Annotated in this window: 45 protein-coding genes; 35 read left to right on the top strand and 10 right to left on the bottom strand. The window is 61.1% G+C overall.

The window, feature by feature from the left end; all coding sequences use genetic code 11:
• The coding region (locus tag B3605_RS11975; protein WP_296434010.1) for an AAA family ATPase at positions 1–960 on the top strand (960 nt) is incomplete at its 5' end.
• Between the two features lie 75 nt (positions 961–1,035).
• Here B3605_RS11975 and B3605_RS11970 read toward each other — a convergent pair.
• The 5 genes from B3605_RS11970 to B3605_RS11950 form a co-directional block, all read right to left on the bottom strand.
• Positions 1,036–1,326: a Dabb family protein gene (locus B3605_RS11970; RefSeq protein WP_112945697.1), complete on the bottom strand. Its 291-nt coding sequence runs from the start codon at positions 1,324–1,326 to the stop codon at positions 1,036–1,038.
• A 64-nt stretch (positions 1,327–1,390) separates the two neighbouring features.
• Positions 1,391–1,819, bottom strand: a complete 429-nt coding sequence (locus B3605_RS11965) for an HIT family protein (RefSeq protein WP_112945696.1) — start codon at positions 1,817–1,819, stop codon at positions 1,391–1,393.
• Between the two features lie 52 nt (positions 1,820–1,871).
• Entirely contained in the window at positions 1,872–3,062 is a 1,191-nt protein-coding gene (locus B3605_RS11960; protein WP_112945695.1) for a GNAT family N-acetyltransferase, read from the bottom strand.
• 93 nt (positions 3,063–3,155) lie between these two features.
• On the bottom strand, positions 3,156–3,875 hold the full coding sequence (locus tag B3605_RS11955) for a glycerophosphodiester phosphodiesterase (protein ID WP_112945694.1): 720 nt from the start codon (positions 3,873–3,875) through the stop codon (positions 3,156–3,158).
• On the bottom strand, positions 3,875–4,342 hold the full coding sequence (locus B3605_RS11950) for a RidA family protein (protein WP_112945693.1): 468 nt from the start codon (positions 4,340–4,342) through the stop codon (positions 3,875–3,877). The genes B3605_RS11955 and B3605_RS11950 overlap by 1 nt, the downstream gene beginning before the upstream one ends.
• Before the next feature lie 136 nt (positions 4,343–4,478).
• Between B3605_RS11950 and B3605_RS11945 the strand changes: the two genes are divergently transcribed.
• The 15 genes from B3605_RS11945 (at position 4,479) to lpxB (ending at position 19,491) form a co-directional block, all read left to right on the top strand.
• On the top strand, positions 4,479–5,327 hold the full coding sequence (locus B3605_RS11945) for a cell envelope integrity EipB family protein (RefSeq protein WP_047510220.1): 849 nt from the start codon (positions 4,479–4,481) through the stop codon (positions 5,325–5,327).
• Positions 5,328–5,459: 132 nt separating this feature from the next.
• On the top strand, positions 5,460–6,134 hold the full coding sequence (locus B3605_RS11940; RefSeq protein ID WP_183794726.1) for a pentapeptide repeat-containing protein: 675 nt from the start codon (positions 5,460–5,462) through the stop codon (positions 6,132–6,134).
• 215 nt (positions 6,135–6,349) lie between these two features.
• Positions 6,350–7,117, top strand: a complete 768-nt coding sequence (rpsB, locus tag B3605_RS11935; RefSeq protein WP_112433827.1) for a 30S ribosomal protein S2 — start codon at positions 6,350–6,352, stop codon at positions 7,115–7,117.
• Positions 7,118–7,361: 244 nt separating this feature from the next.
• Positions 7,362–8,288: a translation elongation factor Ts gene (tsf, locus tag B3605_RS11930; protein WP_018900009.1), complete on the top strand. Its 927-nt coding sequence runs from the start codon at positions 7,362–7,364 to the stop codon at positions 8,286–8,288.
• 93 nt (positions 8,289–8,381) lie between these two features.
• Positions 8,382–9,104 (top strand): UMP kinase, encoded by a 723-nt coding sequence (pyrH, locus tag B3605_RS11925; RefSeq protein ID WP_018900008.1) that lies wholly within the window; start codon positions 8,382–8,384, stop codon positions 9,102–9,104.
• Positions 9,105–9,159: 55 nt separating this feature from the next.
• Complete coding sequence (frr, locus tag B3605_RS11920; protein WP_018900007.1) at positions 9,160–9,720, top strand: ribosome recycling factor; 561 nt, start codon at positions 9,160–9,162, stop codon at positions 9,718–9,720.
• A gap of 44 nt (positions 9,721–9,764) precedes the next feature.
• Complete coding sequence (locus tag B3605_RS11915) at positions 9,765–10,511, top strand: isoprenyl transferase (RefSeq protein ID WP_026283284.1); 747 nt, start codon at positions 9,765–9,767, stop codon at positions 10,509–10,511.
• Entirely contained in the window at positions 10,511–11,344 is an 834-nt protein-coding gene (locus tag B3605_RS11910; RefSeq protein ID WP_112945692.1) for a phosphatidate cytidylyltransferase, read from the top strand. The genes B3605_RS11915 and B3605_RS11910 overlap by 1 nt, the downstream gene beginning before the upstream one ends.
• A gap of 28 nt (positions 11,345–11,372) precedes the next feature.
• Positions 11,373–12,506, top strand: coding sequence for an RIP metalloprotease RseP (gene rseP, locus B3605_RS11905; protein WP_112945691.1), 1,134 nt, complete (start codon positions 11,373–11,375; stop codon positions 12,504–12,506).
• 195 nt (positions 12,507–12,701) lie between these two features.
• Entirely contained in the window at positions 12,702–15,041 is a 2,340-nt protein-coding gene (gene bamA, locus B3605_RS11900; protein WP_112945736.1) for an outer membrane protein assembly factor BamA, read from the top strand.
• 50 nt (positions 15,042–15,091) lie between these two features.
• Positions 15,092–16,153 carry a UDP-3-O-(3-hydroxymyristoyl)glucosamine N-acyltransferase gene (lpxD, locus tag B3605_RS11895; protein WP_112945690.1) on the top strand — a complete coding sequence of 354 codons (1,062 nt, stop codon included), beginning with the start codon at positions 15,092–15,094 and terminating at the stop codon, positions 16,151–16,153.
• The gene (gene fabZ, locus B3605_RS11890; protein ID WP_112945689.1) at positions 16,146–16,613 is read left to right on the top strand and encodes a 3-hydroxyacyl-ACP dehydratase FabZ; all 468 of its coding nucleotides are present in this window, start codon (positions 16,146–16,148) and stop codon (positions 16,611–16,613) included. Before lpxD ends, fabZ begins: the two co-directional genes overlap by 8 nt.
• Positions 16,610–17,428 (top strand): acyl-ACP--UDP-N-acetylglucosamine O-acyltransferase, encoded by an 819-nt coding sequence (gene lpxA, locus B3605_RS11885; RefSeq protein ID WP_018900000.1) that lies wholly within the window; start codon positions 16,610–16,612, stop codon positions 17,426–17,428. Before fabZ ends, lpxA begins: the two co-directional genes overlap by 4 nt.
• A 3-nt stretch (positions 17,429–17,431) precedes the next feature.
• Positions 17,432–18,313: an LpxI family protein gene (locus B3605_RS11880; RefSeq protein WP_112945688.1), complete on the top strand. Its 882-nt coding sequence runs from the start codon at positions 17,432–17,434 to the stop codon at positions 18,311–18,313.
• The gene (lpxB, locus tag B3605_RS11875) at positions 18,310–19,491 is read left to right on the top strand and encodes a lipid-A-disaccharide synthase (RefSeq protein WP_112945687.1); all 1,182 of its coding nucleotides are present in this window, start codon (positions 18,310–18,312) and stop codon (positions 19,489–19,491) included. The genes B3605_RS11880 and lpxB overlap by 4 nt, the downstream gene beginning before the upstream one ends.
• Positions 19,492–19,524: 33 nt before the next feature.
• On the opposite strand, the gene gltA is transcribed toward lpxB, so the two are convergent.
• A complete protein-coding gene (gene gltA, locus B3605_RS11870) occupies positions 19,525–20,814 on the bottom strand; it encodes a citrate synthase (RefSeq protein ID WP_112945686.1) in 1,290 nt (429 codons plus the stop codon).
• A gap of 327 nt (positions 20,815–21,141) precedes the next feature.
• Between gltA and B3605_RS11865 the strand changes: the two genes are divergently transcribed.
• Positions 21,142–23,553, top strand: coding sequence for a ComEC/Rec2 family competence protein (locus B3605_RS11865; RefSeq protein ID WP_409457175.1), 2,412 nt, complete (start codon positions 21,142–21,144; stop codon positions 23,551–23,553).
• On the opposite strand, the gene lexA is transcribed toward B3605_RS11865, so the two are convergent.
• On the bottom strand, positions 23,534–24,259 hold the full coding sequence (gene lexA / locus B3605_RS11860) for a transcriptional repressor LexA (RefSeq protein ID WP_112945684.1): 726 nt from the start codon (positions 24,257–24,259) through the stop codon (positions 23,534–23,536). The genes B3605_RS11865 and lexA overlap by 20 nt on opposite strands.
• A gap of 199 nt (positions 24,260–24,458) precedes the next feature.
• Between lexA and B3605_RS11855 the strand changes: the two genes are divergently transcribed.
• The 13 genes from B3605_RS11855 to lipA all read left to right on the top strand — a co-directional run bounded on the left by B3605_RS11855 (position 24,459) and on the right by lipA (position 36,381).
• Entirely contained in the window at positions 24,459–25,343 is an 885-nt protein-coding gene (locus B3605_RS11855) for a VOC family protein (RefSeq protein ID WP_112945683.1), read from the top strand.
• Positions 25,340–26,182 carry a 3-deoxy-8-phosphooctulonate synthase gene (gene kdsA, locus B3605_RS11850; protein WP_112945682.1) on the top strand — a complete coding sequence of 281 codons (843 nt, stop codon included), beginning with the start codon at positions 25,340–25,342 and terminating at the stop codon, positions 26,180–26,182. The genes B3605_RS11855 and kdsA overlap by 4 nt, the downstream gene beginning before the upstream one ends.
• Positions 26,183–26,336: 154 nt before the next feature.
• On the top strand, positions 26,337–27,611 hold the full coding sequence (eno, locus tag B3605_RS11845) for a phosphopyruvate hydratase (RefSeq protein WP_018899992.1): 1,275 nt from the start codon (positions 26,337–26,339) through the stop codon (positions 27,609–27,611).
• A 186-nt stretch (positions 27,612–27,797) separates the two neighbouring features.
• Positions 27,798–28,118, top strand: coding sequence for an FtsB family cell division protein (locus B3605_RS11840; RefSeq protein ID WP_018899991.1), 321 nt, complete (start codon positions 27,798–27,800; stop codon positions 28,116–28,118).
• A gap of 146 nt (positions 28,119–28,264) precedes the next feature.
• Positions 28,265–29,311 carry a pyruvate dehydrogenase (acetyl-transferring) E1 component subunit alpha gene (pdhA, locus tag B3605_RS11835; protein WP_018899990.1) on the top strand — a complete coding sequence of 349 codons (1,047 nt, stop codon included), beginning with the start codon at positions 28,265–28,267 and terminating at the stop codon, positions 29,309–29,311.
• Between the two features lie 17 nt (positions 29,312–29,328).
• The gene (locus B3605_RS11830) at positions 29,329–30,711 is read left to right on the top strand and encodes a pyruvate dehydrogenase complex E1 component subunit beta (protein WP_112945681.1); all 1,383 of its coding nucleotides are present in this window, start codon (positions 29,329–29,331) and stop codon (positions 30,709–30,711) included.
• 18 nt (positions 30,712–30,729) lie between these two features.
• Positions 30,730–32,067 (top strand): pyruvate dehydrogenase complex dihydrolipoamide acetyltransferase, encoded by a 1,338-nt coding sequence (locus B3605_RS11825; RefSeq protein WP_112945680.1) that lies wholly within the window; start codon positions 30,730–30,732, stop codon positions 32,065–32,067.
• Positions 32,068–32,086: 19 nt separating this feature from the next.
• A complete protein-coding gene (locus B3605_RS11820; RefSeq protein ID WP_296433987.1) occupies positions 32,087–32,728 on the top strand; it encodes an SGNH/GDSL hydrolase family protein in 642 nt (213 codons plus the stop codon).
• 2 nt (positions 32,729–32,730) lie between these two features.
• The gene (locus B3605_RS11815) at positions 32,731–33,312 is read left to right on the top strand and encodes a GNAT family N-acetyltransferase (protein WP_162725386.1); all 582 of its coding nucleotides are present in this window, start codon (positions 32,731–32,733) and stop codon (positions 33,310–33,312) included.
• A gap of 15 nt (positions 33,313–33,327) precedes the next feature.
• Positions 33,328–34,773, top strand: a complete 1,446-nt coding sequence (gene lpdA, locus B3605_RS11810) for a dihydrolipoyl dehydrogenase (RefSeq protein ID WP_112945677.1) — start codon at positions 33,328–33,330, stop codon at positions 34,771–34,773.
• Positions 34,774–34,849: 76 nt separating this feature from the next.
• Positions 34,850–35,104, top strand: a complete 255-nt coding sequence (locus B3605_RS11805; protein WP_018899984.1) for a GlsB/YeaQ/YmgE family stress response membrane protein — start codon at positions 34,850–34,852, stop codon at positions 35,102–35,104.
• Positions 35,105–35,118: 14 nt separating this feature from the next.
• The gene (locus B3605_RS11800; RefSeq protein ID WP_112945676.1) at positions 35,119–35,367 is read left to right on the top strand and encodes a GlsB/YeaQ/YmgE family stress response membrane protein; all 249 of its coding nucleotides are present in this window, start codon (positions 35,119–35,121) and stop codon (positions 35,365–35,367) included.
• A gap of 39 nt (positions 35,368–35,406) precedes the next feature.
• A complete protein-coding gene (gene lipA / locus B3605_RS11795; protein ID WP_037178038.1) occupies positions 35,407–36,381 on the top strand; it encodes a lipoyl synthase in 975 nt (324 codons plus the stop codon).
• On the opposite strand, the gene B3605_RS25875 is transcribed toward lipA, so the two are convergent.
• Positions 36,382–36,756 carry a hypothetical protein gene (locus tag B3605_RS25875; RefSeq protein WP_422662601.1) on the bottom strand — a complete coding sequence of 125 codons (375 nt, stop codon included), beginning with the start codon at positions 36,754–36,756 and terminating at the stop codon, positions 36,382–36,384.
• Here B3605_RS25875 and B3605_RS11785 point away from each other — a divergent pair.
• The 4 genes from B3605_RS11785 to B3605_RS11770 are packed head-to-tail and all read left to right on the top strand — an operon-like array spanning position 36,727 to position 38,707.
• Positions 36,727–37,023 carry a HigA family addiction module antitoxin gene (locus B3605_RS11785; protein WP_112945675.1) on the top strand — a complete coding sequence of 99 codons (297 nt, stop codon included), beginning with the start codon at positions 36,727–36,729 and terminating at the stop codon, positions 37,021–37,023. The two genes, B3605_RS25875 and B3605_RS11785, sit on opposite strands and share 30 nt — an antisense overlap.
• Positions 37,024–37,054: 31 nt before the next feature.
• Positions 37,055–37,642 (top strand): AAA family ATPase, encoded by a 588-nt coding sequence (locus B3605_RS11780; RefSeq protein WP_296434024.1) that lies wholly within the window; start codon positions 37,055–37,057, stop codon positions 37,640–37,642.
• Positions 37,643–37,684: 42 nt separating this feature from the next.
• Positions 37,685–38,254 carry an AAA family ATPase gene (locus tag B3605_RS11775; RefSeq protein ID WP_112945673.1) on the top strand — a complete coding sequence of 190 codons (570 nt, stop codon included), beginning with the start codon at positions 37,685–37,687 and terminating at the stop codon, positions 38,252–38,254.
• Between the two features lie 9 nt (positions 38,255–38,263).
• Positions 38,264–38,707 carry a type II toxin-antitoxin system RatA family toxin gene (locus tag B3605_RS11770; protein ID WP_112945672.1) on the top strand — a complete coding sequence of 148 codons (444 nt, stop codon included), beginning with the start codon at positions 38,264–38,266 and terminating at the stop codon, positions 38,705–38,707.
• A gap of 6 nt (positions 38,708–38,713) precedes the next feature.
• On the opposite strand, the gene B3605_RS11765 is transcribed toward B3605_RS11770, so the two are convergent.
• Both B3605_RS11765 and B3605_RS11760 read right to left on the bottom strand, forming a co-directional pair.
• Entirely contained in the window at positions 38,714–39,214 is a 501-nt protein-coding gene (locus tag B3605_RS11765) for a CinA family protein (protein WP_112945671.1), read from the bottom strand.
• On the bottom strand, positions 39,211–40,431 hold the full coding sequence (locus B3605_RS11760) for a bifunctional 2-C-methyl-D-erythritol 4-phosphate cytidylyltransferase/2-C-methyl-D-erythritol 2,4-cyclodiphosphate synthase (protein WP_112945670.1): 1,221 nt from the start codon (positions 40,429–40,431) through the stop codon (positions 39,211–39,213). Before B3605_RS11760 ends, B3605_RS11765 begins: the two co-directional genes overlap by 4 nt.
• Before the next feature lie 237 nt (positions 40,432–40,668).
• On the opposite strand from B3605_RS11760, the gene B3605_RS11755 reads away from it, so the two are divergent.
• On the top strand, positions 40,669–40,875 hold a 207-nt coding region (locus tag B3605_RS11755), incomplete at its 3' end, for a tRNA-dihydrouridine synthase (RefSeq protein WP_296434021.1).

Here is a 40,875-nt window from a genome sequence, read left to right as displayed (position 1 = left end):
ACCGGCGTCGGCAAGACGGAAGTGGCAAAGCAGCTGGCCTCGTCGCTCGGCGTCGAGCTTCTGCGCTTCGACATGTCCGAGTACATGGAGCGGCACACGGTCTCGCGTCTGCTCGGCGCACCTCCCGGCTATGTCGGCTTCGACCAGGGCGGTCTCTTGACCGATGGCGTCGACCAGCATCCGCATTGCGTGGTTCTGCTCGACGAAATCGAAAAGGCTCATCCCGACATCTACAACATCCTGTTGCAGGTGATGGACCATGGCACGCTGACCGACCACAACGGCAAGAAGATCGACTTCCGCAACGTCATCCTGATCATGACGACCAATGCGGGCGCGTCGGAAATGGCAAAGGCCGCCTTCGGCTTCGGTTCGTCCAAGCGGACGGGCGAGGACGAGGAAGCGCTGAACCGCATCTTCACGCCGGAATTCCGCAACCGTCTCGACGCGGTCATCCCGTTCGCGCCGCTGCCGACAGTGGTCATCCACAAGGTCGTGCAGAAGTTCATCATGCAGCTCGAAGCCCAGCTTTCCGAGCGGAACGTCACCTTCGACCTGCACGAGGATGCGATTTCGTGGCTGGCCGAGAAGGGCTACGACGAAAAGATGGGCGCCCGCCCGCTGGCGCGCGTCATCCAGGACGTCATCAAGAAGCCGCTGGCCAACGAGATCCTCTTCGGCAAGCTGAAGAAGGGCGGCGTCGTCAACGTCACCGTCGGACCGAAGGAAGACGGCAAGCCGGGCATCATCCTGGAAGCCGTATCGGACACCGCGCCGATCAAGCCGAAGCCGGAAGCCGAAGTCGTGCACCCCGAGGTGGACGACGAGGATGACGGCGAGCTGAAGACGAAGGCCAAGGCCAAGAAGGCCACGGTCAAGAAGTCGAAGGCAGCGGTTGCCGAGCCCGAGGTCAAGAGCGCGCCGAAGAAAGGCGCGGTGCCGAGGGTACCGAAGAAGTAAGGCAAATAAAAAAGGCGGCTCCCGGGCCGCCTTTTTCATGTCTCGGAGGCTGTGCCTTCGACACGCGAAGGCTGGTCAGAGCGGTGCGTAGTCGATCTCGAGAAACTCTTCGACTTCAGGCACCCAATGGTCGCGGACAAAGGCCGTGTGTACGGGATGCTCGTTGTAAGCGTCGTATCCGGCCTGATTCTCGAACTCCATCGAAAAGCCGAAAGCGAAGCTGTTCTTGCGGCTGGTCTGCCGTAACTGCTCGAAGTTTCTCACACTTGGGATCGTGGTGAGCACGAGTGCTGCGTCAAGAAACGCCTTTTCCTCGGCGGATCCTTCCGCGTGCTTCAGCCGAAATGCCACGGTATGACGTATCATCGGTGTCCTCCTGATGTAGGTTCGTTCAGCCCAGTCGGCCTCATCAATCAAAGCTCGGCGTTGTCTATCGAAGCTCCGCTTTGATCTTCTCCGCATTCGCAGCCAGCACGGCGCCATCTTCCATCTGGCCGGAATGCGGCTTCAGCGCGATGCCTTCGTGGCGTGGGATGACGTGGAAGTGCAGGTGGAAGACCGTCTGGCCGGCGGCCGGCTCGTTGAACTGGCAGACGAAGACGCCGTCGGCATCGAAGGCTTCCTTCACCGCGTTGGCGATCGTCTGGACGACGGGGATGGTCTTGGCGAGTGCGGCCGGATCGGCGTCGAGGAGGTTGCGCGAGGCGGCCTTCGGCACGACGAGCACGTGGCCCGGCGCCTGCGGCATCACATCCATGAAGGCCAGCGTATGTTCGTCTTCGTAGACCTTGACCGAGGGGATCTCGCCACGCAGGATCTTGGCGAAGATGTTGTTGGTGTCGTAAGCCGCGCTCGTCATCTTATCTCTCCTGATGGTGTCGTCTTCGCGTAGCGCGGCTGAGGCGAGGGCGTCAATCCTCCTGTAGCCGCTCGCCGCGACGGAACGGGCTGTGCTCGCTCAAAATCTCGTTCATGTGCTCGACGTCGTCGCGCTCGCGGGCGAGATAATCGCCGATCGCCTGGCGAAGGCCGGCATGGGCGACATAGTGAGCTGAATGCGTTGTCACCGGCAGGTAACCTCGGGCGAGCTTATGCTCTCCCTGCGCGCCTGCTTCCACCCGCTTCAGCCCCTTGGCGAGCGCGAAATCGATCGCCTGGTGATAGCAGACCTCGAAATGCAGGAAGGGATGATCCTCGATGCAGCCCCAGTGCCGGCCGTAAAGCGTTTCGGAGCCGATGAAATTGATGGCGCCGGCGACGTAGCGGCCATTGTGCCTGGCCATGACAAGCAGGATATCCTCGGGCATGCGCTCGCCGATCAGCGAATAGAACTCCCGCGTCAGATAGGGCCGTCCCCATTTGCGGCTGCCGGTATCCATATAGAAGGCGAAGAACTGGTCCCAGATATCCTCGGTGAGGTCGCTTCCAGTCAGCCAGTCGATGCTGATGCCATTTTCGAGCGCCGCCCGGCGTTCCTTGCGCAGCGCCTTGCGTTTGCGCGAGGCGAGCGTCTCCAGGAATTCATCGTGATTGGCATAGCCTTCATTGATGAAGTGGAATTGCTGGTCGGTGCGGTGCAGATACTCCTCGCTCTCCAGCACCGCCATCTCGTCGTCGGGCACGAAGGTGATGTGCGCGGAGGAGACGCCGAGGCGACGCACGACTTCCTTCAGGCTTTCCGCCATCGCGTCCTGTACGGCGAGACGCGGATAATCCTCGGCGACCAGAAGGCGCGGGCCGGTGGCGGGCGTAAAGGGGATGGAGCATTGCAGCTTCGGATAATAGCGTCCGCCGGCGCGCTCGAAGGCGTCGGCCCAGCCATGGTCGAAGACATATTCACCGCGGCTGTGGTTCTTCAGATAGCCGGGCAAGGCGCCGACAAGGCGTCCGTCTTCCGTCTCGAGCAGCATGTGGTGCCCGAGCCAACCCGTCTCCGCCGTTGCCGACCCCGATTCCTCGAGCGACGACAGGAAGGCATGTGAGACGAAGGGATTGTAGGCGATCGATGTGCTTGATCGGGAAGCCCCGGCGAGCTTGGACCAGCTCTCCGGGGAAATCGCGGTGAAAGACCGCTCTATGCGGATTGAAAGTTCATCAGTCATGGAGCGAATGCGAGACCGTTTCAATGATTTGGGGGCATTGCCAGTCTGCGCATATCCTGATGAAAAAGCGAGGGCTTGTTGAAAAAGCGAGCGTCAAACGGACGCGCGCGGGTCGAAGCCCTCGAAGGTCATCTGGTCGGCGTTTTCGAAGGTATGCTTACGCGCCTTCTCGTCACGAACCGTCCAGGTGATGACGACGATGCCCTTTTCGCGCTCTGCCGTGATGAAGGGGTTGGGCAGGTCGGCATAGAAATAGGAAATGAAGTCGAGACCGTGTTTCATAGCCTTTTCATGGGCTTGGAACTCTTCCGGCTTGTTTCCGCCGGCCGTGAGCCCGATCGGGTAGGGAGCGTTCAGCGCCTTCAGTTCCTTCAATAGCCAATGGTCGAAGCTCATCAGCGCCACTTGGCCTTCATAGCCCTCAAGCTCTTCCAGCACCGCTTCGACGAAGCCTTCATCGTCGGTTTCGCGGCCCTTGAGCTCGATCACGAGCGGCACTTTTCCCTTCACAAGTTCGAGAAGTTGGCGCAGCGTCGGGATCTTGTCGGCCGTTCCGCCGACCGAGAGCATGCCGAGTTCCTTCGAGGTGCGCTCGCGCACATCGCCCTTGAGGTTGCAGAGGCGCTCGAGATTCTCATCGTGAAAGACGACAGGAACGCCATCCGAGGCGTAGTGCAGGTCGCACTCGATCGCAAAGCCGGCCTCGACCGCGCGCGAGAAGGCGGAAAGCGTGTTCTCCCACACGACCTTGTTCTGGTCGTGATAGCCGCGGTGGGCGACGGGACGTTCCTTAAGCCATGCTGCAGAGGTCATTACGCGATTTCCATGATGGCATCGATTTCGACGGCGGCATTCATCGGCAGCGCTGCCATGCCGACGGCGGCACGGGCATGCTTGCCGGCATCGCCTAGCACATTGGCGATCAGGTTCGATGCGCCGTTGATGACGAGGTGCTGTTCGACGAATTCAGGCACGGAGGCCACGAAGCCGTTCAGCTTGATGACGCGCTTGATGCGGCCGAGATCGCCGCCGAGGGCAGCACTTGCCTGCGCCAGGATGTTGATGACGCACAGTTCAGCGGCGCGCTGGCCCGTGGCGACGTCGACATTGCGGCCGAGGTGGCCGGTAACCGCGATCTTGCCGTCTTCGATCGGCAACTGGCCGGAGATGTGAAGTACGTTGCCCGAGATGACATAGGAAACGTAGTTGGCGGCGGGCGCGGCAGCCTGGGGCAGGGATATCCCCATCTCTTTGAGCCGTGCTGCGATCTGATCGGACATTTTTCTCTCCGCTTTTGTTGTGAATAGTTCTAAAACTATGCATCTGGGCTTGAATCAATTTTGTGACACGATCGAGCCTCGATTTAGCCGGATGCGTTCTTATAACATCGTTGGTGAGTCCAACAGGAGATTATCAATGGTCCGATCGAGTCTTGCCGCGCTGTTGCTTGCAGGCGTTTCGGCAACCGCTCATGCGGCGACACCCGCAGCCGGCGCAGTGATGGCCACGGGCCTGATCGCGCATCGGGCGATCTACGATCTGGAACTGAAGGATGCGTCGGAGCGCTCCGGCATTTCGGGCATGTCCGGCCGCATGGTCTACGAGTTCGACGGCGATTATTGCACCGGCTACACCACGAAGTTCCGCTTCGTGACGCAGATCGATACCGGCGATGCCGTGCGCGTCAGCGATCAGCAGACCAATACGTTCGAGAACCTGAAGGACCGCAAGTTCACCTTCGACACCAAGTCGTTTACCGACGACCAGCTCGACAAGGAAGTGAACGGCGCGGCTCAGGATCAGGCCGACGGAACCAAGGTCGATCTGAAGCAGCCGTCAAGCAAGGAGCTGCAGCTGGCCGCCAGCCGCTTCCCCACCGAGCACATGATGGATGTCATCAAGAACGCCAAGGCCGGCACCCGCCTGTTCGAAGCCCGCGTCTTCGATGGCTCCGACGATGGCGACAAGGCGCTGGCCACGACAACGGTTGTCGGCAAGGCCGTGACACCTGTCAGCGTCGAGGCCGATGCCGGCAACGCAGGCGCCTTTTCCAAGACGAGCTTCTGGCCGGTCACCATCTCCTACTTCAACGAAAACACCAAGACCGACGCTCTTCCGGTCTATCGCATGTCGTTCAAGCTCTATGAGAATGGCATCACGCGCGATCTGACGATGGATTACGGTGACTTCGTGCTCACCGGCAAGCTGTCGAAACTCGAGCTTCTCGATGCGAAAACGTCGCCTGTAAGTAATTGCACGCGTTGAAAGATTTGGACGTATTAGCGTGACACGGTATGCAAAGCGACTCGCTCTGTGCTAGACATCGCTCGACAGTGAGCGTTGACGGCAAGCGGAGTGCGTATATTGCCAGGCTTTAGAGTATCGATCGTGGCCTTGATGGCCTTGGCTGCCGCCATTGGGGCGGCGGCGTTTTCCAGTTCGATCTCCGCGGCCGATTGCGGTTCGACCGCTTCGGCGGGCATCGATTGGGGTGGCTGCACCAAGAAGAACCTGATGCTGCAGGACGGCGATTTCCAGAAGGGAAACCTCGCCGATGCCGATTTCACGCTGACCAATCTCAGCCACAGCAATCTCGCCTCCGCCAACCTGGAGAAGGCGACCCTGGTGCGCACCTGGTTCACCGGCTCCGACCTGACCAAGGCCAACTTCTCCAAGGTCGAGGCCTATCGCTCCGGCTTCGAGGGCGTAAAGGCCGAGGGTGCCAATTTCTCGGGCGCGGAGTTGCAGCGAGCCAATTTCAGCGGCGCAACGCTGAAGGGCGTCAATTTCGAAAAGGCCGAACTCAGCCGCGTGAACTTCAAGGGCGCGGATGTAACGGGCGCGAATTTCTCGCTCACCAACCTGTCGCGCGCTGACCTCAGCGGCGCCACCTTTACCGGCCCGCTCTCTTTCGATCGCGCCTTCCTGTTCCTGACGAGAATAAGCGGACTGGATCTGTCCCAGGCAACCGGCCTCGACGAGGCGCAGGTGGCACTAGCCTGCGGCGATTCGAAGACCAAGCTGCCCCAGGGCATGGCGACGCCGACAAGCTGGCCCTGCGACGCCGACTGATCCAACCAGGCGTCGGGAATGTGCCTAAAGGCCGGGCATAGCGGTTATTTTACCGATAAGGCTTGATTTTCCGGGGCGGGGAGGGTATGGCCCCCGCATTCCACACGTAAGGCATGGGATTGTCCGGGAGAAATCCGGATCGTTCCGCCCGGTGGCATTCTCGAAGAGAGTGCTGTTCGCCTTGCGGAGGTTCAACCGGAAAAGGATAACAAGGCATGGCATTGCCCGATTTTTCTATGCGCCAGCTGCTTGAAGCAGGCGTCCACTTCGGCCACCAGACTCACCGCTGGAACCCGAAGATGAAGCCGTACATTTTCGGCGATCGTAACAACATCCACATCATCGACCTCGCACAGACGGTTCCGCTTCTGTCGCGCGCTCTGCAGGCTGTTTCCGACACCGTAGCCCGTGGCGGCCGCGTTCTGTTCGTTGGCACCAAGCGCCAGGCTTCCGAGCTCATCGCTGACTCGGCCAAGCGTTCCGCTCAGTACTACGTCAACTCGCGTTGGCTCGGCGGCATGATGACCAACTGGAAGACGATTTCGAACTCGATCCAGCGTCTGCGCAAGCTCGACGAGATCCTGTCTTCGGAACAGTCCGGCTACAACAAGAAAGAGCGCCTGAACCTCGAGCGCGAGCGCGAAAAGCTCGACAAGGCTCTCGGTGGTATCAAGGACATGGGCGGCACGCCGGACCTGATGTTCATCATCGACACCAACAAGGAAAAGATCGCGATCGACGAAGCCAAGCGCCTCGGCATCCCGGTTGTCGCGATCATCGACTCGAACTGCGACCCGGATCTGATCGACTATCCGATCCCCGGCAACGACGACGCTTCGCGCGCCATCGCTCTTTACTGCGACCTGATCTCGCGCGCTGCCATCGACGGTATCGCTCGTCAGCAGAGCTCGTCGGGCCGTGACCTCGGTGCATCGATCGAAGCTCCGGCTGAGCCGGCGCTCGAAGGCGAAGCCGAAGCCTGATAAAAGAAGCAGGCGGATCAAATGGTCCGCCATGCTTTCCAGAGATTGGGAAAAGGCCGCTCGCGACTTTCATGAAGTTGGGCGGCCTTGACCATTTCAGGCGAGGGGAAAAAGTCTCTCGCCATTTGAGTTTCGTTATGACGCGTCATTCATCACGCTGTCATACATACAGGTACATTTCGTGCCTCAATCCGGTGCCGCACCGCTTTAGCGGGCCACCGTTTGAACCGACAAGAGGAAGCTTATGACCGAGATTACGGCTGCACTGGTGAAGGAACTGCGCGAGAAGTCCGGCGCAGGCATGATGGACTGCAAGAAGGCGCTGGTGGAAAACAACGGCGACATCGAAGCATCGATCGACTGGCTCCGCGCAAAGGGCATCTCGAAGGCCGACAAGAAGGCTGGTCGCGCTGCTGCTGAAGGCCTCGTTGCCATCGCCGGCGCCGGCCACAAGGCTGTTGTCGTCGAGCTCAACTCGGAAACCGACTTCGTTGCCCGTAACGACGCCTTCCAGGATCTGGTTCGTGGCATCGCCAACGTTGCCCTGACGACCGACGGTTCGGTTGAAGCCATCTCGGCTGCGACCTACCCGGCATCCGGCAAGCCGGTCGCCGACACCATCAAGGACGCGATCGCCACCATCGGCGAAAACATGACGCTGCGTCGCTCTGCCAAGCTCGAAGTCGAGCATGGCGTTGTTGCGACCTACATCCACAACGCTGCCGGTGACGGCATCGGCAAGCTCGGCGTTCTGGTTGCCCTGAAGTCGGAAGGCGACAAGGCTGTCCTGACCTCGATCGGTCGCCAGGTTGCCATGCACATTGCTGCGACCAACCCGCTCGCGATCCGCGCTGAAGAAGTCGACGCTACCGTTGCAGAACGCGAACGCAACGTCTTCATCGAGCAGGCTCGCGAATCCGGCAAGCCGGAAGCCATCATCGAAAAGATGGTCGACGGCCGCATGCGCAAGTTCTTCGAAGAAGTTGCTCTTCTCTCGCAGGCTTTCGTCATCAACCCCGACCTGACGGTCGGTGCTGCTGTTGAAGCCGCTGCCAAGGAAGCTGGCGCCAAGATCGAAGTCGTCGGCATGGCGCGCCTCCTGCTCGGCGAAGGCGTCGAGAAGGAAGAGAGCGATTTCGCTGCTGAAGTGGCTGCTGTCGCCAAGAGCTGATCGTCCTATATATGTGAAAACAGAAGGGCATCGCGTGACAACGCGGTGCCCTTCGTGTATCCGGCACTCAGCGGTAATATACGAGGAGCCAAGATGTCGTCAGAGCCTGTCTACAAACGTGTTCTACTCAAGGCTTCCGGCGAAGCCCTCATGGGCAGCCAGGGATTTGGAATCGATGTAGCGGTGGCCGACCGCATTGCGGCCGACATAGCCGAAGCGCGGCAGATGGGTGTGGAAGTCGGCGTGGTCGTCGGCGGCGGCAACATCTTCCGCGGCGTGGCCGTCGCTTCCAAGGGCGGTGACCGCGTCACGGGCGACCACATGGGCATGCTCGCGACCGTCATCAACGCGCTGGCGCTGGCGACCTCGTTGCGCAAGCTCAACATCGACACGGTGGTGCTGTCGGCGATCGCCATGCCGGAGATCTGCGAGAGCTTCTCGCAGCGCGCGACGCTTTATCATCTTTCGCTGGGCCGTGTGGTGATCTTCGCCGGTGGTACAGGTAACCCGTTCTTCACGACCGACTCGGCCGCAGCCCTGCGCGCCGCCGAAATGGGCGCCGAGGCGATCTTCAAGGGTACCCAGGTCGACGGCATCTACTCCGCCGACCCGAAGAAGGTGCCCGATGCCACGCGCTTCGACCAGCTGACGCACAAGGAAGTGCTCGACAAGGGCCTCGCCGTCATGGACGTTGCGGCGGTCGCGCTGGCACGCGAAAATTCCATTCCGATCATCGTCTTCTCGATCCACGAGAAGGGCGGTTTTGCTGAAATCCTCCGGGGCGGCGGTCTGAAGACCATCGTTACCGACAACTGACAGAGTGGCGGCGCCCAAAGCGCGCCGCAGCTTCTACCGAGACGGGAGCACTGCTATGAGTGAAGGCATCGACATCAACGATATCAAGCGCCGCATGGATGGCGCGATCAACGCGTTCAAGAGCGATATCGCATCGCTGCGCACCGGTCGCGCATCGGCGAACATTCTCGACCCGGTCACGGTCGAAGCCTATGGTTCGCGCGTGCCGCTCAACCAAGTCGCGAACGTGACAGTACCGGAGCCGCGCATGCTCGGCATTTCGGTCTGGGACAAGTCTATGGTCGGCGCTGTCGATCGTGCGATCCGCGAAGCCAATCTCGGCCTCAACCCGATCGTCGACGGCCAGAATCTGCGCATTCCGCTGCCCGAACTCAACGAAGAGCGCCGCAAGTCGCTCGTCAAGGTCGCACACGACTATGCCGAGAAAAGCAAGGTTGCGATTCGCCATGTTCGCCGTGACGGCATGGACGGCCTTAAGAAAGCCGAAAAGGACGGTGTCATAGGGCAAGACCTGAGCCGCTCGCAGTCGGATCGTGTGCAGAAGATGACAGACGACACGATTTCTGAGGTCGACCGCTTGCTTGGCGAGAAGGAAAAGGAAATCATGCAGGTCTAAGGCGCAAAGCGCCTGCGCCTTGGACCTTAAAAACCGGACGGGAAATGTTGGAAAGAACATTTGTGACTGTGCCAGAACACGTTGCCATCATCATGGATGGCAACGGTCGATGGGCAAAGCAGCGGGGGTTGCCGCGCACCATGGGGCATCGCAAGGGCGTTGACGCCGTGCGTGAGACCGTGCGCGCAGCGGGCGACATCGGGGTCAAGTATCTCACCCTTTTCGCCTTCTCGTCGGAGAACTGGCGCCGTCCGGAAACCGAGGTGTCGGACCTTTTGGGCCTGCTGAAGGCATTCATCCGCCGCGACCTCGCCGAACTGCACAAGCAGAACGTGCGCGTGAAGATCATCGGCGATCGCCACAGCCTGCAGAACGACATTCTCGATCTGCTGATCGACGCCGAAGAGACCACCAAAGCCAACACGGCGCTCACGCTGATTATCGCCTTCAACTACGGCTCGCGCGATGAGATCGCCCGCGCCATGGCAAGCCTTGCACGCGATGTCGAGCAGGGGCGGCTGCGCTCGCAGGATATTACGCCGGCGCTCATCAATGCCCGGCTGGACACGGCAGGCATTCCCGATCCGGACCTCATCATCCGCACCAGCGGCGAAGAGCGCCTGTCGAACTTCCTGCTTTGGCAGGCCGCCTATTCGGAATTCATCTTCATTCCCGATTACTGGCCGGATTTCAGCCGCGAGACGCTTTACGCGGCGCTCGAGACCTTCGCTTCCCGCAACCGCCGCTTTGGTGGTCTGGTCGCCGAAACCGCGGCGGCGGTGGGAACCTGATGCAACGCGAACTGCAGCTTCGTATCATCTCGGGCATCATCCTCGCCGTCATCGTGCTTGCCGCGACGTGGTATGGCGGGCTCGCTTTCAGCCTGCTGTCGGCCCTGATCGGGCTTTTGATCTATCATGAGTGGTCGACGATCACCCGCCTTGCCACCGAGCAGCCGGTTGCCAATGCGATCGGCTGGATCGGGCAGGCGGCGATCGCCGTTGCTGTTGTATCCGGTACTGTCGGCTACTCGCTGATCCTTCTCGTGTTGTTCTTCGCCATCGCTGTCGGCTTTGTCGTCACCCGTGGCGTGTCGCGCTGGTTCCCGGCGGGGATTGTCTATGCCGGGCTGACGGGGATTGCGCTCGCGAATATTCGCGGCAGCGATGCAGCCGGCCTGCACGCGATGCTCTTCGTCTTCGCCGTCGTCTGGGCAACCGACATTCTGGCCTACTTCATCGGCCGCGCCATCGGTGGGCCGAAGCTGGCGCCAAGGATCTCGCCCGGCAAGACATGGTCGGGTGCGATCGGTGGCGCCGTCTGCGCGGTCATTGCCGGTGTGCTGGTGGCCTACGCGGCATTTCCCGATGGCATTGCATTAGCGGCCTTCGTGGCCCTCGTGCTGTCCGTCTGCAGCCAGTCTGGCGACCTCTTCGAATCCTTCATCAAGCGCCGCTTCGGCGTAAAGGATTCGAGCCATCTCATTCCGGGGCATGGCGGGGTCATGGACCGGGTTGACGGGCTCATTTTCGCCTGTTTTGCGGCGTTCTTGCTTGCCGGGCTTTTTTCGCTGATAAAGGGCGGAGAAATGGCGTCGCTGGGCGCAGCCTTGTTCGGCGGATAATGTCGATAGAGGCTGACGGAAGGATTTTATGGCAGGCTTGACCGAAATTTTTGGGTTTCTGACGGGATATATCGTTCCTTTCGTGCTCGTGCTTTCTCTTTTGGTGTTCGTGCACGAGATGGGGCATTACCTCGTCGGTCGCTGGAGCGGCATCCGCATTCTGGCGTTTTCGGTCGGGTTTGGTCCCGAACTGCTAGGCTTCACCGACAAGCATGGAACGCGCTGGAAGCTCTCGCTGATCCCGCTTGGCGGCTATGTCCGGTTTTTCGGTGACGAGGATGCGTCGAGCAAGCCGGATGAGGGCAAGCTCGCGCAGATGTCGGACGAAGAGCGTGCGCGGTCCTTTGCCGGCGCCAAGCTCTGGAAGCGCGCGGCAACCGTCGCCGCCGGCCCGATCGCCAATTTCATCCTGGCAATCGCCATCTTCACCGTCCTGTTTTCGATCTACGGCCGCTCGGTCGCCGATCCCGTCGTGGCTGAGGTCAAGCCGGGTAGCGTTGCTGCCACGGCCGGCGTCGTGCCGGGCGACCTCCTGATCGCGATCGACGGCTCGAAGGTGCAGACTTTCGACGATGTGCGCCGCTACGTCAGCATCCGCCCGATGCAGAAAATCGTCGTCACGATCGAACGCAACGGCGAGAAGATCGATGTGCCGATGGTGCCTGAACGCACCGAGATGACCGACCAGTTCGGTAACAAGATCGAGATCGGCCTGATCGGCATTGTCACCAATCAGGACGTCGGACACTTCCGCCAGCAGACGTACACGCCGCTTGAAGCGCTGCATGAGGGAACGCTGCAGACCTGGCATATCGTCACCGGTACCTTCAAATATATCGGCAATCTGGTCTCCGGCTACATGAAGCCTGACCAGCTCGGTGGCCCGATCCGTGTCGCGCAGGCATCCGGCCAGATGGCGACGCTGGGCGTTGCAGCTTTGCTTCAGCTGGCTGCTGTATTGTCTGTTTCTATCGGATTACTCAACCTGATGCCGGTTCCGGTACTTGATGGCGGCCATCTGATGTTCTATGCGATTGAAGCAGTGAGGGGAAAGCCGTTGGGATCGTCGGCACAGGAAGTTGCGTTTCGCATCGGACTGGCCATGGTTCTGAGCCTGATGGTTTTTGCCACGTGGAACGATATTAGTGCTCTGATCGGCTGATTGCGGGACGAGGGAAAATTACGATTTATTTACGATGTTTCAAAGCTGTAGTGGCGAAAGCGTCACGCTTTGAAATGAAGTAAACAGAAATTAACTAGCTCCCTTGCTTGTATATCAAAAGCGGGTAAAACGACACACGTGACCGGAATCGGGGGACGCCTGGTGATGGGGACGAGAAAAAAGGTAATGGGTGAAATGAAGGCTGGTTCAAGATTTTTGAACGCAGTATCGGCGGTTGCGCTGTCTGCAGGTATCGTTGCGTCGGGAGCGGGTGCGACAGTGTTCATCTCGGCTTCTGCTGCCGAGGCTGCAGTCATTCAGCGTGTTGACGTTCGTGGTGCAAACCGCGTCGGTGCCGAAGCTGTGCGGTCCAACCTCACGATCCAGCCCGGCAAGAGCTTCTCCAATACCGACATCGACGACTCCGTAAAGCAGCTCTACGACACGGGCTACTTCTCCGACGTCAAGATTTCCGTTTCCGGCAGCACGCTGGTGGTCAATGTTGAGGAAGCTCAGCTGATCAACCAGGTCGTGTTCAACGGCAACCGCAAGATCAAGGACGACAAGCTCTCGGCAGTGGTCAAGACGCAGTCCTCCGGCGCCTACAACGAAACGCAGATCCAGGCCGACATTCAGGCCATCAAGGATGCCTACGCGGCGACCGGCCGCAATGAAGTCGACGTAACGACGCAGGTCGTTCCGCTCGGTCAGGGTCGCGTCAACCTCGCATTCGTCATCAATGAGGGCGACCGCACGAAGATCGATTCGATCAACTTCGTCGGCAACAACGCCTATAGCTCTGGCCGTCTCGCATCGGTCATCGCCACCAAGCGAAGCAACTTCCTGTCCTTCCTGACCCGCAAGGACGTCTACAGCGCTGACAAGCTGCATGCAGACGAAGAAGCGCTCCGCCAGTTCTATTACAACCGTGGTTACGCCGACTTCCGCATCGTGTCTTCCGACGCGGCGTTTGACGAGACGACCAACAAGTACACGCTGACCTTCAACATCGAAGAAGGCCCGCGCTACGATTTCGGCGCAATCTCCGTTCAGTCCACCGTTCAGGGTGTCGATGGCGCGCAGCTTCAGGGTCTCGTTCGCACCCATGAAGGCCAGGTCTACAACGCCAAGGAAGTTCAGAAGTCGATGGAAGCGATTTCGGATCAGGTGGCTTCGGCCGGCTATCCGTTCGCCCGCGTCACGCCTCGTGGCAACCGCGACCTCAACAACAACACCATCGGCGTCGAATACCTCGTCGACCAGGGCGAAAAGGCCTACGTCGAGCGTATCGAAATCCGCGGCAACAGCCGCACGCGCGACTATGTCATCCGTCGCGAGTTCGACATGAGCGAAGGCGACGCCTTCAATCAGCAGATGATCACCAAGGCCAAGCGTCGCCTTGAGGCTCTCGGCTACTTCTCGACCGTCAACATCTCGACCCAGCCCGGCAGTTCGCCGGACCGCGTCGTCGTTGTCGTCGACGTCCAGGACCAGGCAACCGGTTCATTCGGTATCGGCGCGGGTTACGCTGCCGGCGGCGACGGCCTGCTGCTCGAAGCCTCGATCGAAGAAAAGAACTTCCTCGGACGCGGCCAGTACATCAAGGTGTCTGCCGGTGGTGGTCAGGAAGGTTCGCGTACCTACGGCCTGAACTTCACCGAGCCTTACTTCCTCGGTTATCGTCTGGCTGTCGGCTTCGACATCAACCACAGCGAGACGTCGAGCAACGACAACTACGACTACGAAGAAAACAACGTCGTTCTGCGCGCGACTGCGCCGATCACCGAAGATCTGGCGACGACGTTCCGCTACAACTACAAGCAGATGAAGTACGATCCGTCGGGATCGCTCGCTGATCTGTCCACGCCATACCAGGACCTCGTCAACAACAGCCCGTGGGTAAAGTCGTCTGTTTCGCAGACGCTGACCTACAACACGCTCGACGACATGGTTCTGCCGCGTGAAGGTATCTACGCCAGCCTGACGCACGAAATCGCCGGCCTCGGCGGTGACTCGCAGTTCTACAAGATCTACGGCAAGGCGCGCTATTTCCACACGCTTGCTGACGACGCCGACATCATCGGCTCGGTTGCCGGTTCTGCCGGTTACGTCGTCGGCTTCGGCAAGGATCTGCATGTCTTCGATCAGTTCACGCTGACGAACGGCGACATCCGCGGCTTCGAGAACAAGGGTATCGGCCCGCGCATCGGCGGTGGTCCGGATGATCCGCTCGGCGGCACCACCTACTTCACGGTTTCGGCCGAAGCATCGTTCCCGCTCCCGGCTTTCCCGCGTGACTTCGGTCTGCGTGGCGCCGTGTTCGCTGATGCTGGTACGCTCTTCGGCAACAAGGTCAGTGCCGGTGCTGGCGAATTCGTGAACGGCGAAGATGCTTCGCTGCGCGCTTCGGTCGGTGTCGGTATCGTCTGGAACTCGCCGTTCGGCGCTCTGCGCGTCGACTACGCGATCCCGGTCCTGAAGGAAGACTACGACAAGGTTCAGCACTTCAAGTTTGGCATCAACAACCAATTCTGATATCGGCAGTCCGGAACCGTAAAATCGAATTCCGTTCTGGAGATTTGCCGATGGAGCAAACCTATTTCTTTCCGCCCCATGACGGTGTGAAGCTCTCGGAGCTAGCGCAATTTCTTGGGGCGGAGCTTGCTGACCCCAAACATGCCGACATCGTGATCCGTTCCGTTTCGCCCGTAAGCCGGGCGAAGGCGGGCGATCTCTGTTACGTCATTTCCAAGAAGAGCAAGGACGAACTCGTCACGTGCGAGGCGTCCGCTGTGCTGGTGAGTTCGGCATTGCAGTCGATCGTGCCGGCGCATGTGCCTGTTCTCGTGTCGAAAAACGCCCATGCCGCGTTCGCGATGGCTGGTGGGATGCTCTATCCGAGCGCCCTGACGCCTCAGCGTTTGCGCTCTGCGAGCGCGGATGTTTCCGACCGTGCGTCCGTCGATCCGACGGCCAGACTTGAAGCAAATGTCGAGATCGAGCCGTTCGCCGTCATCGGCGCTCATGCGGAGATCGGTGAGGGCACGCGCATCGGCGCCGGCGCCGTCATCGGGCCAGGCGTCAAGATCGGTCGTGATTGCACGATCGCCAGCGGCGCCAGCATCCTGTGCTCGCTGGTGGGCAATCGCGTGATCATCCACAACGGCGCTCGTATCGGCCAGGACGGCTTCGGATACGCGCCGGGTCCTCGTGGCATGATCAAGATCGTGCAGATCGGCCGCGTCATCCTGCAGGATGACGTCGAGGTCGGCGCCAACACGACGATCGATCGCGGCACGATGGATGACACTGTTATCGGCGAGGGGACAAAGATCGACAACCTCGTCCAGATTGGCCACAATGTTCGCATTGGCCGTTACTGCGCTGTTGTCTCGCAGGTCGGCATCGCCGGAAGCGCCATTATCGGCGATGGCGTGCAGATCGGTGGTCATTCCGGCATTCGAGGCCATATAACAATTAACGACGGTGCCCAGATCGCTGCCATGAGCGGCGTAGTGTCCGACATCCCCGCCGGGGAGCGCTACGGCGGCATACCTGCACGGCCGGCGCATGACTTTTTGCGCGAAGTCGCGGCAGTCATGATGCGGACGACGGGCCCCAAGAAAACGGGAGAAAAGAATGGCTGAAGAAGTCAAGAAGTCGCTTTCCTCGGCTGACATCATCGAAATCATGAAGTTGCTGCCGCATCGCTATCCGTTCCTGCTGGTCGACAAGATCATCGACATCGACGGCGATGATTCAGCGATCGGCATCAAGAACGTGACGGCTAACGAACCGCATTTCACCGGGCACTTCCCGGAGCAGCCGATCATGCCAGGCGTCCTGCTGGTCGAAGGCATGGCCCAGACGGCCGGCGCGATCTGTGCGAAGAAAGAGGGCGAAAGCGGCAATCTGGTCTACTTCATGACCATCGACAACGCCCGTTTCCGCAAGCCTGTGGTTCCTGGCGACCGGGTGGAGTACCATGTCGTCAAGCAGAAGCAGCGTGGCAACATCTGGAAGTTCCACTGTGATGCGAAGGTCGATGGAGCGCTGGTCGCCGAAGCCGATATTGGCGCGATGATCGTGCGCAAGGATCACGCATGAGCACGATCGCAGCCAGTGCCAGCATTCACCCGATGGCAGTCGTCGAAGACGGCGCCGTGATCGGCGAGAACGTCAAGATCGGTCCGTTTTGCCACGTCGGTCCGCGGGTCGTGCTCGGCGACAACACCGAAATGCTTGCCCATTCCATCGTCAGCGGCATCACCACGCTCGGCAAGGGATGCCGGATTTTCCCGATGGCTGTCATCGGCGGCGATCCGCAGAGCGTCCATCATGGCGGCGAAGAGACGACGCTGACGGTCGGCGACAATTGCACGATGCGCGAAGGTGTGACGATCAACACCGGTACCGCCGATTTCGGCGGCAAGACAATCGTTGGCAACAACAATCTGTTTCTCGCCAATTCGCACATCGCCCATGATTGCCGCGTCGGCAACCACGTCATCATGTCGAACAACGTGATGCTGGCCGGTCATGTCGTGATCGAGGACCGCGTGATCCTCGGCGGCGGTTGCGCCGTGCATCAGTTCACCCGCGTTGGCCGTCATGCTTTCGTCGGCGGTCTGTCGGCCGTGAGCTACGACGTCATTCCGTATGGCATGCTGAACGGCAATCCCGGTCTTCTCGGCGGCCTCAACGTCGTCGGCATGACGCGCGCAGGCATTGATCGCGCGACCATCCATATCGTGCGCCGTGCCTACAAGGCGATCTTCGAGACCGAAGGCAATCTGCGCGACAACGCCGCCGCCATCCGCGAGGAATTCGCCGATTGCGAGCAGGTCGTCCAGATCCTCGATTTCATTGCCGCCGAAAGCGACCGCGCGCTCTCTTCTCCGACGCGGGGACAGAAGGGATAAACCTTGTCTCCAACAAGTGACACGGCAAAAGGCCGCCTGGCGATCATCGCTGGCAGCGGCTTTCTGCCGTCCTATGTCGCCGAGGCTGCAAAGAGCGCCGGTGAAAACCCGCTGATCATCGCGCTGAAGAACGAGACTGACCGCTCATGGGAAGGTTTCGAGCACGCCATTGTCGGCGTCGGCGATTTCGCCGCCATCGACGGCATGCTGGATAGCCATAGCATCGACCGTGTCGTCATGTCCGGCGCGGTCCGCCGGCGCCCGGAATGGCGCGAGGTTCGCCCGACGCTGAAGACGCTCGCAAGCATTCCCTCGACCATCCGCACCCTGCTGTCTGGCGGCGATGACACCGTGCTGCGCATGGTGATCGGGCTGATCGAAAAGAATGGCCGTCGCGTCATCGGTGTACAGGAAATCGCACCGGATCTTCTGGCCGCCGTCGGTCCACTCGGCGCTGTCGCTCCATCATCCGAAGACGTCAAGGATATCGCCAAGGCGGGTTCGGCAGCCGACGCGCTCGGCCGGCTGGATGTCGGGCAGGGCGCCGTCTCGGTTGGTGGTCGCATCGTGGCGCTCGAGGGTGTCGAGGGCACGGACAGCATGTTGCAGCGGGTGGCCGATCTGCGCGCCGCCGGCCGCATTTCCGCGCGCCGGCGTGGTGTTCTGGTCAAGCTCTGCAAGCCGCAGCAGGACCTGCGCGCCGATCTTCCGTCGATCGGCATCTCGACCATCGAGAATGCCAGCAAGGCCGGCCTGGCGGGTGTGGCGATCGAGGCTGGGCGCGCGCTGATCCTGGATCGCCCGGCAGTCATATCGGCGGCAAAGGAAGCCGGTATCTTCGTCTGCGGTCTGGATCGTGGATTGCCATCCTGGGGGCTTGAATGAGCGTGCGTGCATTGAAGGTCGCGATCATCGCGGGTGAAGTCTCCGGTGATCTTTTGGCGGCCGATCTGATCACCGCGCTGAAGCAGCAATATGCGGGCCCGGTGGAACTCATCGGTGTCGGCGGCGAAGGGTTGCAGGCGCAGGGCCTGACATCGCTGTTTGATTTCTCCGAGCTGTCGATCATGGGTATCACCCAGGTTCTCGCCAAGCTGCCGACGCTGATCAAACGCATCCGCCAGACCGCGGCCGCCGTCATCGCCGCCAAGCCCGATGTGCTCGTCATTGTCGACAGCCCCGATTTCACCCACCGTGTCGCCAAGCGCGTGCGCACGGCGCTGCCTGATCTGCCTGTCGTCAACTACGTCTGTCCGAGCGTCTGGGCGTGGAAGGAATACCGCGCGCAGCGCATGCTGCCCTATATCGACCATGTGCTGGCTGTGCTGCCCTTTGAGCCCGAGGTGATGCGCAAGCTGGGCGGTCCGCCGACAAGCTATGTCGGCCATCGCCTGACTGCTGATGTCGATGTTCTTGCGACCCGCAAGGCGAGGGCGGCAAGCAAGCCGCGCCCGGCAAACGAGCCGAAGACGATCATGCTCTTGCCGGGCTCGCGCGGATCCGAGATCACGAAGCTCTTGCCCTATTTCGGCGACGCGGTGGCCGAGCTCTCCGCCCGCAACGAAGGCATGCGCTTTGTGCTGCCGACGGCGCCGCGCCGCGAGGCCATGGTCCGCGAAATCATCAAGGACTGGCCGGTCAAGCCCGACGTGGTGACAGGCAAGGACGACAAGTGGAAAGCCTTTGCCGAGGCCGACGCCGCCATGGCCGCATCCGGCACTGTCATCCTGGAGCTGGGGCTTGCGGGTGTGCCCACGGTCTCGGCTTATAAGGTCGATTGGATCATCAAGCTGATGACCGGCAAGATCAAGATATGGACGGCGGCGATCCCGAATCTCGTCGCGGACTACGCTGTTGTGCCCGAATATATCAACGAGGTCGTGCGCGGCGCGAGTTTCACGCGCTGGGTCGAGAAGCTGTCATCCGACACATTGCCGCGACGCTCGATGATAGAAGGTTACGATCTCGTCTGGGAGCGGATGCAGACCGAAAAGCCGCCCGGCGTCCACGCCGCGGAAATCGTGCTTGATGTCCTGAAAAACAAAAAACCCGGTCAGAACTGACCGGGTTTCTTTTTGAGCTTCGATGCGTCGAGATTAACGCTTGGAAACCGGAACGTAGTCGCGCTGCGCTTCGCCGATGTAGAGCTGGCGCGGACGGCCGATACGCTGCTGCGGATCTTCGATCATTTCGTTCCACTGCGCGATCCAGCCGACGGTGCGGGCAAGGGCGAACAGAACGGTGAACATGGTCGTGGGGAAGCCGAGAGCCTTGAGCGTGATACCCGAATAGAAGTCGATGTTCGGATAGAGCTTCTTTTCGATGAAGTATGGATCGGTCAGCGCGATGCGCTCGAGTTCCATGGCGACGTCGAGCAACGGATCGTCCTTGATGCCGAGCTCGCCGAGCACTTCATGCGTCGTCTTCTGCATGATCTTGGCGCGCGGGTCGTAGTTCTTGTAGACGCGGTGGCCAAAGCCCATCAGGCGGAACGGATCGTTCTTGTCCTTGGCGCGGGCGATGTACTCGGGGATCCGGTCAACCGTGCCGATTTCCTGCAGCATGTTGAGCGCTGCTTCGTTGGCGCCGCCGTGAGCCGGGCCCCAGAGGCAGGCAATGCCGGCCGCGATGCAGGCGAACGGGTTTGCACCCGAGGAGCCGGCGAGACGGACGGTGGACGTCGAAGCGTTCTGCTCGTGGTCGGCGTGCAGGATGAAGATGCGGTCCATGGCGCGGGCAAGCACCGGATTGACCACATATTCCTCGCAAGGAACGGCAAAGCACATGCGCAGGAAGTTTGACGCATAGTCGAGGTCGTTCTTCGGGTAAACGAAGGGCTGGCCGATGTGGTACTTGTAGGCCATGGCGGCGATCGTCGGCATCTTGGCGATCATGCGCAGCGAAGCGACCATGCGCTGGTGCGGATCGGTGATGTCGGTGCTGTCGTGGTAGAAGGCCGACAGAGCGCCGACGCAGCCACACATGACGGCCATCGGATGCGCGTCACGGCGGAAGCCAGTGAAGAAGCGGCTCATCTGCTCGTGCACCATTGTGTGGTGCGTCACGCGATGGTCGAAGTCCTTCTTCTGCGCAGACGTCGGCAGTTCGCCGTAGAGAAGCAGGTAGCAGACTTCTAGAAAGTCGCCCTGTTCGGCCAACTGCTCGATCGGGTAACCGCGATGGAGCAGAACGCCCTCGTCGCCATCGATATAGGTGATTTTCGATTCACAGGATGCGGTCGAGGTGAAACCAGGATCGTACGTGAAGGAAGCCGTGTTCTTGTAGAGGGCGCCGATATCGATGACATCAGGGCCGATCGTGCCGCTCTTGACCGGAAGGTCGACTGTTTTCTCACCGAGTTTCAGTGTTGCGCTTTGATCCGTCATTCTGATCCTCCAAACTGGCGGTTGGCGCCTTAAAAGCGCCATAGGGTTAAGCGTCGTCTGCGATAGCTATATGATCGCGCGCCTAATGCCAAGTTACCGTGATGCCATTTTGTGCATCGCAGTATCAACTTTTAAGCACTCCAGCGATGTCGTCTCCGCATAGCGGAAGTCAATGATAAACCTGACATTTTTGATGGTTTTATTTCCCGTTTGAATTCAAACGATTATAGTTGCGTTTCGGTTCCGCTGGCCTCATTCTGATTGCAGTTCAGGGTGGCTTTCGGGTGTCGTTGCATGCCGGGGTTGAATGCCAGTCACGTCGTTTTGATGCCACCCGAAGCGGCGCAAATTGCCAATTTGCCGGCCGTAACAGGGCAAAATGCCCGTGCCATAATGACGCGCGCGCCATTGACGCAGTCGACGTCAGGTTTTCTGAGTCGCGCAAGCCGCCAGATCCACCGCCAGACCGCAGCCGCCCGGCAGGCATTCGGCACGGAATTCGATCACGGCCGCTTTTTCCTGGCGTCGCCCATCTTCCTTGGCGCTGGCGCCATCGCCTGGTTCCGCCTTGCTGTCGATATCCAGCCCGTGCGGCTTCTCGCCTGGGCTATCCTCTTCGGTCTCGTCTTTGTCTTGGCGGGCTCGGCGCGCGTCGCAACACGCCGTGTGGCGATATCAGGCCTGCTCGTCGTCCTCGGCATGTTCGCGGCGCAGCTCGAGACCTGGCGCGCTGATACCGTCGTTCTCGATACAGCGGTGACGACGACTGTGACCGGCCGCGTGGAACGGCGCGAGGGAGATGACAATGGGCGCTGGCGCTATATCGTCAGGGTAACGCGCACGGACGAGCCGAGCCTCAAGCGTCCGCCGCAGCAGGTCTCGCTCGTCGCGCGTGCCGGCGAGCCCGTCCGGGTCGGTGGCTGGTTGACCGGTCGCGTGCGCCTGACGCCGCCGGCCGGACCGGCATTGCCCGAACTCAACGATTTCGCCTTCTCTGCCTATTTCGACGGCATCGGTGCCAACGGCTTCTTCTACGGCATCCCGCAGCCCGTCCCATCGCAGGCGGGCGGTGCCAGTCTCTCCGCCGCCGATCGAGCCATGGAATGGCTCTACGGTATGCGCAGCAGCATAGGCGACCGCATCCGCAGCATCCTGCCCGGCGATACCGGCGCCTTCGCCGCCTCGCTGGTCACCGACGAGAGACGTGCCATCTCCAACGAGACGACCGAGGCGCTGCGCCAATCTGGCCTCGCACACATCGTCGCGATCTCGGGCCTCAACATGGCGCTGTCGGCCGGTATCTGCTTTGTCGGGCTGCGCCTGTTCTTCGGCCTCTTCCCCGGTTTCGCGCAGGCCTATCCGACCAAGAAGCTCGCCGCCGGCAGCGCTCTTGTGGCGCTGACGGCCTATTACATGATCTCGGGCTTCGCCGTCTCCGCCGAGCGCGCCTTCATCATGATGGCGATCATGCTGGTGGCAGTGCTGTTCGATCGCCCCTCAATCAGCCTGCGCAACATTGCGCTCTCGGCGCTGCTGATCATCCTGATGTCCCCATCGGAGGTGCTGGGCCCAAGCTTCCAGATGTCCTACGCCGCGACGCTGGCGCTGGTCGCAGGCTTTGCCGTCTGGACCAGGAGGAGGCACCGCGAGAGCGTCTTTCTCACGCACCCCGCAATTAAGCCGGTCATGGTCACGTTCCGCTTCTTCGGCGGCATCGCGCTGACCTCGATGATCGGCGGTTTCTCGACAGCGCTGTTTTCGATCGAGCATTTTCACCGGCTGAGCGGCTATGGCCTTCCGGCTAACCTGCTCGCCATGCCGGTCATCTCCTTCATCGTCATGCCCTTCGGAATGCTCGCGATGTTGGCAACGCCATTTGGCCTGGATGCGCCGCTGTGGAGCGTCGCCGGCTTCGGGCTCGATCTGGTGATCGACATCGCCAAGATGGTGTCCGGCTGGGGCGGCAGTGTCGATATCGGGCGGATCCCCGAGTGGTACTTCGCGATCGCCGTGCTCGGCTTTCTTATATGGGGGCTGATGCGCACACGCCTGCGATGGATCGGCGCTACGGTTGCCGCGATCGCAACCCTCGTCGTTGTCCTGCTCCCGGCCGCCCCCACGCCAGAGCTTGTCGTCTCCGAGGACGGAAGCCTCGTGGCATCGGTCAAGAGCGACAGCCTCGCCAGCAACCGCGAGCGACCGCCCGACTTCATCTTCGGGCAATGGCAGCGCGCACTCGCGATCGAAGACCACAAGCCGCCCGATATGCTCGACGGCGAGGCCTTGTCCATTCCGAGAAGAGGTGAGCCACGACCAAGGCTGACGCCGAAACAACAACGCGAATCCCGCGCCATGATGCGCGCTGCAGCGGCCTCCACAAACGACAATCGCTTCCAGTGCCTCAAGACGGCCTGGTGCGTAACGGCACTCGACAGCGGCTACCTCATCGCGACGCTCGAAAACGCCGCCTATCTCGGCCCCGCCTGCGACGTGGCCGATATCGTCATCACGCCCGTCCGGCTTCGCCAAGCGACATGCCGCTCCGGCGCCATGCTGTTGACCGGCGAGACCCTCAGGCGATCGGGAGCCGTCGAAATCCGCATCGACGAGCAGGGGGCACCGGTCGTCAAAACAGCCTATGCAAGCCTCAGCCGTCCCTGGATGCGCCATCGCGCCTATGACTGGCGCAACGACAGCTTCAGCGATAACTCGTCACCACTCAGTGATATCGGCGAATAAGCCCGACTAGCTTGCCCTGAACCTTGACGCGGTCAGGCCCGAAAATGCGCGTTTCGTAAGCCGGGTTGGCGGCCTCAAGCGCGATCGAGGCGCCCTTGCGGCGGAAGCGCTTCAGCGTTGCCTCTTCATCGTCGACAAGCGCCACGACGATATCGCCGGGGTTGGCGGTATTGCCGTTGCGGATGATGACGGTGTCGCCGTCGAAAATGCCGGCTTCGATCATCGAGTCGCCCTTGACCTCGAGCGCATAGTGCTCGCCGGCGCCGAGCATATCGGCGGGGACGGTGATGTCGTGGGTGTTGTTCTGGATCGCCGAGATCGGCACACCGGCGGCGATCCGGCCCATGACGGGAACGGACGCCGAGTTACCGTTGTCGGCGCTCGGCGCTGCCTTCGGGGCAGGGGCTGCTGCCACCGGCTGCGGCTTTCCGAGGCTGCCCTCGATGACGCTCGGCGAAAAGCCGCGTCGCGGCTGCAGGCTCGGATTATAGGCTTCCGGCAACTTGATGACCTCGAGCGCGCGCGCCCGGTTTGGCAGCCGGCGAATGAAGCCGCGCTCTTCCAGCGCCGTGATCAGCCGGTGAATGCCGGATTTTGATGCGAGATCGAGTGCATCCTTCATTTCGTCAAAGGATGGCGGAACGCCCGACTCTTTCATCCGCTCATGAATGAACAGAAGCAGTTCTTGTTGCTTGCGTGTCAGCATCGAAATGAACCCCAGAGTCGTGAAACAAAGCCAGAACGGACACTATATGTTCCATATGTGTTCCGCAAGTGCCTAAATTTTCGTAAAACTTGGCTCGGAATCGTCGCGATTTTGCACTTCATTCGATTTAACCGCGCTCGCCTCTTGCATTGTGGCGAAAGCCAGCGCACATCTCTGCCGATTTCGGGAGGATTTGCTGATGCGTGACCCCCATCCTCTGGACCACGTGGTGCTGCCGGTCGTCAATATCGAGATGGCGCGCGAGCGCCTGGGCAAGCTCGGTTTCACCGTCGCCGCCGATGCGCGGCATCCATTCGGCACCGAGAATGCCTGCGTCTTCTTTGCCGACAAGACCTACCTCGAGCCGCTCGGCGTCGCCAGTCTGGAGACCTATGAGGCTGCCATCGGCGACGGCAACGTTTTCACCGCTCGCGACCGCGCCTTTCGCTTCCGCTGCGGCGACGACGGCTTGTCGGCTATCGTCTTCGGCACGCCGGATGCCGATAGCGATCACGCCCGCTTTACTGCCGATGGCATGAGCGGCGGCGAGATGCTGCAATTCGCCCGGCAGATGAAGATGCCGGATGGTTCCGAGGCGACCGCCGCTTTCCGCCTGGCTTTCGCGGCCGATCTGCGCGCGCCCGATTTCTTCCTCTTCGCCTGCCAGCGCGTCAACCCACTGCCCAGCGACCGCAAGGCGTTGGAAACGCATGCGAACGGCGTCTTGGGCATTCTGTCGATCGTGCTCTCTTCCTCCGATCCCAGGGCCTTCGCGCCGCTGTTGCAGTTGGCGTCGGATGCGCAGGCGACCCGCGAGGAGGCATTCGGTGTCAGCCTCGATGCCGGCAACGCCCGTATCAATATCCTGTCGCCGGATGGCTTGAACGCTTACTACGATCTCTCCGAGCCCAAGGCCGATCGCGGCCTGCGCGGCGCGGCGATTGTCTTTTCCGTTGCTGATCTCGCCGTGACAGAGGCGCATTTGGCTGCTAACGGGATCACCTATACACGCAAGAACAATCGAATTCTGGTGAAGGCCGCACCCGGCCAGGGCGCGCTCTTCGCCTTCGAGGAGAAACAATGACTGAAACCAATTCCGAAGTGGCCGTTGGCGAAGGCGCCGGCCGTGTGGTGTTTTCCAACGCCGGCAAGCTGTCGCTGATCGCCGGCCCCTGCCAGATGGAAAGCCGCGACCATGCCTTCATGATCGCCGGCACGCTGAAGGAGCTCTGCGACAAGCTCGGCATCGGCCTTGTCTACAAGTCCTCCTTCGATAAGGCCAACCGCACGTCGCTGTCGGCCCAGCGCGGCATCGGGCTTGAAACGGCGCTTGAGGTGTTCGCCGATCTCAAGAAGGAATACGGTTTTCCTGTCTTGACCGACATCCACACCGAGGAGCAGTGCGCCGAAGTCGCCACTGTCGTCGATGTGCTGCAGATCCCGGCCTTCCTTAGCCGGCAGACGGACCTGCTGGTCGCCGCCGCCAAGACCGGCCGCGCCATCAACGTCAAGAAGGGCCAGTTCCTGGCGCCTTGGGACATGAAGAACGTGCTTGCCAAGCTGAATGCCAGCGGCAACCCGAACATCATGCTGTGCGAACGCGGCGCTTCCTTCGGCTACAACACGCTGGTCTCGGACATGCGCTCGCTGCCGATCATGGAAGCCATGGGTGCGCCTGTTGTTTTCGACGCGACCCATTCGGTGCAGCAGCCGGGCGGGCAGGGCGGCTCCAGTGGCGGCCAGCGCGAATTCGTGGAAACGCTCGCGCGTGCGGCTGTCGCCGTCGGTGTCGCCGGTGTGTTCGTCGAGACGCACGAAGATCCCGACAATGCGCCGTCGGATGGCCCGAACATGGTCTATCTCAAGGATATGCCGCGCCTGCTCGAGAAGCTGCTGGCCTTCGACGCCATCGCCAAGGGCTGACGTTCAAACGACTGACACGTTCGTGTATTAGGCCAACCACGAATAATGCGGCGAAGCATGCGCAAAACGGCCCCAAACTGGCATTGTAATTTGCGCATCTTCGATTAAAGACGAATTTCAAACGATTTATCCACCCTCAAGCAGAGAAGAGCCGATGACCGCTATTACCGATATTATCGCCCGCGAGATTCTCGACAGCCGTGGTAATCCCACCGTCGAAGTCGATGTCTATCTCGAAGATGGCAGCATGGGCCGCGCCGCCGTTCCGTCGGGCGCATCGACCGGAGCGCACGAAGCCGTCGAACTCCGCGATGGTGGCAAGCGTTATCTCGGCAAGGGTGTCGAAAAGGCCGTCGAAGCCGCCAACACGGAAATCTTCGACGCCATCGGCGGCATCGACGCTGAAAACCAAATCCAGATCGACAACATCATGATCGAACTGGACGGCACGCCGAACAAGTCGCGCCTCGGCGCCAACGCCATCCTCGGCGTTTCGCTGGCCGTTGCCAAGGCTGCCGCTGAAGCTGCCGGCCTGCCGCTCTACCGCTACGTTGGTGGCGCTTCCGCGCACCTCCTGCCGGTTCCGATGATGAACATCATCAACGGTGGCGCGCATGCCGACAACCCGATCGACTTCCAGGAGTTCATGATCCTGCCGGTTGGCGCTGATTCCATCCGCGAAGCCGTTCGCATGGGCTCGGAAGTCTTCCACACGCTCCGCAAGGAACTCGCGGCCCAGGGTCACAACACCAACGTTGGCGACGAAGGCGGTTTCGCACCGGGTCTGAAGAGCGCTCCGGAAGCCCTCGATTTCATCATGAAGTCGATCGAGAAAGCCGGCTACAAGCCTGGCGAAGACATCCACCTCGGCCTCGACTGCGCCTCGACCGAATTCTTCAAGGACGGCAAGTACGTTCTCGAAGGCGAAGGCCGCACGCTGGAGCCGGGCGCAATGGCTGAATACCTGGCGCAGCTCGCCGCTCAGTACCCGATCATCTCGATCGAAGACGGCATGGCTGAAGACGACTGGGATGGCTGGAAGGCTCTGACGGATCTGGCCGGCAAGAAGGTTCAGCTGGTCGGCGACGATCTTTTCGTCACCAACTCGGCTCGCCTGCGCGATGGTATCAAGATGGGCGTCGCCAACTCGATCCTCGTCAAGGTCAACCAGATCGGTTCGCTGACGGAAACGCTCGACGCGGTCAACACCGCGCACAAGGCAGCCTACACCGCTGTCATGTCGCACCGTTCGGGCGAAACCGAAGACTCGACGATCGCCGATCTCGCCGTTGCCACGAACTGCGGCCAGATCAAGACCGGCTCGCTGTCGCGTTCGGATCGTCTTGCCAAGTACAACCAGCTGATCCGCATCGAAGAAGGCCTCGGCCCGCAGGCCCAGTACGCCGGCCGTTCGATCATCCGCGGCTAAGTCGTCTTATTTCAAGCATTTGGAACCCGCGCTCTCGTGAACTGATCCCCGAAGTTGGATTGCCAACTTTCGGGGGCAGTTCATGACGGCGCGGGTTTTTTGTTGCGCCGCGTTCATAGTCAACGGACGGTTAATCTCTACCCGGTAGTCTCTTGGTCAAGGGTAATGCGTTTCGAGAATGCGTGTATGTGGACCAAGCATCATAAGAAGAAAAAGATCGGCCGTTTCGTCATCCCGGCGATGACGGTCGCGTTTCTCTCCTACTTCGGCTACCATTGCATCCATGGCGACTACGGCCTGCGCGCGACCGAAGTGTTCGAGCGTCAGCGCATCACGCGCGAAAGAGAGCTGGCCGTGCTTAAAAATAAGCGCGAACACCTTGAAAAGCAGGTGGCGCTCCTAAGTGATGGTTCCATGGACAAGGACATGCTGGATGAGAAGGCTCGCCTTCAGCTGAACTTCTCCCGCGCCGACGAGATCGTCATATTCAATCATTATTCGAATTAACCGGATTCAGGTTAATCGAAATAAATTGATATTTATCAACAGCTTGTGCCAGAATATGAGCCATGCATTTATGGCATTGCTGTGGCGAAATTTCTTCCCTATGGTGCGCACCACCCAAGAACCGATAAACCCATAGGGAGGGTTGAATGGCTCCGCGAAAAAACGCGACCGTTTCCAGCCGTAAGACAAGCGCAAAGCCTGCAGCCAAGGCATCGAATGGTGGCCCGGTGGCCGATTTCGATCGTGACGAAGAGCTCAAGGCCTATCGCGAAATGCTGCTCATCCGCCGTTTCGAAGAGAAGGCGGGCCAGCTTTACGGCATGGGCTTCATCGGCGGTTTCTGTCACCTCTATATCGGCCAGGAAGCTGTCGTCGTCGGCATGCAGATGGCGCAGAAGGAAGGTGACCAGGTCATCACCGCTTACCGCGACCACGGTCACATGCTGGCAACCGGCATGACCGCACGCGGCGTCATGGCCGAGCTGACCGGCCGCATCGACGGCTACTCCCGTGGCAAGGGCGGCTCGATGCACATGTTCTCCAAGGAGAAGCATTTTTACGGCGGTCACGGCATCGTCGGCGCCCAGGTGTCGCTTGGCACCGGTCTCGCCTTCGCCAATCGCTACCGCGGCAATGACAGCGTCTCGATCGCCTATTTCGGCGACGGCGCCGCCAACCAGGGCCAGGTCTACGAGAGCTTCAACATGGCTGCTCTCTGGAAGCTCCCGATCATCTACATCATCGAGAACAACCGTTACGCCATGGGCACGTCCACGGCCCGTGCCACGGCACAGTCGAACTACTCGCTGCGCGGTTCCGGCTTCGGCATCCCCGGCGTCCAGGTCGACGGCATGGATGTTCGCGCCGTCAAGGCTGCGGCCGACGAGGCGCTCGAGCATTGCCGGTCCGGCAAGGGTCCGATCATTCTCGAAATGCTGACCTATCGCTATCGCGGTCACTCCATGTCCGACCCGGCCAAGTATCGCTCCAAGGAAGAAGTGCAGAAGATGCGCTCCGAGCAGGATCCGATCGAACAGGTCAAGGCACGCCTCATTGAAAAGGGCTGGGCCTCAGAGGACGATCTCAAGGCGGTCGACAAGGACGTTCGCGACATCGTCGCAGATAGCGCCGACTTCGCCCAGGCCGCACCGGAGCCGGATGCATCCGAGCTCTACACCGACATTCTGCTGTAATCGGGGAGGGTAGACCCATGCCAATCGATATTCTCATGCCCGCCCTCTCTCCGACGATGGAAGAAGGCACGCTGTCCAAGTGGCTGAAGCAGGAAGGTGACAAGGTCACCTCCGGCGACATCATTGCCGAAATCGAAACCGACAAGGCGACGATGGAAGTCGAAGCCGTCGACGAAGGTGTCATCGGCAAGCTGCTCGTTGCCGCCGGCACCGAAGGCGTCAAGGTAAACGCCAAGATCGCTATTCTCCTGCAGGACGGCGAATCCGCATCCGACATCTCGGCTGCACCTGCTGCCGCCGCACCGGCCGCCGCCGAAGCACCAAAGGCTGCTGAAGCGCCCGCCGCTGCCGCAGCTCCCGTTCCGGCCGAGCCCAAGGCTCAGGTTCCGAACGATCCTGAAATCCCCGCCGGCACCGAAATGGTCTCCATGACCGTGCGCGAAGCGCTTCGCGACGCCATGGCCGAGGAAATGCGCGCCGACGACAATGTCTTCGTCATGGGCGAGGAAGTGGCCGAATACCAGGGCGCCTACAAGGTGACCCAGGGCCTGCTGCAGGAATTTGGCGCCCGCCGCGTCATCGACACCCCGATCACCGAGCACGGCTTTGCCGGCGTTGGCGTCGGTGCCGCGATGTCCGGCCTGAAGCCGATCGTCGAGTTCATGACCTTCAACTTCGCCATGCAGGCGATCGACCAGATCATCAACTCCGCTGCCAAGACGCTCTACATGTCCGGCGGCCAGATGGGTGCTCCGATCGTGTTCCGTGGCCCGAACGGTGCCGCTGCCCGCGTCGGCGCCCAGCACAGCCAGGACTACTCGGCCTGGTACAGCCAGATCCCGGGCCTCAAGGTCGTCATGCCCTACACGGCATCCGACGCCAAGGGCCTGCTCAAGGCCGCGATCCGCGATCCGAACCCGGTCGTCTTCCTTGAAAACGAAATCCTCTACGGTCAGCACTTCGACGTGCCGAAGATGGACGATTTCGTTCTCCCGATCGGCAAGGCCCGCATCCACCGTCAGGGCAAGGACGTCACGATCGTCTCCTTCGGTATCGGCATGACCTATGCCACCAAGGCCGTCGCTGAACTCGAAAAGATCGGCATCGACGTCGAACTGATCGACCTGCGCACGCTGCGTCCGATGGACCTGCCGACCGTGATCGAATCGGTCAAGAAGACCGGCCGTCTCGTTACCGTCGAGGAAGGCTACCCGCAGAACTCGGTCGGTACCGAAATCGCCACCCGCGTCATGCAGCAGGCTTTCGATTACCTCGATGCGCCGGTTCTCACGATCGCCGGCAAGGACGTTCCGATGCCTTACGCCGCCAACCTCGAAAAGCTTGCGCTGCCAAGCGTCGACGAAGTCGTCCAGGCCGTGAAAGCCGTCTGCTACAAGTAACAAGGGAAGGGTATTTCGATGCCTATCAACATCACGATGCCTGCCCTGTCTCCGACCATGGAAGAGGGCAACCTCGCCAAGTGGCTGGTCAAGGAAGGCGATACGGTTAAGTCTGGCGATGTCATCGCCGAGATCGAAACCGACAAGGCGACGATGGAAGTCGAAGCGGTCGACGAAGGTGTCGTCGCCAAGCTCGTCGTTCCCGCCGGCACTGAAGGCGTCAAGGTCAATGCCTTGATCGCCGTTCTGGCCGCCGATGGCGAAGACGTCGCCGCCGCCGCAAGCGGCGCGGGTTCGGCTGCTCCGGCACCGAAGGCTGCCGAAGCGCCGAAGGCCGAGGCGAAGACCGAGGCCGCTCCGGCTCCAGCGGCTGCCCCGACACCGGCAGCGGCGCCTGCCGCTGCTTCCACGGGCGGCAACCGCACCTTCTCCTCGCCGCTCGCGCGTCGCCTGGCGAAAGAAGCCGGTATCGATCTCGCAGCTGTCGCAGGCTCCGGCCCGCATGGCCGCGTCGTCAAGAGCGACGTCGAGGCCGCCGTCGCTGGTGGTGGTGCAAAGGCTGCATCTGCCGCTGCTCCGCAGGCTGCCGCATCGACTCCGGCCGCAGCACCGAAGGGCGCATCCGACGAGACCGTTCTCAAGCTGTTCGAGCCGGGTTCCTACGAACTCGTGCCGCATGACGGCATGCGCAAGGTCATCGCCAAGCGTCTGGTCGAATCCAAGCAGACCGTGCCGCACTTCTACGTCACCGTCGATTGCGAGCTCGATGCGCTGCTGGCGCTGCGCGCCCAGCTCAACGACGCCGCTCCCCGCAAGGAGGGCGCGCCGGCCTACAAGCTGTCGGTCAACGACATGGTCATCAAGGCCATGGCGCTTGCTCTGCGCGACGTTCCGGATGCCAACGTCTCCTGGACCGAAGCCAACATGGTCAAGCACAAGCACGCCGATGTCGGTGTTGCTGTCTCGATCCCGGGCGGCCTGATCACCCCGATCATCCGCAAGGCCGAGGAAAAGACCTTGTCGGCGATCTCCAACGAGATGCGCGACCTCGGCAAGCGTGCCAAGGACCGCAAGCTGAAGCCTGAGGAATATCAGGGCGGCACTTCGTCGGTCTCCAACATGGGCATGATGGGCGTCAAGCACTTCGCAGCCGTCATCAACCCGCCGCACGCAACGATCCTCGCGGTCGGCGCGGGCGAGCAGCGCCCCGTCGTCAAGAACGGCCAGCTGGCTGTTGCAACAGTGATGACGGTTACGCTGTCGACCGACCATCGCTGCGTCGATGGCGCATTGGGCGCGGAGCTGCTGCAGGCGTTCAAGGGCTACATCGAAAACCCGATGGGCATGCTTGTCTGATCAAACGGCGGAGGCGGAAATGACGAAGACCGTTCTTTGCTATGGTGATAGCCTGACCTGGGGTTATGACGCCGCTTCCGTTGGTCGTCATGAGTACAAGGATCGTTGGCCGAGTGCGCTTCAGGCTGCACTCGGCAACGAGGTCCGGGTTATCGCCGAGGGATTGAACGGTCGTACCACCGCCTTCGACGACCATCTCGCTGATTGCGACCGCAACGGCGCCCGCGTCCTGCCGACCATCCTTCAGACGCATGCGCCGCTCGATCTCGTCATTCTGCTCCTCGGCACCAACGACATGAAGAATGTCGTGGCAGGATCGGCCTTCGCCGCCTGCCAGGGCATCGCCCGGCTGGTGCGGCTGGTCCGCAACCACGCCTGGCCGTTCGATTCCGACGTGCCGGATATCCTGATCGTCGCGCCACCGAGGATCTGCGAAACGGCCAACGTGCCCTTCGCGGCCTCCTTCATCGGCGGTATCGAGGAATCGGCGATGTTGGCTACGCTCTATCGGGATCTCGCAGACGAGCTCGGCTGCGGTTTCTTCGACGGCAATTCGGTCGCCAAGACGACGCCGCTCGACGGCATCCATCTCGACGCCGAAAATACCCGCGCTCTCGGGCGCGGCATGGAATCGACCGTGCGGATGATGTTGGGGCTTTGACGGTGGCGTCTTTCGTGACGCTGCGTCCCGCCACACGGGATGACGCGGCCGAACTGGCGATCCTCTCGGACATTGCCTCGCATGGCTTCGCGTCCTGGCTCTGGCTGGGTGAGCTCGGCGGCACCGGAAGCGATACGCCGATGGAGCTTGGCCGGCTGAAGATGCGTCAGGACGAAGGCTACGGCACATGGCGCCACGCGGTGCTGGCCGAAGCCTACGGCGAGACGGCGGGCGCGGCGATCGGTTACGCGCTGGGCGAGGACGTAAAGAATATGGAGGTCGACCGCGTGGCTTTGCAGCCGGTGATCGATCTGCAGAAGATGGTTGTTGGCAGCTGGTTCATTGCAACGCTCGGCGTCTATAGCCATCTGCGCGGCATCGGGATTGGCCGGGAAATACTTAAAGGTCAGATCGACAGGGCAGGGATGCTGCCGGTCAGCCTGATCACCGCAAGTGACAATGAAGCGGCTTTGTCGCTTTACAAGAAGAATGGATTTTCGGAAGCGGCGCGCCAGAAGGCGATGTCTCTTTTCGAAAGCAGCAGGAAACACGAGTGGGTGCTTCTCACCCGCGACGCCCGATAACAAAGGCAGGAAAACATGGCTGAGAATTACGACGTCATCATCATCGGCTCCGGTCCCGGCGGCTATGTGGCCGCTGTGCGCGCCAGCCAGCTCGGTCTCAAGACAGCGATCGTCGAGCGCGAGCACCTGGGCGGCATCTGCCTGAACTGGGGCTGCATCCCGACCAAGGCGCTGCTGCGCTCGGCCGAAGTGCTCGACCACGCCAACCACGCCAAGGACTACGGCCTCGTTCTCGAAGGCAAGATGAGCGCCGACGTGAAAGCCGTTGTCGCCCGCTCGCGCGGTGTCTCCGCGCGTCTCAATGGTGGCGTCGGCTTCCTGATGAAGAAGAACAAGGTCGATGTGATCTGGGGCGAAGCCAAGATCACCAAGCCGGGCGAGATCGTCGTCGGCAAGTCCTCCAAGCCTGTCGTCGAGCCGCAGAACCCGGTTCCGAAGAACGTCAAGGGCGAGGGCACCTACACCGCCAAGCACATCATCGTCGCGACAGGCGCCCGTCCGCGCGCGCTGCCCGGCATCGAGCCGGATGGCAAGCTGATCTGGACCTACTTCGAGGCGATGAAGCCGGCAGCCCTGCCGAAGTCGCTGATCGTCATGGGCTCCGGCGCCATCGGCATCGAGTTCGCGAGCTTCTACCGCTCGATGGGCGTCGACGTCACCGTCGTCGAAGTCATGCCGACGATCATGCCGGTCGAGGACGTCGAAGTCACCGCGATCGCGCGCAAGCAGCTCGAGAAGCGCGGCATGAAGATCCTCACCAGCGCCAAGATCACCAAGGTCGAAAAGGCCGCCGATAGCCTGACCGCCCATGTCGAGACGGCTGACGGCAAGGTCCAGCAGATCACCGCCGACCGCATGATCTCGGCCGTTGGCGTCCAGGGCAACATCGAAAACCTCGGCCTCGAAGCTGTCGGCGTCAAGACCGACCGCGGCTGCGTCGTCATCGACGGCTACGGCAAGACCAACATCGCCGGCATCTACGCCATCGGCGACGTCGCCGGCCCGCCGATGCTTGCCCACAAGGCCGAGCACGAAGGCGTCGTCTGCGTCGAAAAGATCGCCGGCCTGCCGAATGTTCACGCCACCGACAAGGGTAAGGTCCCTGGCTGCACCTACTGCCACCCGCAGGTCGCCTCTGTTGGTCTGACCGAAGCCAAGGCCAAGGAAGCCGGCCGTGACATCCGCGTCGGCCGCTTCTCCTTTGCCGCCAACGGCAAGGCGATCGCGCTCGGCGAAGACCAGGGTCTCTGCAAGGTGATCTTCGACAAGAAGACCGGCGAACTGCTCGGCGCGCACATGGTCGGCGCCGAAGTCACCGAACTCATCCAGGGCTTCGTGGTCGCCATGAACCTGGAAACGACCGAAGAAGAACTGATGCACACCATCTTCCCGCATCCGACGGTTTCCGAAACCATGAAGGAAGCGGTTCTGGATGCTTACGGTCGCGTCCTCAACGCTTGATAATTTTCTTCGCCGCTCTCTATGACGGATTGAACCACGTTCAATTGCGGACTGGAAAAAGCGAAAGGAAATCATCATGTCTATGGGTACGCAGGCACTCGTCATCTTCCTCCTGATCGGTCTGGTCGCGGGCTTCCTCGCCAGCCTGATCGTTGGCGGAGGCGGATTGATACGGTGCCTGCTCAGCGGCATCATCGGCGCGTTCGTCGGAGGCTTTCTCTTCAACGCGCTGGGGATCAACCTGGGCATAGACAGCGCCATCGTGGTGCAGATTATTCACGCCACGGTCGGCGCCATCATCGTGGTGTTGATCGCAAGGGCGATAGCTTGAGGGGATAGGACTGCATGGAAGGTGTGGGCTGGATTACGGCGATCATCGTCGGCGGCTTCGCGGGCTGGCTCGCGGGCATTTTGATGGGCATACGCTTCGGCGTTTTGATGAACATCGTCATCGGCATCGTCGGTGCCGTCATCGCCAGCGCGATCTTCAACCGCGCCGGCATCTATGTCGCCAGCGGTTGGCAGGGTTACCTTGTGACGGGTTTCATCGGCTCTTGTATCTTGCTATTTCTGGCAAAACTCGTCAGACGCTGACGAAAGAGGCCGTTTCGGCGGTTTGAAGGCAGGTTATTGATGGTAACTATTCTCGACAGGATCAATCCAAACGCTGAAAAGCGCGTGCGGCACCCGGAAAAGGCGCATCGCCCGGACACGGAAGTCATGCGCAAGCCGGACTGGATCCGCGTCAAGGCGCCGACCTCCAAGGGCTACGCCGAAACCCGCTCGATCGTGAAGGAGCACAAGCTCGTCACCGTCTGCGAGGAAGCCGGCTGCCCGAACATTGGCGAGTGCTGGGACAAGAAGCACGCGACCTTCATGATCATGGGCGAGATCTGTACGCGCGCCTGTTCCTTCTGCAACGTCGCGACCGGCAAGCCGAACGCGCTCGACATGGCCGAGCCCGAGAGCGTTGCGAAGGCCGTCAAGGAGATGGGCCTCAGCCACGTGGTCATCACCTCGGTTGACCGCGACGATCTGGAAGACGGCGGCGCCGAGCACTTCGAGAAGGTGATCTGGGCGATCCGCGCCGCGTCGCCGACGACCACGATCGAAATCCTGACGCCCGACTTCCTGAAGAAGCCAGGCGCCTTGGAGCGCGTCGTCGCCGCCAAGCCCGACGTCTTCAACCACAACATGGAAACCGTGCCGGGCAACTATCTGACCGTCCGCCCCGGTGCCCGCTACTTCCACTCCGTACGCCTGCTGCAGCGGGTGAAGGAACTGGACCCGACCATGTTCACCAAGTCAGGCATCATGGTCGGCCTCGGCGAGGAGCGCAACGAAGTGCTGCAGCTGATGGACGACCTGCGCGTCGCCGACGTCGACTTCCTGACGATCGGCCAGTACCTGCAGCCGACCCGCAAGCACCACGCGGTCATGAGCTACGTCACGCCCGAGGAATTCAAGTCCTACGAGACGGTCGCCTACACCAAGGGCTTCCTGATGGTCGCCTCCAGCCCGCTGACCCGCTCCTCGCACCACGCCGGCGACGACTTCGCCCGCCTGCGCGCCGCGCGTGAGAAGAAGCTGCTGGTGGCTGCGGAGTAATCAGGCTGCCGACGATGGATTGATATCCGTATCGTTTTCCGATACGGATATCGGATGATCGTTGGCTTTCGCAACAAGCAGACTGAAGGCCTTTTCCTGCGACGCGATGCCCGCCATTTCCCGGCGGATGTCGTTGAGCGGGCGCGACGGAAGTTGATGGCACTCGACGCTGCGATAAGCCTTGATGATTTGCGGGTTCCGCCAAGCAATCGTCTCGAAGCCCTGAAGGGCAGCCGGGCCGGCCAGCATTCCATCCGTGTCAACGATCAGTGGCGCATATGCTTCGTCTGGAAAGACGGCAATGCAGATGATGTCGAATTCTGCGACTACCATTAGGAGGTGCGGATGCAGATCATTCCTGTCGACCCCATCCATCCCGGTGAAATTCTCAAAGAGGATTTCCTGAAGGAATACGGCATCTCCGCCTACAAGGCGGCGGAGGACATGGGAATTCCGCGCACGCGGATCGAAAGGGTGCTGCGCGGCGAAAACGGCATTACAGCAGACACGGCGTTGCGTCTGTCCCGCTATTTCAACAACAGCCCGGAATTCTGGCTCAATCTGCAGCGCACCTATGACCTTGCGGTCGCGCGTCGGACCGCCGGCGACCTCAACGGGATCACCCCCATCGAGGCGGCCTGATATCCCCGCAATCAGACAAGAGGCCATCGTGTTGCAACAACCGAAGCATCGGCTGAAGGTCACTGATCTCGGTGAGGCGGCCGAATTCCTGAAGCGCGCCGACCGGATCGTCATCTTCGGCTCATCAGGTGGCGGCAAGAGCACGCTGGCGCAGAAGATCGCGCGCATCCTTGGTGTCCGCTACGTTTCCATGGACCGCGAGGTATTCTGGCTTCCAGGATGGGTATCGAGGCCGAGGCCTGAACAGCGGGAGATCATCGCCAGGATCGTGAACGAGGACCGCTGGATCATCGACGGCAATAATCCGAGAACGCTCGATCTCAGGCTGCCGCGCACCGATGTCATCCTGTGGGTGAGGGTGTCGCGCTGGCTCTGCCTTTGGAGCATCTTCAAGCGCGGCATCGTCTATCGCGGCAGAACGCGGCCCGACATGGCGCCTGGGTGCCAGGAACAGTGGCCGGACCGGGAGTTCATCTCCTATGTCTGGAATTTCGAGAGGGACGACGTGCCCGAATTCATGGAAGGCATACGTCTGCATGGCACTGATGTACCACTCGTCGAATTGAGGAGCAGGGCGCAGATGGGACAACTGCTTCAGCGTCTGGAAGCCATCGGCTAGGATGAAGGCTTGACTCGGTCTTTGCTTGCGGGAGGGAAAGACATGCCGAATTTCGTCACCGATATCACCAGTGCCGCGGACCTCGTCAGCCACGCCGACCGCATTCTCGTGATCGGCTGCTCCGGCGGCGGCAAGACCACGCTGTCGAGGCGGCTTGGAGCGCAGCTTGAGCTGCGGCATATCTCGATGGATCGCGACTTCTATTGGCTGCCCGGTTGGGTGAAACGGCCGAAGGCCGAGGAGCGCGCGATGATCGCCGCCGCGGTCGCCGAGGAGCGGTGGCTGATGGACGGCACCGGCGCTTCGACCTTCGATCTCAGGATGCCGCGCACCGATATGGTGCTCTGGGTGCGCTTGCCGCGCTGGCGGTGTCTGCTCGGTGTCACCACAAGGTGGCTTCGTTGGCGGGGCAAGGCGCGGCCGGAGATGGCGCCGGGTTGCCCGGAAAGGCTGGATGGCGAGTTCCTGACCTACATCTGGAACTTCGAGCGACGGTGGGCGCCACTCATTCTCGCTGGCATCGAGCGATACAAGCCCGATGTGCCCGTCCTTCAGTTGAAATCGCACCGTGAAATGCGCCGCCTTCTTGATCTTCTTGGCGCGCCCGCTTAACTGCCGGTCATGCCTCAGTTCGAAACGCACCGCCCCGTCCCGCATTCCGCAGACCAGATGTTCGATCTCGTTGCCGATGTCGAGAAATACCCGCAATTCCTGCCGCTGTGCGAAGGGCTTGCGATCCGCAGTCGCAAGGAGCGCGATGGCAAGGTTCTGCTCATCGCCGACATGACGGTCGGCTACAAGGCGATCCGCGAGACCTTCACGACGCAGGTGCTGCTGAACAAGGCCGAGCGCGTCATAGACGTCAAATACATCGACGGTCCCTTCAAGTACCTCGACAATCGCTGGCGCTTCGAAGACACGGCGTCGGGCTCGACCGTCCATTTCTTCATCGATTACGAGTTCAAGAGCCGCATCCTCGGCGCTTTGATGGGCTCGATGTTCGACCGCGCCTTCCGGATGTTCACCGAAGCCTTCGAAACGCGCGCCGGCAAGATCTACAGCTGATCCGGCTTACTGCGGCCCGAGCTGCCGGATCATCGCCAGCGCCGTCCTGACGGTGGCGAGACGAACCTCGCCGCGACCGATATCGCCATAAAGCATCCTGTTGTGGATGAGGTCACCGTGCCGTGACTTGGCGGCGAGGTGCACCAGGCCGACAGGCTTTTCCGCCGATCCACCGCCTGGCCCGGCAATACCCGTGACCGCGACGGCGATCGATGCCCGCGAGCGGAAGAGGGCGCCATGCACCATCTGCCGCGCCGTTTCTTCCGATACCGCGCCGAAGCGCGCAAGCGTCGCTTCCTGAACGCCCAGCATCTCCATCTTCGCGGTGTTCGTGTAGGTGACGAAGCCGCGGTCGACGACTGCGGACGAGCCCGCAATTTCCGTGAGCGCGCCGGCGATCAGCCCGCCGGTACACGATTCCGCCGTCGACACCATCAATCCCGCCGCCCCGAATGTCCTGATAATGGCTTCGGCCTCAGACAGGATATCAGCGGGAAAGAGGCTCATTGGCTGATCTCCTGATAGACGACGGTGGCGGTGGCGATGGCGGCGATCCCTTCGCGGCGACCGACGAAGCCGATCGTCTCGTTGGTCGTCGCCTTGACCGAGCAGCGGTCGATCGAGATGCCGAGAAATTCCGAAAGCATGGCGCGCATCGTGTCGCGGTGTGGGCCGACCTTCGGCGCTTCCGCAATCAGCGTCACGTCGGCGTTCATGATGGTGCCGCCGCGCTCGCGCACGATCTTGGCCGCATGCTCGATGAAGATGCGCGACGGCGCACCTTTCCATTGCGGGTCCGACGGCGGGAAGTGGTCGCCGATATCGCCGGCGCCGCAGGTGGCAAGCAGCGCGTCCGTCAGCGCATGCAGCGCGACGTCGGCGTCTGAGTGGCCCTTGAGCTTCTGGTCGTGCGGAATGAACACGCCGCAGAGCGTCACGCCGTCGCCCGCCTCGAGCTGGTGCACGTCGTAGCCGTTGCCGGTGCGCACATCGGGAAGGCGTGTGCTGGAAAGTCTCTGGTCGGCCATTGCGATATCGCGCCTCACTGTCAGTTTTACATTGTCGGCCATGCCCTCGACGATCGTAACGGGATGGCCGGCCCATTCGGCGATCGCCGCGTCGTCGGTAAAATCGTTGCGATCGGCGGCCGCCGCGTTCTCATGCGCGGCAAGGATGATGCCGAAATCGAAGGATTGCGGCGTCTGCGCGGCATAGAGCTGCGCGCGGGGCACTGTTTCGACCACGATGCCGGATTGATCGGCGCGCTTCAGCGTATCGGCAACCGGCATGGCCGGCAGCACGGCAGGCGCGCCTTCAGCCAGCGTGGCCGCGACGCGGTCGAGCAGATCGTGATCGAAGAAGGGTCTTACGGCGTCGTGGATCAGGACGTGGGTGATCCCCTTGTCCTTCAGATGCCGAAGCCCTGCGAGCACTGATTGCTGGCGCGTCGCGCCGCCATGGACTGTCGCGATCGGCAGCTCGGAGGTGACACCAGCGGTTGCCTTCGTAAACAACGCCTCGTCATCGGCGTGAATCACGGCGACGATCTCGGTCGCCTGAGGCCATGTCGCGAAAAGTTCGAGCGTGTGGGCAATGACGGGCCGGCCACCGATCCGGCGATATTGCTTTGGGCCTTCGACGGATGCGCCGGCGCGCTCGCCCCGGCCTGCGGCCACCACGATAATTCCGATCGATATCGGTTGCTTTTGATGCATTTGCGGCATAAATCCCCAAAAAGCAGAATTTCTGGAGGTGCTCTAACGGCTTGGCGCACCGAATTCCAGCATTTGCCCGAAAAATATCAAACCGGGCACTTCCCCCTTGGCAAGTCTTTTAAATCTGTCTAAAAATAGTGCACCTGCTTAGCGTGCCTGAAAGATAATCAGTTGTCTGACATACACCTCGCATCTCCTTTGTGCATCGGAACCGTTGCGGTGCGCAACCGTATCGTGTTGGCGCCCATGTCCGGCGTCACCGATATGCCGTTCCGTCAATTGGCCTGGCGCCATGGCGCGGGGCTGGTGGTGACCGAGATGGTGGCGAGCCGCGAACTCGTCAACGACACCGAGCAATCCTGGGCGCGGCTGAAGACGGCCGGCTTCAATCCGCACATGGTTCAGCTTGCCGGTCGTGAAGCGCACTGGATGGCGGAAGGCGCGAAGATCGCC

The organism is Rhizobium sp. UBA1881 (genome assembly GCF_002338015.1).
GTDB lineage: Bacteria > Pseudomonadota > Alphaproteobacteria > Rhizobiales > Rhizobiaceae > Rhizobium.
Note: the sequence above shows the minus strand (reverse complement) of the source record. Positions and strands in the feature narration are given on the sequence as shown.

Coding starts and splice junctions, on each gene's coding strand:
- B3605_RS11950 (WP_112945693.1), bottom strand. CDS start 4,342: ATGTCCGATCAGATCGCAGCACGGCTCAAAGAGATGGGGATATCCCTG.
- eno (WP_018899992.1), top strand. CDS start 26,337: ATGACCGCTATTACCGATATTATCGCCCGCGAGATTCTCGACAGCCGT.
- B3605_RS11765 (WP_112945671.1), bottom strand. CDS start 39,214: ATGAGCCTCTTTCCCGCTGATATCCTGTCTGAGGCCGAAGCCATTATC.
- tsf (WP_018900009.1), top strand. CDS start 7,362: ATGACCGAGATTACGGCTGCACTGGTGAAGGAACTGCGCGAGAAGTCC.
- B3605_RS25875 (WP_422662601.1), bottom strand. CDS start 36,756: ATGGATGGGGTCGACAGGAATGATCTGCATCCGCACCTCCTAATGGTA.
- B3605_RS11970 (WP_112945697.1), bottom strand. CDS start 1,326: ATGATACGTCATACCGTGGCATTTCGGCTGAAGCACGCGGAAGGATCC.
- bamA (WP_112945736.1), top strand. CDS start 12,702: ATGAAGGCTGGTTCAAGATTTTTGAACGCAGTATCGGCGGTTGCGCTG.
- B3605_RS11965 (WP_112945696.1), bottom strand. CDS start 1,819: ATGACGAGCGCGGCTTACGACACCAACAACATCTTCGCCAAGATCCTG.
- B3605_RS11840 (WP_018899991.1), top strand. CDS start 27,798: ATGTGGACCAAGCATCATAAGAAGAAAAAGATCGGCCGTTTCGTCATC.
- B3605_RS11960 (WP_112945695.1), bottom strand. CDS start 3,062: ATGACTGATGAACTTTCAATCCGCATAGAGCGGTCTTTCACCGCGATT.
- pyrH (WP_018900008.1), top strand. CDS start 8,382: ATGTCGTCAGAGCCTGTCTACAAACGTGTTCTACTCAAGGCTTCCGGC.
- B3605_RS11825 (WP_112945680.1), top strand. CDS start 30,730: ATGCCTATCAACATCACGATGCCTGCCCTGTCTCCGACCATGGAAGAG.
- B3605_RS11915 (WP_026283284.1), top strand. CDS start 9,765: ATGTTGGAAAGAACATTTGTGACTGTGCCAGAACACGTTGCCATCATC.
- B3605_RS11855 (WP_112945683.1), top strand. CDS start 24,459: ATGCGTGACCCCCATCCTCTGGACCACGTGGTGCTGCCGGTCGTCAAT.
- B3605_RS11910 (WP_112945692.1), top strand. CDS start 10,511: ATGCAACGCGAACTGCAGCTTCGTATCATCTCGGGCATCATCCTCGCC.
- B3605_RS11800 (WP_112945676.1), top strand. CDS start 35,119: ATGGAAGGTGTGGGCTGGATTACGGCGATCATCGTCGGCGGCTTCGCG.
- B3605_RS11805 (WP_018899984.1), top strand. CDS start 34,850: ATGTCTATGGGTACGCAGGCACTCGTCATCTTCCTCCTGATCGGTCTG.
- gltA (WP_112945686.1), bottom strand. CDS start 20,814: ATGACGGATCAAAGCGCAACACTGAAACTCGGTGAGAAAACAGTCGAC.
- frr (WP_018900007.1), top strand. CDS start 9,160: ATGAGTGAAGGCATCGACATCAACGATATCAAGCGCCGCATGGATGGC.
- lpxB (WP_112945687.1), top strand. CDS start 18,310: ATGAGCGTGCGTGCATTGAAGGTCGCGATCATCGCGGGTGAAGTCTCC.
- fabZ (WP_112945689.1), top strand. CDS start 16,146: ATGGCTGAAGAAGTCAAGAAGTCGCTTTCCTCGGCTGACATCATCGAA.
- lpxD (WP_112945690.1), top strand. CDS start 15,092: ATGGAGCAAACCTATTTCTTTCCGCCCCATGACGGTGTGAAGCTCTCG.
- pdhA (WP_018899990.1), top strand. CDS start 28,265: ATGGCTCCGCGAAAAAACGCGACCGTTTCCAGCCGTAAGACAAGCGCA.
- rpsB (WP_112433827.1), top strand. CDS start 6,350: ATGGCATTGCCCGATTTTTCTATGCGCCAGCTGCTTGAAGCAGGCGTC.
- B3605_RS11955 (WP_112945694.1), bottom strand. CDS start 3,875: ATGACCTCTGCAGCATGGCTTAAGGAACGTCCCGTCGCCCACCGCGGC.
- B3605_RS11820 (WP_296433987.1), top strand. CDS start 32,087: ATGACGAAGACCGTTCTTTGCTATGGTGATAGCCTGACCTGGGGTTAT.
- B3605_RS11830 (WP_112945681.1), top strand. CDS start 29,329: ATGCCAATCGATATTCTCATGCCCGCCCTCTCTCCGACGATGGAAGAA.
- B3605_RS11940 (WP_183794726.1), top strand. CDS start 5,460: ATGGCCTTGGCTGCCGCCATTGGGGCGGCGGCGTTTTCCAGTTCGATC.
- B3605_RS11785 (WP_112945675.1), top strand. CDS start 36,727: ATGCAGATCATTCCTGTCGACCCCATCCATCCCGGTGAAATTCTCAAA.
- kdsA (WP_112945682.1), top strand. CDS start 25,340: ATGACTGAAACCAATTCCGAAGTGGCCGTTGGCGAAGGCGCCGGCCGT.
- rseP (WP_112945691.1), top strand. CDS start 11,373: ATGGCAGGCTTGACCGAAATTTTTGGGTTTCTGACGGGATATATCGTT.
- lpdA (WP_112945677.1), top strand. CDS start 33,328: ATGGCTGAGAATTACGACGTCATCATCATCGGCTCCGGTCCCGGCGGC.
- lexA (WP_112945684.1), bottom strand. CDS start 24,259: ATGCTGACACGCAAGCAACAAGAACTGCTTCTGTTCATTCATGAGCGG.
- B3605_RS11775 (WP_112945673.1), top strand. CDS start 37,685: ATGCCGAATTTCGTCACCGATATCACCAGTGCCGCGGACCTCGTCAGC.
- lipA (WP_037178038.1), top strand. CDS start 35,407: ATGGTAACTATTCTCGACAGGATCAATCCAAACGCTGAAAAGCGCGTG.
- B3605_RS11770 (WP_112945672.1), top strand. CDS start 38,264: ATGCCTCAGTTCGAAACGCACCGCCCCGTCCCGCATTCCGCAGACCAG.
- B3605_RS11760 (WP_112945670.1), bottom strand. CDS start 40,431: ATGCCGCAAATGCATCAAAAGCAACCGATATCGATCGGAATTATCGTG.
- lpxA (WP_018900000.1), top strand. CDS start 16,610: ATGAGCACGATCGCAGCCAGTGCCAGCATTCACCCGATGGCAGTCGTC.
- B3605_RS11945 (WP_047510220.1), top strand. CDS start 4,479: ATGGTCCGATCGAGTCTTGCCGCGCTGTTGCTTGCAGGCGTTTCGGCA.
- B3605_RS11865 (WP_409457175.1), top strand. CDS start 21,142: ATGCCACCCGAAGCGGCGCAAATTGCCAATTTGCCGGCCGTAACAGGG.